The following is a 55,116-nucleotide window of genomic DNA, read 5'->3' on the forward strand; positions in this document are numbered from 1 at the left end:
GCCGTGAGGCAGTGGCGAAGCTGCTCGGGGGTGCGGCCCTGTGCCACCGAGATGTTCACGATGGGCATGTCAGCCTCCCACCACGACGCGGCCGAGGGTCGCGAAGTCGGCTGACACCGAGGTGCCCGGGCCGAGGGGGACCGCGTCCGTCATGCCTCCGGTCAGGACGATCCAGCCCCGGCGCAGGGAGTGGCCGCGGCGGCCGAGGGCGTTCGCCGCGAGGGCCAGCGCCTCGGCCGGGTGGCCCTGGACGGCGGCGCCGGTCGCCGTGTCGACGACGGTGCCGTCCACCTCCAGGGCACAGGACTCCAGGGACAGGTCGAACGCCTCTGCCGACCGCGCGACGGGCCCGGTGACGAAGCTCCCCGAGGACGCGTTGTCCGCGACGACGTCGGGGAGGGTGAAACGGAAGTCCCGGTAGCGGCTGTCGATGATCTCGACGCCGCTGAGGACGCGTTCGACGGCGGTGATGGCCGTCGCCGCGGTCACCCCGGGGCCGGTGAGGTCGCGGCCGAGCACAAAGACGATCTCCGGCTCCGCACGGGGGTGGATGAACGCGTCGAGGGGTGCGGGCTCACCGGCCGGCAGCACCATGGCGTCGGTCAGCCACGCGGTCAACGGGGCGTCGACGTTCATACGGCGCTGCTTGGCGCGGGAGGTGAGCCCGAGCTTGACGCCGATCAGGGTCTCGCCGCGTTCGAGCCGCAGGCGCAGGGTCTCGTCCTGGACCCGGTAGGCGGTGGCCAGATCGAGTTCGGGCCACTCGTCGCTCAGCGGACCGCCCTCGGCGCAGGTGTCCTCCCGCGCCAGCAACGCGCGTGCGGCACGTTCGACGTCCCAGCTCATACGATCACCTTCCGCTGTTCCACGTGGAGACCGAGATGGCCGAGTCCCTGGAAGTCGGCACTGAGTGTGCTGCCCGGTCGCAGGGGGACGGCCGCCGTCAGGGAGCCGGACAGGACGACCTGTCCGGTGGTGAGCCCCGTGCCGAGGGCGCCGAGGGTGTTGGCGAGCCAGACCAGTGCGTTGAGGGGATGGCCGAGCACCGCGGAGCCATTGCCGGTGACCACCACCTCCGGGCCGTCCCGGAGGACGCAGCCGAGCCGGGACAGATCGTGCTCCCGCGGGTCCGCCCCGACGGCACCGAGCAGGTAGGCCCCGGAGGAGGCGTTGTCCGCCACCGTGTCGGGAAGGGCGATGCGCCAGTCCCGGACGCGGCTGTCGATGATCTCCAGAGCCGGCAGGACATGGCCCACGGCGGCGAGCGCGTCGCGTGGGGTGAGTCCGGGTCCCGCCAGGTCGGCCTTGAGGACGAAGGCGATCTCGGGCTCGACGCGCGGGGCGATGAAACGCCCTGGGTCGATACGGCCGTCCACCACCTCCATGTCGTCGTAGAGGTGGCCGAAGTCCGGTTCCCGCACACCCAGTTGGCGCTGCATGGCGGCCGAGGTGAGGCCGATCTTGTGCCCGGTGACACGGGCACCGGCCGAGGTGCGCTCGCGCACCTGGGCGAGCTGTACGCCGTACGCCTCGCGCAGATCGAGACCGGGGAAACGCTCGGTGAGCGGGTCCACCTCGGTGCGTTCGCGCGTGGCGTCGAGCAGTTCGCGGGCGAGGGCGGTGGTGTCGAAGGTGGTCATCGTCCGTCGTGTCCCGGGGCGAGCTGGGGCTGGGTGGTGACTCTCCTCGTGGGGCCGCGCCACAGGTCGACGGCGTCCGGCTCCGAGGGGTCGAAGTACCGCGGGCGCCAGGCCTGTTCGTCGGTGATGCGCCGTACACCGTAGGAGTACTCGTAGGTCAGGCCCTCGGGACCCTTGAAGTACAGGAAGATCGCCGTGGACTGCGGGTGCCGACCGGGGCCCATCTCGATCTCTACGCCGTTCTCCACGAGGAAGTGCCAGCTGCGCATCACGTCGTCGATGGACTCGACCTGGAAGTTCATGTGGCACAGGCCGGGTTCGTCGCCCTGGAAGACGGCCAGCTTGTGGTGGACGGGGTCGAACCGCATCAGACAGGCCTTGTCGCCGATCCAGTCCGAGACCCGCATGTTGAACAACGACGACCAGAACCCGTACGCCTCACGGACATCGGGGGCGTCCAGGCACAGGTGGCCGAACTCCGTGATGCCGGCCGTCCTGCCGAAGCGGACCGGGCCGGGCAGGGTGACCTGGTCGACCACGAGATCGACCAGGTTGCCGAACGGGTCCTCGAACGTCAGGTAGTCGCGGACCCGTCGACTGCGTGCGCCGTCCGGTGTGCCCCGTACGACCTTGACTCCGGCCCGCTCCAGCTCCGACTCGGCGGCGGCGAGGGAGTCCTCGCCCGGCAGGCTGAGACCCGACGAGATGACGCCGCTCTCGCCCTCGACGAACGCCAGACAGTGGTGGCGCTGGTCGGCGCGCAGATAGGCCACGCCATCGGTCTCCTCGACGAGTTCGAGTCCGACGATGTCGACCGCGAAGCGGACGGCGGTGGCGAGGTCGGCGCTGCCCGACCGTACGTAGGCGATGTCGCGAATCTCGATCACGGCCGCACCCCGATGCGCAGGGGAAACCTCATGACTCTCCTTCAGGTTCGTCCGTCACTGAAAATGAGAATGCAATTACAGGAGACTACAGGTATATACATACCTGTCAATGATTCGGGATCTCCCGATCCGTTGACAGGTATATGTATACCTGTAATCGTTGGTGGTGTGAGCCTGGACAAGATCAGCACAGACCTCGCCCGAGCCGGCCGAGCCCTGGCCGCCGCGGGACTCGTCAACGCCTTCGGCCATGTCAGCGCCCGCGAGCCCGACGCCGCGGCCCTGTTCATCACGCCCCCGGAACCGCTGGGCCGACTCGGCGACGACTCCGTGTTCCAGCGGATTCCGCTGGAGGGCGGGACGTTGCCCCAGGGGGTCCCCAAGGAGGCGTGGATCCACCGCGCCGTGGCGGTCGCGCGACCGGACGTGGGAGGAATCTGCCGGGCCCAGCCGTTCTACGCCACCGCAGCCGCCGTCGCGGGCATCCCGATCCGGCCTCTGCACGGCCAGGGAGCCCTGCTGGGCGGCATCACCCCCGTGTTCGAGGAACCACGCCTGGTCCGCGACCCGGAGACCGCCTCTGCCCTGGCCGGCACCCTGGGCCCGGCGCACAGCCTGGTGATGCGCGGCAACGGCGCGATCACCGTCGGCCGCACCGTGGGTGAGGCCGTGGCCCGCATGTGGGTGCTGGAGGAGTCGGCACGCCTGGCTCTGGCCACGGCCTCCGCCACCGTCTCCACAGCCCCGCCGACACCGCTCACCTCGCCCGAGAGGCATGCGTGGGAGGCGGCGGGCACCGAACTGCTCGATCGGATCTGGAACCACCTGACGTCGGTCTCCGACAGCCCTCCCGCGCTCGCGGCGGGCCCGGCCACACCCAAGGAGTACGCACTGTGATGATCCGTCATGTCATCGACGGTCAGGAGACCGACTCGATCGACGGCGCCACCTTCGACGACGTCGACCCCTTCACCCGAGCCGGCTACGCCACGGTCGCCCAGGCGTCGGACAAGGACGTCGACCTCGCCGTGGCCGCCGCACGCCGTGCCTTCGACACCGGTCCGTGGAGCCGCATGGGCTTCACCGAACGCGGCCGGATCCTGCACCGGTTCGCCGACCTCGTCGAGGAGCACGCCGACGAGCTCGCCAGGGCGGAGGCCCGCGACATGGGCAAGCCGGTCAGGGCCGCGGCCGGACACGACGTACCACGTGCCGCGGACAACCTGCGGTTCTTCGCCGACCACGCCCGGCTCAGCAGCTCCGAGAGCCTTCCGTCCGACACCGGGCACCACGTCTACGTACGGTACGAGTCGGCCGGTGTCGTCGCGGCGATCGCACCGTGGAACTTCCCCCTGATGCTGGCGACATGGAAGATCGCACCCGCGCTGGCCTGGGGCAACACGGTCGTGCTCAAGCCCGCCGAGGACACGCCCCACTCGGCCGCGCTCCTGGGCCGGCTCGCCCTCGAAGCCGGCGTCCCGGCGGGCGTGCTCAACGTCGTGCTGGGCCACGGCCCCGTCGGCGCGACCCTCACCCGGCACCCGGACGTGGACCGCATCACCTTCACGGGTTCCTCGGCGACCGGACGGGCCATCAGCGCGGCGGCGGCCGCCCACCTCACGCCCGTCAGTCTGGAACTGGGCGGCAAGGGCGCCGCCGTGGTGTTCGACGACGCCGACCTGGACAACGCCGTCGAGTGGGCCGTCAAGGCGGCCTTCGGCAACAGCGGGCAGGTGTGTCTCGCGGGCTCCCGGCTGTACGTGCAACGCGGCGTCCACGACGAGTTCCTGCGCCGCTTCACCGCCGCCGCGAAGGCGATGAAGCTCGGTGACCCGTCCGCCCGGGACACGGACATCGGCCCCCTCGCGAGCGAGAAGCACTTCACCAAGGTCACCGGCTACCTACGGGAAGAGGCCCTGGGCGGCGGGCGGATCGTCACCGGCGGCGTGGACCGGGGCTGGTTCGTCCGGCCCACCGTCGTGGTCGACGTACCCGCCGACGCTCCGCTCCAGCGCGAGGAGGTCTTCGGCCCCGTCGTGACCGTCACCCCGTTCACCACCGAGGAGGAAGGCGTCGACCTCGCCAACGCCACCCCGTACGGGCTGTCGGCGATGGCCTTCACGGAGAACCTGCACCGCGCGCACCGTGTGGCGGCCGCACTGCGCAGCGGCAACGTGTGGATCAACTGCTTCTTCGTACGCGATCTGCGGGCGCCGTTCGGCGGGGTGGGGGATTCGGGTACGGGACGGGAGGGAGGTACGTTCAGCCGTGAGTTCTTCACCGAACCGAAGTCGGTGACCGTGCAAGTGACCAGGTGACGGCGGTGTCGTCGGCGGGCCGGAGAGTTGGGGATCGATCATGTCACTGCAGCATGCGCTTCTGGGAGTGCTGGAGGCTCGTCCCATGAGCGGGTACGACCTCGTGCGGTTCTTCGACGGGTCGTCGCGATGGATCTGGGCGGCACCGCAGAGCCAGATCTATCCGACGCTGCGGCGCATGGAGGAAGCGGGCCTGATCCAGGGCGACGACGAGGCCCGCGGGCCACGGCTGACCCGAACCGTGTACACGGTCACACCGGCAGGTCTCACGGAGCTGCGGCGCTGGCTCGAGCTACCGGGGAAGCCCACGCCGGTGCGGGACCACATGCTGCTCCAGGCCCTCAATTTCGACATGATCGATCCGCAGGCCGCCCACGAGGTACTGGACCGGTTCATCACCGAACAGGATAAGGAGGCCGAGGAGGCGGAGGCCCACCGCGACCGCCTGCTGCACCGCGACACACCGCTGCTCCGCGAGCGGCTCTCCCGCCGTGACCCGGCGGACCACGAACGCATCGTCCGGCTCAAGGCGCATGTGTTCGACGGCCTGGCGGCCGTCGCCCGCACCCGAGCGGAATGGGCACGGCAGGGCCAGCACCTCCTCAGGGAGGACTACGGGGAAAACCCGCAGGACGAACGTTCCGAAGGGACCGTCGGGAAGAGCGGTCCGGACGCGGAGCGGGCCTGAGGTCGTGTGGCCCATCGCTCACACGGTGACGGCGGCTTCGACGGGAGGCTCACAGCGCGGAGCTGGGGCACCGGGGATACAGGCGCCGGGTGAGGGCCGCGGCTGCTGCCCGCACCGCGGTCTCGGCGTGGGCGACGTCGAAGCGGGTGCTGCGCCCGCTGACGGAGAGTGCGGCCACCGCGGTGCCGTCATTGGCCAGGACGGGAGCGGCGGCACAGGCCAGACCCGGACGGCACTCCTCCAGATCGGTGGCGGAGCCGCGCGCGGCCACGGCGGCCAGTGCCGTGCGCAAGGCTCCGCCATGGCGGATGGTGTGGGACGTCAGCCGTTCCAGAGGGCCGGACAGCGCCCGCATCCGTACGTCGGCGGTCGCGTGTGCCAGGAGCGCCTTGCCCAGAGCCGTGGCATGGGCCGGCATGCGGCCGCCCACCCGCGAGGGCAGCGCCGGGCCGGCCGGACCATGCATGATGGCCAGGTAGAGCACGTCCCGGTCGGAGAGCTCCGCCAGGTGCACCGAGTGGCCGGTCGTATCGCGTAGGCGAGTCATGATGGGCACGGCGCATTCGCGGATGACGTTCTCGCGAGCGACCAGATGGCCCAGTTCGAAGAGCCGGACGCCGAGCCGGAACATCCCCTCATGGTGTTCGAGCAGGCCATGACGGGTGAGTTGGAGGGCCAGCCGGTAGGCGGTGGGCTTCGGCAGCCCGGCCCGTCGGCCCAGCTCCGACGGGCCGATCCAGGTGTCCTCCAGCGCGAACGCCGTGAGCAGGGCGGAGGCCCGGTCGAGCACCGACGCCCGACCGGTGTCGCCGACTGCGTCGGAGGGTGCAGCGGTCATGTCGTCCTCTCCTTCTCGACCTCGCCTGTGTCTCACCAGTGCGGGGTGCTGAGCGCCCGTGGATGACGGTAGCGACACCAGCGTGTTTCATCCAGTGATACAGGTTCGTAGGAACAGGTATCTACATGACTGTAGCTTGCGTGTGGCCAATTCGGCTCTTCCCCAGCAGGAGTGAGTGCCCATGCTGAATCGTCGTACCGTCCTGAAGTCCACCGGAGCCGCGCTCGGGTCGGCCGCCGTGCCCAGGTTCCGTCCGGAACACCGCGGGGAACTGCCCACGGACTACGTCGTCGTGGGAAGCGGACCCGCCGGAACCGTGCTGGCCTCCCGTCTGTCCGAGGATCCCCGTATCTCGGTCACCCTGCTGGAGGCGGGGGAGGAGAACACCAACGAGGTCGGACGCATCCAGGGCGCGTTCTTCAAGACGTGGGGCACACAGCAGGACTGGGCCTACACCACCGTCAACCAGCCCGGCCTGGGCGGGCGTTCGATCGCTCAGCCGCGCGGGAAGGCGATCGGGGGCTCGGCCACGATCAACGTGGGGGCATGGCTGCGTGGCGTTCCGGCCGACTACGACTCGTGGCAGCGTGCGGGAGCCGCCCGGCTGAGCGGTGCGGGGGCGGTCGCCGCTTTCAAGGCGCTGGAGGACACGTCCCGTGCGGCGGCGAGCCCACTGCGTGGCGGGCACGGACCGGTGCGGCTCGCCCCCCTGGAGCCGGCCACGCCCTTGAGCGGCACGCTCGCGGACGCCTTCACGGAAGCGGGGTTCGGCCCCCGCGGCGACGTGGACGCGGAGTCGCCCTACGTCATCGACCGCTTCGAGACCATCTTCCCCGAACACCGCCGACGCACCCCGGCCGACGCCCTGCTGGCCGCCGACATCCGGCGGCGGCCCAATCTGACGGTCGTCACCGGGGCGCACGTCACCAGAGTGCTGTTCTCCGGCCACCGTGCCGTGGGTGTGGAGTTCTCGCAGGGCGACTCCCGTCAGGAACTCCGGGCCGGACGGGGAGTCGTGCTGGCGGCCGGGGCCTACAACACCCCCCAGTTGCTGATGCTCTCCGGCATCGGGCCGCACAAGCACCTGCGGTCGCTGCGTATCGGCACTCTGGTGGACGCTCCCGGTGTGGGCGCGAACCTCCAGGACCACCTGGGCGTCCCGCTGCGCGGGCTGGGCCGCGTCGGTACCACCGGATCCATCCCGATGGACGCCCGACCCGAGTGGGTCGCCCAGTGGATGCGCGACCGCAGTGGCCCCGCGAACTACTTCCAGGAGAACAACGTCGGCTTCCTCAAGGCCTTCCGGAACACGCCCTGGCCCGACTTCGAGTTGCTGCCCAGCTACAACCCGGACTTCGGAGCGGACGGCCAGTACTTCGCGGACGTCTCCGACAAACAGCGGCGGGCCGGTTACGCCATCACCGTCGTCCAGTTGCACCCCCGAAGCCGCGGGCGTCTGCGCCTGGCCTCGGCGGACCCCATGGCGAAACCCGTGATCGACCTGGGCTACCTCGCCGACCCCCGGGACATCGAGGACTTCGTCGTCGGACTGCGTACGGCGCACCGCATGCTGCGCACCCGCGCCCTCGCCCCCTACTCCGAGTACGTCTTTCCGCAGCGGGACGCGGACGACGAGGTGTACCGGGCGCTGATCCGGCAGGACGGTCACACGATGTATCACCCCGTGGGAACCGCCCGAATGGGGCGTCCTTCCGATCCGACGGCCGTCGTCGACCCGGACTTCCGGGTCCGGGGCACGGCCAACCTGTTCGTGGCCGACGCCTCGGTCTTCCCGCACCTCATCAGCGGCCACACCATGGCACCGTCCATGTACGTCGGGGAGGTCGCCGCGCGGCTGATACGCCGACGTCACTGACGCCGGGCCGGTGCGCTCACCTCGCCCGCCGCACCCGGACGTGAGAAGGGTTCACAGCCGCGTCGCCTGTCCGTGGCTGTGTGTCCCCCGGCCCGTCATCCCGTGGCCTTCGGCTTGTCACTCGGCGCCTGCACGCACAGCGGAATCACAGGGCCTCCACCTGTACGGAGGTCGGGGGGCGGTGCTGAACGACCGGCGGAAGAAGAAAGGGTGCTTGATGTCATGCTCCTGAGGAAAATGAACCGCGTCTTCCTGGCCGTCGCCATGGCGGTGTGCCTACTCGCAGCCACGGTGGTGTGGACGCTGGTGTCCTCCACGCCGGCGAGCGCGGAGGACGACTGGAGAAACCTCAACAACCTCAACTCGGGCAGATGCCTGGCCGTGCCCAACTCCAGTACGACGGGCGGCACCGGCCTGGTTCAGTGGACCTGTAGTGACAACTCGGACCAGGACTGGACGCTCGTCAAGGTGGCGGGCGGAAACGGGGACCGCTACCAGATCCGCAACCGTTACAGCCTGTTGTGCCTCGCCATGCCCAATGCCAGTGTGGCCAACGGCACCCAGGCCATCCAGTGGCCCTGCGGCACCGGCGATGAACAGGTCTGGATCCACGACAGTTGGAACCGGCTGCGGAACCTGCACAGCGACAGATGCCTGGCGGTCCCCAACTCCAGCACCGCGAACGGCACCGAGGTCGTCCAGTGGACGTGCTCGGACACCTTCGACCAGCGCTGGACCTGGTTCGACCACGAGGCGGTCTCCGCCCGCCTCTACAACATGGCCACCGGCCTGTGCCTGGCCGACTCCAACTCCGACACGGCCGACGGTGCCGTGATGATCCAGTGGGCGTGCAGCAACAGCGACAGCAACTACTGGGCGCTCCAGGCCGTGACCGGCGGCTACCGGGTGATCAACAAGGCGAGCGGCAAGTGCCTCACCCCCCTGAACGGCAGCACGGCCCTGGGCGCGAAGGCCGCGCAGGCGTCCTGCGGCGACGGTGACGACCAGGTGTGGATCCACGACAGCTGGGACCGACTGCGCAACGTACGGAGCGACTACTGCCTCGCCATCCCCAGCAGCAGCCCGACCCCTGGAACGGAGGCCGTCCAGTGGACCTGCACGGACAACCCGAACGAGCAGTGGCTGTGGTGACGCGACGACGGGCATGGCCCGTTCTCCTGACCGTGGTGGTGCTGGCCGTACTGACCGGCCTGCTCCTGCCCCGCTCCGCCTCTGCCGAGGGCATCTCGGGCGAGGCGATCGTGTACACGAATCGCGTGAGCAAGGGCGACGGCACGCGTACCCCCGACATCATCAGCACGAGCGAGAACAACGCGGTCGTGGTCTGGCGGGAAGGTCTCAGGCCCGGCAACGTCGACATGGGTTACATGCGGTACTCGTACACGACCGACGGCGGAGCCACCTGGAGCCGCCCCAGGACACTGGCCCAGGAGACCGACCAGTACGCCTGGCACTACGTCATCCTCTACCAGGCCGGCAGCACGCTCTACGCCTACCTCGGGCGCACCCCGATCGCGGACTCGACCGAATCCGACGACGACGGGGTCAACAACAACGGTCTTCCGATCAACGGAACCTTCCTCAAACGCAGCACCGACCAGGGCCACACCTGGCAGGACGCCCCCCTGACCGTGCCGTCCAAGAGCAACCTCGTCCTCTCCGGCCGTCCGCTCCAACGGGACGACGGGCAGTACGTCATGCCGTACTGGTCGTCGGGGCGGGAGAACGGGGCGCTGATCTCCCGCGACCTCCAGACCTGGAGGCTCGGCGGTCACATCAGCGGGCTCGAACTCACGGCGGGAGAGAACCAGATCGCCTTCTCGCAGGAGCCACAGGATCCCGACCACCCGAAGAACTCGCTGGTCATGGTGGCCCGTGACGATGCGGCCGGCGCCGCGAAGTCCACGAGCGCCGACGGCGGCGAGTCCTGGACGCCCTTCCGGACGGACACCGACCTGCCGAGCTACAACATCGCCAGGAGCTACTTCACCAACGACACGAGTGGCCAGTACCTGTACATCTACAACGCCGGTACGGACAGGGCCAACCGTGACATCCTCAACTACAAGACCAAACGCCCCGGCGCGGCCTGGAGCGCCGCCAGACTCTTTGCCAATGGAACCGACGGCACCGAACAGCCCGAGGGCGAGGGCTGGGACAACTACCCCATGGCCGACGAGTACGCCCCGGGCAAGTTCTGGGTCGTCTGGGAGTTCGACACCACCCGTATCAAGATGAACAGGCTCGACATCTCCGACACACCCTGACACCCGCTTTCCGGAACCCTTCTCCCCGCCGGTGTGCACGCGGGGAGAAGGCACTTCCGGGCTGTCGCGCCGAGTGCCGTGTGGCAGTGGGGTTGCTGGCTGCGGTGGTGCTTCCGGCTTCAGAAGGTGCGGTAGTACAGGAGTTGGCCGGCTTCGCCGGGAGCGGCTCCCTCGCTCGGGAGGAAGAGGCTGACGAGGATGGCCTGCCGCCCGTCAGGGGCCTGGAGGGCGGTGATGCTCGGATTGGCGAAGGCCTTGCTGCCCCGGTCGGTGGTGATGGCCGTGGTGTCGGCGTTTCCCGTCTGGTAGTCGTAGACGAAGGTGCGCCAGGAGCCGAAGTCCCCCTTGGTGAACTGTCCTTCGAAGAGACCGAAGGGAAATCCACGGAAGGCCACCTGGTCGCGGTCGCCGATGTTGCCCCGGACACCCCAGTACAGCATGGCGTTGTCGACGTTCGGCTGAGCGGTGGCCGACCAGGACGTGAAGTTGGTCAGCGTCCCCCTCATCTGCCGGTCGACGTCGCAGTTCGCGAAGTAGTGGCCCCCGATGTCGATGACGGAGTGGTCGACGTCCGGGGAGAACCGGATCGAGTAGATGTTGGGGGTTCCCTCGGCGCACGTCGACAGGGTGCGGACGGTGTCCTTGCGGCGCGTGTCGGCTCCGTTCAGCAAGGCGGAGCGGCTGGGGTAGTAGCGCACCGCCACGTGGTTGGACGGGTCCTGCTCCCAGGCCATGACATAACCGCCGTCGGGCGCCCGGGCGATGGTCGGCTGTGAACTGCCCGCCCCGAAGTCATGCGCGAACGTCCACGTCATGAGGTCGGTGGAGGTGGAGAGCGCGGTGTGGAAGCGTCCGTCGCTCAGCATGGTGTGGTACACGGCCAGATAGTGGCCGGGGGACTCCTGGACGATTTTCGCCGCGTCCATCGAGCGGCCGCTGCTGTCGGTGGCGCGGTAGCGGCGTGCGTTGGCCTGCGTGACGTTTTCTATGAGTCCGCGCAGCTCGGCACGGGGAGCGTCGGAGGGCGGGCTCGCGGCCGATGCCGAGGAGGCGGGGAGCGCCATGCCCATGGTGACCACTCCGGCGAGCAGCGGGGCGAGCCATGAGCGGGGGGAGCCGAACAGTCGGCGCACTGGGTTTCGACGTCGCACGGAACAGGGTCCTGTCTCGTTGGGGGAGAGAGCTGACCCGACCGTACCGGGCACAGGATGTCGGGTCCGGCACAGTGGACTTCCCTAGCGTGGATATCAGTGAGGGAAGGACGGCAGGGAGTGCTGGAGCGGCTGAATCAGGCCATGGACCACATCGAGGACCACCTCGATCAGCCCATCGACGCGGCCGAGTTGGCCCGTATCGCCATGACGTCGGAGTACCACTTCCGGCGGATGTTCTCCGCGCTGGCGGGCATCCCGCTCTCCGAGTACGTCCGCCGTCGGCGGCTGACGCTCGCAGGAGCCGAAGTGCTCGCGGGGGAGCGGACGTTGCTCGATGTCGCGGTGCGGTACGGATACAGCTCGGGCGAGGCGTTCGCGCGTGCGTTCCGCGCCGTGCACGGAGTCGGTCCCGGCGAGGCGCGGCGGACGGGTGCCGCGCTGTACTCCCAGCCGCGGATGTCCTTCCGGCTGATCGTCGAAGGGAGCAGCAGCATGCGGTACCGGGTGGTGGAGAAGGACAGGTTCAGGCTCGTGGGCAGGGGGACACGGGTCCCGCTGGTCTACGAGGGGATGAACCCGGCCATCGTGGAGTTCGTGAAGAGCATCGGCAAGGAGACGCTGGGGCGGTGGCAGGAGTACGCGACCGGGGAGCCCGGCGGTGTCGTGGCCGCCGTCAGCAACCACTCCGCGGACGATGCGGAAGGCACCGAACTCGACTACTTCCACGGGGTGGTGAGCGAAGCGGAGGTGCCCGGGGCTTCGGACAGCCTCGACGTCGAGCCGGGGACGTGGGCGGTGTTCGAGTCCTCGGGCGAGTTCCCGCGGGCCGTCCAGTACCTTTGGCGAGACGTGTACACGCAGTGGTTCCCGTCGAACCCGTACCGGAGCCGGCCCGGTCCGTCGCTTTCGCTCACGCGGGTGTCCGAGGACGGTACGCACGCGGACGCGGAGCTGTGGATTCCGGTGGAACGGGCCGGCGGCTGAACCCGACGTCGATACGGGCCTCGTGATCGAGCCGGAATCGAGCCGGATACGGCAGCGCGCTCAGCATGCTGACGGCACGGTCGAAGAGTGTGCGGTGCTTCGACCGTGCCGTCGGGGCGGGGCGGCGGTCAGGGCACGATGTGACCCGCGGTGCGGAACAGCTCGTACCATTCCGCGCGGGTCAGCGGCACGTCCGATCCGAGGGCGGCGTCCGCGACCCGCTGCGGTGTGGTGGTACCGATGACCACCTGCATCCGCGCGGGATGCCGGGTGATCCAGGCCGTCGCGATCGCCAGGGGCGGCACGCCGTACTTCGCCGCCAGGCGGTCGATGACGGCGTTGAGCTCGGGGTGGTCCGCCGAGCCGAGGAACGGGCCGTCGAAGAAACCGGCCTGGAACGGGGACCACGCCTGCACGGTGATGTCGTGCAGTCGGCAGTAGTCCAGGAGCCCGTCGTCACGGCTGACCGACTGCTCCAGACCCTTCATGTTGGCCGCGACACCCTGCGCGATGAGCGGGGCGTGCGTGATCGACAGCTGGAGCTGGTTGGCCACCAGCGGCTGGCTCACGTGGCGGCGCAGCAGGTCGATCTGCCGGGGCGTGTGGTTCGAGACGCCGAAGGCCCGTACCTTCCCTGCCGCGGACAACTCGTCGAACGCACGCGCGACCTCTTCGGGTTCGACCAGGGCGTCGGGACGGTGCAGCAGCAGGATGTCGAGGTAGTCGGTGCCGAGGGCCTTCAGAGACCCCTCCACCGACTCGACGATGTGCTCGTAGGAGAAGTCGAAGTACGGGCCTTCGCGGACGATGCCCGCCTTCGACTGGATGATCAGCTTTTCGCGCTGCGAGGAGCTCAGCCGCATCGCCTCGGCGAAGCGGCGCTCGCAACCGTGCAGCTCGCTGCCGTACACGTCGGCGTGATCGAGGAACGTGATGCCGGCGTCCAACGCGGTGGCGACGAGTTCCCGCACCTCCTCGTCGCTCTTGTCCTGGATGCGCATCAGGCCGAGCACGATGTTCGGGACGACCATTTCGGTGCCGGGCAGCTTGAACGTCTTCACGATCGGGTCCTTTCGGTCGGTGGTGTCAGGTGCCGGTACGGGGCGCCTCATGCCGCCGAAAGGCGGGAGATCTGCTCCGGGGTGAGCACGACGTCGGTGGCGGCCACCGAGTCACGGATGCTCTCGGGGCGAGAGGCCCCGGGAATCGGGACGACCACGGGCGCGAGGGCGAGCTCCCAGGCCAGGGTCACCCGGTAGACGCTGACACCCACCTCGTCGGCGACCTCGCGGAAGGCGGCGTGGCGCGCCGAGAGTTCGGGAGCGTTCGTGATGCCGCCCAGCGGACTCCACGGCAGGAACGCGATGCCCAGCTCGGCGCAGCGCTCCAACTCGCCCAGACTGGAACGGAACCTGGGCGAGAACTGGTTCTGGACCGATACGAGCCGACCGCCCAGGATCTCGTTCGCCTCGTCGATCTGGTTCACGGTCGCGTTCGAAATGCCCGCCATGAGGATCACACCCTCGTCGAGCAGATCACGGATCGCACCGATCGAATCGGCGTACGGCACACTCGGGTCCGGGCGGTGGAACTGGTAGAGACCGATCGCCTCGACACCCAGGCGCTTGGCCGACTCCTTCGCGGCCCGCTTGAGGTAGGCCGGATCGCCGTTCACCGTCCAACTGCCGTCGCCGGGCCGCAGATGGCCACCCTTCGTCGCGACGAGCACGTCGTCCGGGCCCCGGCCGTCCGCGCGCAGAGCCCGAGCGATGAGTTCCTCGTTGTGCCCGACCTCGCCTGCGTCGCGGTGATAGGCGTCCGCCGTGTCGATGAGCGTGACACCGGCTTCGAGCGCGGCGTGGATCGTCGCGAGCGACCTGCGCTCGTCGGGACGGCCCTCGATGGACATCGGCATGCCGCCGAGCCCGATCGCCGAAACGGTCCGTCCGCCGATCGTGCGTTGCTTCATCGGACATCTCCTCCGGTACTGGAAGACAAGCGGTCGAGGTCTTCTCGCACGCAAACCCAGCCCTGCCCGAGCCTAGAAATCACCGATCCAGAAGTCCAACACCTGTCGCTCATGGCATTGAGAAACGGAATGGGTCAATGGACGTGCGGCAGGTGTCGGCCGATGAGCAGTGTCGAGCTGGACTTCGGGAGCCTGAGCCGTCACACACCAGCGGTACACAACGATGTGTCCCGCAGCATGACCAAGGTCTTTTATCGTGGGCACCTCAATGCCGTCCTGGCACAGGACTCCAGTGACTTCGACATCGGCTGGGAGAGATCGTGTTCAACCGACTGCCGCGTACGACGACGCTGCTCGCGGGCGTGGTGCTTGTCGGAGGTCTGGCCGCCTGTGACCCGGACGGTCTGCACTCCGCCGAGCACGCCGGACCGTTCCCGCACGAGTCTCCGTCGGACGCCGCCGATGTCAGCCTCGAACAGGCCCTGTCCGACTACGGTGTTCGCCTGCCGAGGGGCACCGAGGACATCGCCTACGGTGCCCTCAAGGCTCTGGACGGATACCCGTTCAACGTCCGGTTCTCCATGCCCTGTGACAGTGTTCCGACGTTCGTCCAGGACAACCGGCTCGCTCCCGCAGGGAAGGAGACCCCCGACGAAGTACTGACGGACGTCGTGGACGCGGGGTTCACACCGGATGCCGGCCCGGCCTACCTCCGGGCGAAGGGGTCGAAGCTGCCCAAGGTCGTCGGAGCGGTCTTCGAACGTTCGGGCACGTGCACGGTGTTCCTCGGTTCCTGAGCCGCCGGCGCGACCGGGGGCGCGCGTGCAGGACAGGCCCCACCGACCCTCGCCGGTGTTCTCCGCCGACTGGCCGCCGCAGCACAGGGCTTGGCCGACGGCCATCACGACCGCCTCGCCTCCCGCCCCGCCGGAGAACCCGCCCGTTACGGCGAGTCCGGATTCGAACCCGCCGTCCGTCTGTTCGCGGGCGCGATTCCCGGTTCGACCGGAACCGTCTCGAAGATGCTGGCGGACCGCACCGGGCCCTGGTGGGTACGGCTGTCGCTCACCACTCGGCAGGCCGTGCAGGTCGCGGTGGCCACCGGACTCGCGGTCGCCCTCGGCAACACGATCTCGGGGCAGCGGTACCCGTGGGCCGTACTCGCCTGCTACCTGGCCTTCACCGGCACCGCGACAGCCGCGCAGACCGCGCGGAAGGCCGCGCACCGGGTCCTGGGCACCCTCGTCGGGCTGTGCGCGGCGGTTCCGCTCGCCGCAGTCACCAGCGGGCGCACCGAGATCGCCCTCCCGCTCATGCTTGTGTCGATCTTCGCTGCCTTCTACGTCCTGCGTCTGTCGTACGCGCTGATGACCTTCTTCATCACGCTGATGCTGGGCGAGATGTTCGCCGTGCTCGGCACGTACACCCCGGACCTGATGCTGTTGCGCCTGGAGGAGACCGCGCTGGGCGGCGCGGTCGGCATCGCCGTCGCACTGCTCGTGCTGCCCGTCCGAACCCGGTCGGTGACTCTCGCCGCCCGCCGCGCCCTGCTCGGCAGTCTGCGCGAACTGATGGAGGGCATCACCCGGGTGCTCCGCGACCCCGCCGCCGATCGCGACCTCAGCGGCGCCTCCCGCGCACTGGACGCCCGACTGCACCAACTGCTGCTGCTCGGCACGGCGTTCCTGCGACCGGCTCCGCTCCCGCGGAACGGGGCCGGGGGGCGACGGCTGATGATCTACACGACACTGGCCCATCACTCCCGCGGCCTCGCCCGCCTCACCGCCGAAGACAACGGCCCGCGCCGCACTCACGCCCATGCGATCCTCGCGCACGTGACCGAGCGGATCGTCGACCTGATCGACGAGTTGTACGCGGAGGAGCCACGGATCGACCCGAGTCGCTCCGCCGCGACGACCGAGCTGCTCTCGGGGGTCGACGTCGGAGACGGAGTCGATCCGCGACTGCGCCACTTCGTCCATGAGTTGGGCCATCTACACGACGCACTGGTCTCGCTGGGCGGTGTCACCGAGACCGCCCCGAAGCATGAACTTCCCTCGGTTCCGGTGCTGCACGGCCGGGTCCGCCACGCCGGGCGGACACCCGCCTCCGCCCTGCTCACGCTGGCCGACACCCGCGGGGTGCAGCAGGACCACACGCGTACGGGCAAGGACGGCAGTTACCGGCTCACCGCCACCGAGCCGGGCGCCCACCTGCTGATCTGCAGCCCGGACATGCCGGGAGCGGAGCCGGTGGCCACGTGGGTGCTGGTGGGGGCGAGGGTCGGCGTCCACGACGTCGACCTCCCCACCTTCGCGAAGACCACGGCGACCGGGGACAGCGCGGGTCGGACCTAGGGGTGTCATCCCGCCCCGACGGAGCCCCGACCTTCGCCTCCCGGGCCAACCCGATCGAGGCGCACATCGGTCCGTCGCGGCAGTTCACCCCGGCCAACTCCGATGTCCAGTGCGGCCCGGCCAAGAACCGGACCGACACCCCTGGCACGTCACTAACCGACCCGCTGCATCGCCTTCCGGTGCCGTTCCGCCATCGCGGCCCCGGACTCGCGGCGGGCCATCCTGCGCAGGACGGACGGTGCGAGGAGCAGCCCCGCGACCACCCAGGCGCCCAGCACCCCGGCCGTCTCCAGGTGCCGCCAGGATTCGCCGATCTCGGCGGCGACCGCTTCGGCCGGCAGCAACGCGGCCCGGAGACCGAGGCCGAGCCAGTACACGGGGAAGACCTGCCCGACGGTCTGCAGCCACTCGGGCAGCTTCGAGAGGGGGAAGTAGATCCCCGAGATCATGACGAGCCCCATCACCGGAAGCGTCAGCAATCCGACGGTGCGCGGACTGCCGACGAATGAGCCGATGACAGCGCCCATGGGCAGGGTCGCCAGCAGGCCCAGCGGCACCACCCACACCAGCGCCAGCAACGCTCCGCCGCCCTGCCGGGCAACCCCGTCCACCAGGAACACGCCCACGGCAAAGGGGAGTGCCATGGAGACGAGAGCCGTCCCCGACACCATGATGATCTTTCCGACCAGGTGGCCGACCATGCCGTGGGGCACTGCCTTGGCCCTCAGCAGGGTGCCGTCCTCGCGCTCGGTCGCGAGGAGCTGCGCCGTGGTCATCACCCCGGTGAACGCAAGGGTCATCCCCGCCATGCTCGGCACCATGAAAGCGCCGGCCGAGATGCCGGCGCCCTTCAGCGAAGCGTCCCTGACCAAGAACAGCGGCACGATGAGCAGGACCGTCCAGAGCACGTACCCGAACACGTCCTGACCGGTGGTGAAAGTCTGCCGAAGTTCCGTCCAGCCGCGCCGCACCCCGATTCCCGCCGCGTACCACACCGGACTCATCGCGATCCCTCCCCGAAAGCCTGCGCCGCCCGCTCACCGGGGACGCTCCCCGCCTCCAGCTCCCGCACCATCGTCAAGTAGGTGTCCTCCAGGCTCGCCCGGCGCACCTCCAGCCCGCCGATCGCCTCGCCGTGCTCCTCGAACAGCCGACGGACGAACCGGGTGGGCTCGGCCGTCGCCCGCTCGAAGGGCTGCCCGTCCCGAGTCCAGCGCACGGTGGCCTCGGCCGATACCTGCCGGGACAGCTCCTGGGCCGAGCCATCGGCCACGATGCGGCCACCGGCCAGGATGAGGATCCGGTCGGCGAGCTTCTCCGCCTCGGCGAGGTCGTGCGTGGTCAGCAGAACGGTGGTGTTCTCGTCCGCGAGCCCGCGTACCAGGCCGTGGAACTCGTTCCTGGCCTCCGGGTCCAGACCTGCCGTCGGCTCGTCCAGGAACAGCAGCTCGGGTCTGCCCACGATGCCGACGGCCACGTCGAAACGCCTGCGCTGCCCGCCGGACAGAGTTCCAACCCGCTTGTCCTTCTGCCCGGTCAGCCCCACTGCGGTGAGGAGCTCGTCAACGTCCCACGGGCGCCGCACGAGAGGGGTCGAGTACGGCGCGTAGTACGAGCCGAGATGGGACAGCAGTTCCCGTACCCGCCACTTGCCGTGGTCGCGCCAGGACTGCAACACGATGCCGAGGCGCGCACGCCACCGCTCGTCCCCGCGAGCCGGATCGGTGCCGAGGACGGTCACGTCACCGGCCGAGCGCATCCGGAAGCCCTCCAAGACCTCGATCGTGGTCGTCTTGCCCGCGCCGTTCGGGCCGAGCAGCACGACGACTTCACCTCGCCGGGCCGTGAAGCCGACGCCCTTCAGTACGTCCTGGCCGGGGTAGCGCATCCACAGCTCGCGTACGGCGATGACCGTGTCACTCTCCGGCGGTGTGCTGCTCTCGCCACCGGACAAGGCGTGAGCGGTCGTCATCGGTGTTCCCCCGTCCGTCTCGTGGTCCGTCCTCTGGGATCAGGGGCCGGAGGTCGTCACGCACATTACCGAACGGTCCCCGTATTTCCCGCTGTTCCACCGTCCCGGCGAACGTTCCCGGTCACTGCACCGGGCCCCGGCCCTCCGGCGGCAGTCCCGTGTGGGACAGGCACGGGACCCGGTACCCAGGTGCCCGGGACAGGGAGTCGCCTAGCGTCGGGCCGCAACGGGGGAACGGAGGACGTCTCGTGGTGCGGACTGCAGTGCGGACGGCGATCGTCGGCGCGGGGATCGGAGGACTGGCGGCCGCCCTCGCGCTGTCGCGCAGGGACCTGGCCGTGGAGCTCTACGAGCAGGCCCCGGAGCCGGGCGAGGTGGGGGCGGGCATGCACCTGGGCTCCAACGGCAGCCGTCTGCTGCACCGCCTGGGCCTCGTCGGCGAACTGGAGCGTGTGGCCGTACGTCCGGTCGCGCTGGAGGTGCGGGACTGGCACGACGGCCGGGTACGGGTGCGGCAACCGATTGGCGCCTCCTGGGCGGACTCGTTCGGCGCCCCCTACTACACCGTCCACCGCGCCGACCTGCACCGGATGCTCCTCGACCGGTTGCCCCCGGGCACCGTGCGAGCAGGGCACCGGCTGACCGGCTTCACGGCCGGGAACGACGTGGTCCGGCTGGACTTCGCGGGCCACGCCGCCACCGAGGCGGACGTGTTGGTGGGCGCGGACGGGGTGCACTCGGTGGTCCGCGCCACCCTGCACGGCGGCCCCGGCACACCGGTCCTCACGGACACCGTCGCCATGCGCGGAGTGCTGCCCCACGAGGCGGTGCCCGGCCTGCCGAACGACACCCTGCTGGTCTGGTCCGGCCCAACCGCGCGCCTGCTGTGCGCGCCGGTCCGCGCCGGGCGGCAGATCGCGTACGTGGCGATCCTCCCCGCCACCCGGCGGGACCGGGAGTCCTGGAGCGCGGTGGGGGACCCCGCCGACCTGCGTGCCGCGTTCGCCGACTGGTGTCCCGACGTCAGGTCGCTGGCCGCGGCGGTGGACGGGACCCACCGCTGGACCCTCCACGACCGCGAGCCGCTGGCCTCCTGGGGCACGGGACGTGTCACCCTGCTCGGTGACGCCGCCCACCCGATGCTCCCGCACCACGGGCAGGGCGCGAACCAGGCCGTCGAGGACGGTGTGGCCCTGGCCCACTGTCTGGCCGGGGCCGGTGGTCCCGGCCGTGCCGTCCCCGCGCTGCGCCACTACGAGCGCCTGCGCCGACCGCACACCACGCGGGTGCAGCTCGGCGCCCGGGACGGCGGCAGCGGGCGGCTCGCGGGGCCGGGCGCCGGCGGGAGCGTCCGCGGCCTGGTCGAGGACGTCTCCTGGGTGCAGCGGTACGACATCGAGGCGGAACTGCAACGCAGTTAGCCCCCCGCCGCACAGCCACTGGCCCCCCGAATCTCCATGAGCGGTCCTGGCATCCGCCAGGGCCTGACGAAGCATGACCCGAGGAGTGAACATGACCCGGAGGACGACCCGCCCCGTCGGGCGGCGCGAGCTGTTGCGTGCGGGCGCCGGGGCGGCGCTGGCCGTCGGCCTGACCGCGACGGTGGCCCGTCCGGCGGCGGCCGACGGACAACGAGGGGGAGCCCCCTTGCCGCCGGTGCCCGGCATGATGGGCGACCGCAGGGCCAACGAGTTCTGGTACCAGATGGACGAGGTGTCGCTCTACCACCCGACCCAGGAGACGCTCGACGCGTACCGGGCGGTCATCGCGTACGCCGGGTCCCTGGAGTTGGGCATCAAGGACACCTGGCTGGCCATGTCGAAGCTGCCCGAGTACCCGGGGAACTACCGGACGTGGGCACAGCCCATCGAGCAGCCCCTGCGAGTGCTCTCCCGCATGCAACTCGACGTCGTGGACTCCCTCTACCACCGCAGGGACCCCCGACTCACCACGGCCTGGTCCGACTTCGGCCAGGGCATCCTGTACGACCCGCGCCGGGCCTCGGTGGGCGCCCCGGTGCACACCATGGACGGGCCGCAGGGCTACCACACGTGGCATGCCTACCTGAGGGCGATGATGCTGCTCGGCATCGACCGCGAGCGGTGGGCCGAGATCGCCCCGCTCCAGGGCTTCGCCTGGGCGTTGCAGTCCATCGCCAGGCCCGCCTCGCAGACACCGAACCCACCGCTGCCGCGCAAGGTCGTGATCGTGCAGGCGGCGTACTGGCTGCGGCGCTCCGCACGGCAACTCGACGGCGACTTCCAGTCCGTTCCGTTCCCCAAGGGCATCGGCTGAGACGGTGAGCGCCGAGCTCGGTGACACGTACGGGCAGAGCGGCGAGCGCACCGGCATCTGAGTACGTCCTGGAGTGCGCCCGGGTCCTGGCGGCCCCCCTCGTCCACGGGCCGGCACGCGCCGGCGAGCAGGCACCTGGACGAGGGGCCCGCCGGGCGAGGCAGTGGCCGGCCCGTGCCGACCCCGGCGACTGGGGGCGCTTCGACACCTCCCCGTGCCGGTCCGGACGTGGGCCGGGACTGTTCAGGTCGTGCGGGAGAACCGGTAGGTGGCCACCGCCAGCACCACGGTGGCCAGCAACGCGACCAGACCCAGTTCGAGGGCGACCGGTGGTTGCCAGCCGTTCCAGCGTGGCCCGCGTGCCACCCCTCCGAGGTCCAGCGGACCTGACAGGGTGCGGCGCAGCGCGTCGATGCCGTACGTCAGCGGGTTGGCCAGCACCGCCGCGTTCAGCCAGGCCGGCAGCCGGCCCACCGGGAACAGCGCGCCGGACAGGAACAGCAGCGGCATGAGGAACAGTCCCGCGACGACCTGGTAGGTGTCCGGCCGCCGTACGCACACCGCCATGAGGACGCCGAGGGCGGTGAACGCGAAGGAGAGCAGGCCCACTTCGACCAGGGCGAGCAGCAGCCGGGCGTCGTAGGGAACGTGCGCCGTCCCGGCGAGCACCAGGACCAGCGCGCCGTGGGCCGCGCCCGTGCTGGCGCCGCCCAGACAGATCCCGGCGATCAGCGCGGGACGGCGGACCGGGGCCACGAGCATCTGCCGCAGGAACCCGGACTGCCGGTCCCACAGGATCGACGCGCCGACGGCGAGCGCCGGTGCCTGCGCGGCCATCAGCAGCATGCCGGGGAAGAGGTAGGCGCGGTAGCTCCCCGCGTCGCGGCCGTCGCCGATCGCGGAGCCGAGCCCGGTGCCGAGCACCAGCAGGAACATCAGCGGGCTGACCAGCCCCATGACGATCCGCACCCGGCGCCGGGCGAACCGGATCAACTCCCGCTGCCACAGCACACGCACCGTCCGCAGGTCCCGCGCGATCCCGCTCCCGGTGGACGGCGGCACGGCCGTGAACGTCGTCATCCCCTCGCCCCCGCCCAGTCGGCCGCCCGGACCTCGTCCCGGATGGTCCGGCCGGTGTGGTGCAGGAAGACGTCGTCGAGGGTCGGACCGACCGCGGCCTTGAGCTCCTCGGGCGTGCCCTGCGCGACCAGCCGGCCATGGTCCATGATCGCGATCCCGTCGCAGTGCTCCGCCTCCGCCAAGTGGTGCGTGGTCAGGAACACGGTGATGTCCTGCTCGCGCCGCAGCCGGTGCAGGTGCTCCCACACCACGGCCCGGCTCTGCGGATCGAGCCCGGTGGTCGGCTCATCCAAAAAGAGCACGCGCGGCGCGTGCAGCAGCGCCCGGACGATCTCAAGCCGTCGCCGCATCCCGCCGGAGAGCGCCCGCACCGGCGTCCTGCGGCGCTCCGCGAGACCGACCATGCCGAGCAGACCGTCGATCGCCGCACGGGCCCTGGCCCGGGGCACCCCGTAGAGATCCGCCTGGAACCGCAGGTTCTCCTCGGCCGTCAGGTCCTGGTCCAGGGTTGTCTCCTGGAACACCAGCCCGATGGCGCGGCGCACCTCGTCCGGGTGACGCAGCACGTCGTGTCCGCCGACCTCGGCGCGCCCGGCGTCCGGGCGCAGCAGTGTGCACAGCATGGCGATGGTGGTGGACTTCCCGGCGCCGTTGGGACCCAGGAAGCCGAAGACCTGCCCCGCGGGCACCACCAGGTCGAGCCCGGCCACCGCGGTGGCGGCGCCGTACGTCTTGCGCAGTCCCTCGGCGAGCACGGCCGGTGCCCCGGCCGCGGTCACGGACGTCGCCCCGGACGCAGCCGCACGCTCATGGTGGTGTGGTACGGCGACATGTCACCCTGTTCGCCGACCGCGACCCCGTCCACCTCCACCCACGCGTGCGCGCGGAAGGGCTGCGTACGGATGCCGGTGCACCAGTCGGGCCACCTGCCGCGCAGCCGGCACAACAGGACGGCGGCGACCGACCGTTGCAGACAGCCCTGTCCGGAGCACCGGGCGCTGACCGTCACGGCCGCCTGCCGTGCGGCGAGCGCCTGGGCCGCGGTGGCCGGCCGGGCCCCCGTGCGCAGCAGCCGCAGGACCCCGGCCAGCCGGCGCGGCGGCAGCAGGATCAGCAGACGCGCCGTCACCACGGCCCAGCGCGCGGTGACATGCCGGTGCCAGGAAAGGCGTACCCCCGGCTCGTACGTCACGGGCATGCTCATCGGGCCACCACCAGACGCGCCCGGCGCAGCGCCTCCACCAGGGAGCGCACGTCGGAGAGCGCCCGCCCGGCGGCCTCCGGGCCCTGTTCGCCCAGCCGCCGGGCCGTGTCCTCGGGGGAACTGCCGTCGAGCAGCATGCGCAGCGCCGCGGCACCGGTGCCGTTGAGGTGCCAGTACCGGCCGTCGCGCTGGTCGAGCAGCACCAGGCCGTCCTCGACGTCGGTCAGGGTGACGTCGGAGGTCAGAGCGAAAGTCATCGCGGGTCTCCTGCCGGGACCCCGTCCAGATCGGCCGTGGCGCTCGGCGAGCGGAGCCAGACCTCCTGGGCCAGGGTGTTGTAGAAGGGGTTGACATGGCGGCTCTCGGGCCCGAGAGCCAGCAGGGCGGCACGCAACCGGTCCGCGTCCACCAGGCCAAGCCGGGCCAGGCGCAGGTCGTCGCAGAGCCCGACCAGCGAACGGCGGTTGCGGCGCAGCCCGTCGTACACCTCGGCGGTGTACTCGCCCTTGCTGCGCCGCTGAAGGATCTCCTCCGGCACCACACCGCGCAGGGCCGCGCCGAGCACGGGCTTGTAGCGTCCGTGGGTCACCCGGTCCTGGACCCGTACCGACAGGGCGGCTTCGACGACCCGGTCGTCGAGGTAGGGGGCGTCCCACTCCACGCCGAACGGCGCGAGCCCCAGCCGCATCTGCCGCAGGGTGCAGCCGGCCAGCACGGTCAGCTCCAGGATCTGGTGGGTCAGCCGGTCCGGGCCCAGGGGCGCCGGGTCGCCGTCGGCGGCCTCCCGGAGCAGACGGCGGACCGTGCCCACCGCGTCCGGAGTGGCCCAGGACGGCAGCCGCGGGGCGAAGCCCCACTCCAGCGCGGGCTCGAACGCGCCGCGCTGGGGCGCCTGGAGGAGATCCGCCGCCCGTGCCAGGGAATCGGCGAAGGTCGAACGGTCCGCGAGTCCGCGCAGGGTCGCCCCCGCCCGCCAGCGGTTCACGGCCCGGTGCCGCCGTACGACCCGCAGCCCGAGCATCGGACTGCGGCGCACCAGCGTCCACAGATAGGTGGGGATCACCCCGAACAACTCGTCGCCGCCGAGCCCGATCAGGTGCACGTCGCAGCCGTCCGCCGCGTCCAGCCGGGCCAGGTGCTCCATCTGCGTCCGGTTGCGGTTCCACGCGGACAGGCCCTCGACGTCGTCCCGCAGGCCGTGCGGATCCTCCTGGTGGGCGAACCAGCCGGGCGCCTCACGCGCCTCGAACACCTCGTGCCGGGCGTGCGGCAGCCGCTCCGCGGCCCGCCGCGCCCAGACGGTGTCGTCGTTGCCCCGGTCCCGCGGCCGCCAGTGGTGGGTCAGCAGCCGGGCCCCGGATTCCGCCGCCAGGAAGCACAGGCTGGTGGAGTCCAGCCCGCCGGACAGGTCGGCGCCGATGCCGTCGCCCGCGCCGGCGCGTACGGCGAGCGCGTCGCGCAGTGCCTCGCGCAACCCGTCGGCCGCCTCCTCCAACGGCAGTTCGGCGGCCGGGGGTTGCCACCAGGGCACCGTACGGTGCGCGCCGTCGGGGCCGGTCTCCAGCCAGTGCCCGGAGGGCAGTTGGGTCACGCCCGTCCACAGCGTGCGCAGGGCCAGTGGCCAGGGCACCACCGGGTTCACCAACTGGAGGGCCAGGGTCTCCTCGTCGAGGACGGCGCCGGTGAGGGCCGTGAGCGGACGCGGGGTCGTGGCGGCCACGGTGACCCCGTCGACCCGCGCCAGGAAGAGCTGGCGTGCCGTCGACACGGAACCCTGACTGCGGGTCCTGCCGTCGAACGACACGCTGAGGTGTACACCGCCCGGCAGCGCGCAGGCCACCGCGTCGAGGTCGTACGGGCTGCGCGCCCGGCCGAGCGCCCGGGTCACCGCGTCCGGATCCAGCCGGGTACGGCCGACGACGCCGAGCCGCCGGTCACCGGCGCTCACCAGGGTCAGGTCCCGCCGCCCCCAGGGGCCGGCCGGCACCAGCCAGGGCCGTCCGGAAGCGTGCGGGACGACCTGGCCGGCACCGGCCGTGACGGCACGCCGGGCCGCGCCCGCCGCCCCGTCGCAGTCGGGAAGGATGAGAAAGTCCGTGGTCATGGCGGTCGACTGCCCTTCCGTGGGGATCCGCAGGACGGCACCGATGGCCGGGGGGCAGCGGCCCCCGGCCATCGGGCGGATGGCGTCAGCCCAGCCAGGCGTACAGGCCGAACCAGTCGTCGTTCCCGTTGGGGAGGCCCATGGTGAGGTCGGCGAAGTCGCCGAGCTCGGTGAGGGTGGGCGGCTCGTAGATGCCTTCGTTCTCGGTCATGCGTGATCTCCGTCCCGTGAAGGAAGAGGTGAGGGCCGCCGTGTCCGGTCCTCGCTGACATGGCCGAAGCTAGGCAGCCCACTGTCCCGGGCACATGGGGTGCCGGCACCATCCGTGTCCCTGCGCCGACCGGGTCAGGCGTCGCGGCGGACCAGTACGAGGTAGCCCCCCAGCAACGCCGCGACGGTCCACGCCAGCAGGACCAGGAGCCCGGCGACCGGTCCCGGTCCCGGGCCCTGGGGAACGACCGCCATGACCCGCAGACCGGCCTGGTCGGGCAGGTACCGGGTGACGGTGAGCAGCCCGGGGATCTTGCCGATCAGACGGGAGAGGGCGAAGAAGAGCGGGATCAGGATGCCCAGGGACAGCGTCGAGCTGCGCAGCATCGCGGCCACGCCCATGGAGAACGCGGTGAGCAGCGTCAGGTAGGCGCACGTGCCGAGGACCGCGCGCAGCGCCCCGGGGTCCTGGATCGAGGCGTTGTACCGGCTGCCGATCGCCGCCTCGCCCGCGAAGAACGTGACGAACACCGTGACCACCGACACCGCGAGCGCGGCCAGGGTACCGGCGAGCACCTTGCAGCCGTAGAAGAGCCCGCGCGAGGGCACGGCGGTCAGGGAGGCCCGGATCATGCCGGTGGTGTACTCGGTGCTGACCACCAGCACCCCGAAGACGACCAGCACGACCTGGGTGTAGAGGAGTCCGCTGAGGCCGGTGGCGACCGGGTCGTAGTTGTCCACCGGGTCGCTGGCCATCAGGTCGCGGACGGCGAACCCGAAGGCCACGCTCAGGCCGACGGTGGTGACGAACGCCAGGGCCAGGGTCCAGGGCGTCGACCGTACGGAACGGATCTTGATCCATTCGGCTGCGAGGACCGCGGGGAGGGACGACCTGCTCATGCCCGTGTCTCCTTCCGCCCGGCCTCCGCGTCCGCCGCGCGGTACTGCACGGCCTGCGCCGTCAGCCGCATGAACGCCTCCTCCAGGGACGCCGAGCGCGGGCTCAGTTCGTCGAGCGTGATCCCGTGGGCCGCGGCCAGCGAGCCGATCGCGGCGGGCTGGGCGCCGCTCGCCTCCAGCGCACCGTCAGGCGTGGCCTCGGCGCTGATGCCCGCGCCGGACAGCACCTCGCGCAGCCGCTCCGGCTCGGAGGTGCGGATCCGCACCTGGGCACGGGAGTTGCGGGCGATGAAGTCCTCCATGCCGGTGTCGGCGAGCAGCCGGCCCCGGCCGATCACAACGAGGTGGTCGGCCGTGATCGCCATCTCGCTCATCAGGTGGCTGGAGACGAAGACGGTGCGTCCTTCGGCGGCCAGCCGCTTCATCAGCGTGCGGATCCACAGGATGCCCTCGGGATCGAGGCCGTTGACCGGCTCGTCGAGCAGCAGGACGGAGGGGTCGCCCAGCAGCGCCGCGGCGATGCCGAGCCGCTGGCCCATGCCCAGGGAGAAGCCGCCCGCGCGCCGCCGGGCCACGTCGTCGAGTCCCACCAGCCCGATCACCTCGTCCACCCGCCGCCTGGGGATGCGGTTCGCGCGGGCCAGGCACCACAGGTGGTCGTGCGCGGTACGGCCGTCGTGCAGCGCCCGTGCCTCGAGGAGCGCCCCCACGTGCCGCAGCGGCTCGCCGATACGACGGTAGGGCCGGCCGTCGAACAGCACGCTGCCCTCGTCGGGCCGGTCCAGGTTCAGCATCATGCGCATCGTGGTGGACTTGCCCGCGCCGTTGGGGCCCAGGAAGCCCGTGACCCGGCCCGGTTCGATGCGGAAGGACAGCCCGTCGACGGCGACGGTGGGCCCGTAGCGTTTGGTCAGTTCACGCACTTCGATCATGACGTCCACGCTCCCGCACCGCGGGCGGCTCCACATCGCACCGGCCTCCGATTCCCGCCGTAGGTCCCGGGGACGAGGACGGACCGCCGGGACACCCGGCGTCAGACCGGGGAGTGACATACCGTCGGCCGAGGCGCGACGGCGGCCCACCCCGTTACGGTCGGGACATGGACGACCTGCATCCCCGGTGGCCGCCCGTGCCACCGCTCGGCCGTCGCGGGCTGATCGCCGCCGACACCGCGGCCTGTCTGCTGTTCACCGCCGTGCTGGCCGGGCTCACGGTCTCCGCCCACGAGCGGCCGCCGGCCGCGGGGACGGCGCCGCTGTGGGTGCCGCTGGTGCTGGCGGCGGGCATCGGCCTGCCCGGAGCCGTCCGCCGGGTGTGGCCGCGCGGTGTGTTCGCGCTGGTCCTCACCGCGTCCGTGCTCTCCGCCTACTACGGCGACGTGCCCGAGCCGTTCGTCGCCGCGTCGTTCGCGCTGTACACGGTCGCCGTCGGCGAGCCGCGGCGGCGCTGGCTGCCCACCCCGGTGATCGGCGCGGTGAGCCTGCTGGCCCTGCTGGCGGCGACCCTGGGCAGCTCACCGGGGCGGTGGCAGGACGGCACCCCGCTGCTGATCGTGGGATGCGCCCTGATGGGCGGGGCGTGGACGGTGGGCCGTGCCGTGCGGGAGCGCCGCGCTTCCGCCGTGCGGCTGGCCGACCAGGTCACGCAGCGCGCGGTGGCCGAGGAACGGCTGCGGATCGCCCGGGAGCTGCACGACGTGGTGACGCACAGCATGGGGGTGATCGCGGTCAAGGCGGGCGTCGCCAACCACCTGGGACGCGAGCGCCCGGAGGTCGCGTACGAGGCACTGGCGGCGATCGAGACGGTGAGCCGGGGCGCGCTGGGCGAACTGCGGCAACTGCTCGGCGTGTTACGGACGCAGGAGCCGGAGAAGGAGGCCGAGCTGCGTCCCGTACCCGTGCTGGACGGCCTGCCCGGTCTCGTGGAGCAGGCCGAGATGGCGGGCCTGCACGTCGAGTTGACCGTCACCGGCACCGAACGGCTGCCCGGAGGAACCGAGTTGACGGTCTACCGCATCGTCCAGGAGGCGCTCACCAACGCGGTCAAGCACGCGGCCCCGGCACACTGCCGAGTGCTCGTCACGGCGGACGGGCACGAGGTCACGGCCGAGATCACCGACGACGGCCGGACCGGACCGGGCCGCGGCGCGCCCACGACAGGACTCGGACTGGTGGGCATGCGGGAGCGGGTGGCCGGCTGCGGCGGCGTGTTCGAGGCGGGTCCCCGGCGGGGCGGCGGCTACCGGGTGCTGGCCCGGATACCCTACGAGCCGACCGTCCGCAGCGAGGAGGACCTCACGTGAGCGAGACCGTCCGGGTGCTGGTCGTCGACGACCAGGCGCTGCTGCGCGGCAGCTTCCGGATGCTGCTGGACGCGGAGCCGGACCTGGAGGTGGTCGGCGAGGCGGCCACCGGCGCACAGGCCGTGGAACTGGCCGCCGCTGAACGCCCCGACGTGATCCTGATGGACGTCCGCATGCCAGGCACGGACGGCATCGAAGCGACCCGTCTGATCTGCGCCGCCGCTCCCGCCGAGGGGCCACGCGTGCTCATCCTGACCATGTTCGACCTCGACTCCTACGTGTACGCGGCGCTACGGGCCGGCGCCAGCGGATTCCTGCTCAAGGACACCCCGCCGGCGGACCTGCTGACCGCCGTACGCGTGGTCGCGGCGGGGGAGGGCCTCCTCGCGCCCTCGGTGACACGCCGTCTGATCGCCGAGTTCGCCAACCGGCCCGAGCCGTCCCGCAGGCCCTCCCGCGCGCTCGACGGCACCACCGAGCGCGAGCGGGAGGTGCTCACCCTGGTCGCCCGGGGGCTCTCCAACCGTGAGATCGCCGACCACCTTCGGGTCAGCCTGCACACCGTCAAGACCCATGTCGGGCACCTGCTGAGCAAGCTCGGCGCCCGGGACCGGGCCCAACTGGTCATCGTCGGCTACGAGTCCGGGCTGGTCGCCCCGGCGCGGAACACCGGCCCGGTCACTCACTGACCGAGACCCGCGTCACGCGCCAGCACCACCGCCGCGGCACGGTCGCCGACCCCCAGCTTGGTGAAGACGTGCGAGACGTGGTTGCGCACCGTCTTCTCCGACAGCGTCAGCGCGCGAGCGATCCGCCGGTTGTTGTGCCCACGGGCCACCAGATCGAGGACCTGCCGCTCCCGGTCGGTGAGTTCGGGCAGGGCGGCCCGGCTGGGCAGCTCGTGCACCGCGGAGAACAGCGGGGCCAGCCGCGCGGCCACCACCGGACTGAAGGCGGCACCGCCCCCGGCCACCACCCACACCGCCCGGATCAGTTCCTCGCGCGGTGTCTCCTTGACCAGATAGCCGTGCGCTCCCGCCCGCAGCGCCATGACCACCGCAGTGTCGCTCTCGGAGGCCGACAGCACCAGGAAGTACGGCGTCGGCGCCCCCGCCTCCGCGTCGGAGACCAGCGAACGGATGACGTCGAGGCCCGACCGGTCGGGCAGCTGGAGATCCACCAGGACGACGTCGGCCGCGAACTCCGGCGCCCGAAGGCTGTCCAGCGCCTCCTTCCCGGTGTGCGCCTCACCGACCACGGTGATTCCGGCGTCCTCCAGCGCGACGCGCAGACCGGTCAGGAACAGCGGGTGGTCGTCCACCAGGAACACCCGCGGCGTCACCGAGGGCTCAGCGGCAACTCGGCGTGGACGTCCGTCCCGCGAGCGGCGCCCGCCCCGGCACGCACCGCGCACCAGCCGCCGGCGTCCGCCGCGCGCCGCGCCATCGAGACCAGCCCGGTGCCCTTCCGCGGGCTCACGCCCGGCGCGGGTCCCACGCCGTCGTCGACGACGTCAAGGACCAGGACGTCCGGGGCGGCGCGCAGCCGGATCTCCACTCGGCGGGCCCGCGCGTGCCGGACGGCGTTGGTCACCGCCTCGGCGGCGATGCGGTAGGCGGCGACCTCGGTCGCCGGGCGCAGCGGCACCGGCAGACCGGGGTCCTCGACCACCAGCACCGTGGTCGTCGGTCCCGTCATGCGCGCCGCCAGTCGTCCGAGCGCGCCCGGGAGCCGGGCCTTGTCCAGGTCGGCCGGGCGCAGCCCGTCGATGACCCTGCGGGCCTCGGCCATCGCCTGGCTGGCTCCCTCGGCGGCGTCCTCGACGAGGGTGCGGGCGCGCGGGTCGTGGTCGAGCCGGCGTGCCGCGGTGTCCAGCAACAGCCTGACCCCGGTCAGGACGGGGGTCAGACCGTCGTGCAGATCCCGGTGCAGTCGGCAGCGCTCCTCCGCGCGGGCCACTGCCCCCGGCCCGTCCGAGTCCTCCAAGTCGGCTGAGTCTTCGGGGCCGTCCGAGTCCTCGGAGCAGGCCGTGTCTTCAAGGTCGGCCGAGTCCTCCGGCGCGTCGGGGGACCGGCGGTCGGTCGGGTCCAGCCTGAACAGCAGGCGTCCGCCGACGAAGCAGAGCGCCGCGGCGCCCAGGGGGGCCGAAAAGAGGAACAGCGCGAGCATCAGGGCGCCCACCAGGAGCACCCGCGCCCGCGCCCAGGAGATCGCGTGCGTGCCGCGCAACCGGCCGGCCAGGGTGACGTAGACCGGCAGCAGCAGGACGGGAGGTATCAGCCGCAGGCTCCAGACGAGCACCTGCGCCGGCAGCTGCCCGGCGTTCGACGCGGCGCTTCCCGTCGGTGGCAGGTCACGGAGCGGGAGCATAGCGTAGGCCATGCACAACAGCAGGAGTGCGACGGCAGCGTCCCGCCAGCGCTCCGTCGGCACGTTTCTGACATAACGAAGGGGCGTGTGCCGCGACCTACGGCCGCCCCGGCCGCTGCTTCCGCCCTGCTCCTCTTCCTCCCCGGATGTCCTGAACGTTCCCAGCGTAGACGGACCGTCTGACAGTGTGGGACCTCGATGCATTTGTTTTCCCCCGTTGCACAGCAAACTGATTGCACCCTAACGCCGTCACGGAATGTCCTTGTAGGGAACGATTCGGTCAACCTGTTCCCTCGGGTAACCAGCCCCTCGCCCTCCTGCCGAGCGGCACGCACGGTCCACCTGGCTGGTCCTGGACGATTCTCGGCCGTTACCGCCCGGTAGTCACCAGCGGCGGCACGAGCCCTTTTCGTCCTGATGCAAGGGCAACTACTTGGGGTCCCAGGCCGTCGAAGTACCTTCCGCCGGTTCAAGGACCCGGGCCGCGAGACATTTCCGGCGGGTCTCCGTGATGTGGAAAGTCGCGCATCGACCAAGGCGGAGCCGGACGTAGGGTCGGCTCATGACCTCTACCGACAGTGCTGCGCAGGCCCCCGCGAAGGGCCCCTGGGACCTCCCCGACGTCTCCGGACTGGTCGTGGGCGTCCTGGGCGGGACCGGACCGCAGGGCAAGGGCCTGGCTTACCGCCTCGCCAAGGCCGGCCAGAAGGTGATCGTCGGCTCGCGGGCCGCGGAGCGCGCGCAGGCCGCCGCCGGGGAGCTCGGGCACGGCATCGAGGGCGCGGACAACGCCGAGTGCGCGCGCCGCAGTGACGTCGTGATCGTCGCCGTGCCGTGGGACGGCCACGGCAAGACCCTGGAGGCGCTGCGCGAGGAGCTGGCCGGCAAGCTGGTCGTCGACTGCGTCAACCCGCTCGGCTTCGACAAGAAGGGCGCGTACGCCATCAAGCCGGTGGAGGGCAGCGCGGCCGAGCAGGCCGCCGCGCTGCTGCCGGACGCGCGGGTCACCGCCGCCTTCCACCACCTGTCGGCCGTCCTGTTGCAGGACCCGGAGATCAACGAGATCGACACCGACGTGATGGTGCTCGGCGAGGAGCGCGCGGACGTCGAGATCGTGCAGGCGCTCGCCGGGCGCATCCCCGGCATGCGCGGCGTCTTCGCCGGGCGGCTGCGCAACGCCCACCAGGTGGAGTCGCTGGTCGCCAATCTGATCTCGGTGAACCGCCGTTACAAGGCACACGCCGGGCTCCGCGTCACGGATCTGTGAGCCGGCGGGGCGTGTCACGCGCACGCTCCCTGCCGACCGCCGGAACATGAGGGCTCGAGCCGTCTCGTGGGGGATCGAAACAGACCTGCCCCACCGAGTCCGCGAGGGCCGCCGCACCGGCGGACACCTCTTCTGCCCTGTCCCACCGCGATACGACACATGAAAGAGCGCCGAGATGGCCGAACGCCTGGTACCCAGCACCCTCGACCCCGCCGTCCTCAAGGAACGCCTGGGCAGTACGGGGGTATGGCTTGCCTCGCTGTCGTCGGTCTCCGCCGCCGAAGAGCGCCGCGCGGCCGCGGAGATCGAGCAACTCGGTTACCGGGCCCTGTGGTTCGGCGAGACCACGGACGGCCGGGAGGCGCTGACCCATGCGGCCCTCCTGCTGTCCGCGACCACCAGCCTGGTCGTCGCCACCGGCATCGCCAACATCTACGGACGGGACGCGACCAGTGCGGCCAACGGCGCGGCCACCTTGGCCGAGGCCTGGCCCGGCCGCTTCGTACTGGGCCTCGGCGTCAGCCACATGCCGCTGGTCACCAAGCGGGGCCACGACTACGGCAAGCCCGTCACCGCCATGCGCGCCTACCTGGACGGGATGGACGCGACCACCACCACGGTGCCGATGCTGGAGGCGCCACCGCGGGTGCTGGCAGCCCTGGGACCCAAGATGCTGGAGCTCGCCGCCGCTCGCACCCAGGGCGCGCACCCCTACTTCACCACACCCGAGCACACCGCAGAGGCCCGCCGCGTCCTCGGCCCCAAGCCACTGCTCGCCCCGGAACAGGCCGTGGTCCTGGAGACCGACCCCGAGCGGGCCAGGAGGGTCGGCCGCGACTACGCCAGGTTCTACCTGACTCTGCCCAACTACCTGGGCACACTGAGGACTCTCGGTTTCACCGACGCCGACTTCGCCGACGGCGGCAGCGACGCCCTGATCGACGCCATCGTGCCCTGGGGCGACGCCGAGACCCTGGCCACACGCATCCGGGCCCACCATCAGGCAGGCGCCGACCACGTGGCGGTCCAGCCGATCGCCGACACAGTGGACGAGCAGCTGGACCACTTGCGACAACTGGCCCCCGTCCTCAACAACCGACCCTGACCCACCGGACCGGTCGAGACGCTCCCCGGCACGGCCGAGGCAGACCGCTGGTGAGGTTGTCGACCGCGTCGCGCACCTTGGACGGCGGTCGGTCACCGGGAGGTGAGGGGGGTTTCGGACTCGACGCGGGTGAGTTTTTCGGGGTTGCGGACGTAGTAGAGCCCCGTGATGTGGTCGTCCTCCACGCGGAAGGTGAGCACACCGTCGAGCACACCGCCCAGGCGCAGGGTGAGGGCGGGGTTGCCGTTGACGGTCGCCGGCCCGGCGGTGAACGCGGCGTTGGCTTTCTTGGCGGTGCCGGTGATGTAGCGGAGCACCTTGTCGGCGCCGGTGACGGGCCGCAGGGCTGCATCGATGAGGCGATGCACGGCTTCGGCACGGAGGCCATCACCCTGGCGCTGGTCCTGGGCGACGCACTCGGCGGCGGGTTCGAGTGCGCTCTGACGCACAACTTCCTCATCGCAGAAGAAGGCGCCCGCCTGGGATTTCCCGAGGCGAAGTTCAACCTGTTTCCCGGGATGGGTGCTTATCCGTTGGTGGCGCTGCCTCGCCGAAGGCATGGTGAGGCAGTTTGGATGGCATCTGCGGGCCGACGTGCTGTCCGCTGGGACTGTGGGGCGCACGGACTCCGGGCCGGGTCAGTATCCGATGGCTTCTCGGAGCAGCAGCACGGTGCCGCGCCCAGGGTGGGGTTCCGCGTTGAGGATGAGCAGACGGTTGACGGCGCTGGGCATCCCGTAGACCGCCTGGGCACGGGCGTTCTCCAGGGGGAGGGCGTACTCCTCGACGCGGCGCAGCGCCGTGTTCAGATCGGGCACCACCTTCTGCGCACCGACGATCCAGACCGCGTGGGCGGCGCCGCCCGCGTTGGCGGGGAGCTGACTGCCACTGCCCGAGGCAAGGACGAGCGAGCCGGTCTCGGTGACTGCCGCGACGCTGTTGACGACGAATTCGGGGCTGGCGATCAGCCTTCGGATCTCGTCGGCGCCGGTGGCTCGGTCGATGGTCAGGACGTGCGGCCTGATGGCGTCGTACTGGCCGCCGGCGTTGATGTCGTCGTCGATGCCGGACAGCCGGAGGGTCTCGCTGGCTCCGGTGAACACGCCGGCGCCCTCGGGGATCAGGTCCTTGACGCGGGCGCGCGCGGCCGCGGCGTCGTCGAGGACCTCGACGGCGAAGCCGTTGGCACGCAGCGCGGTCGCTGCCCGCTCCAGTCGTTCGGCCGGTGCCGGATCGGCGAAGGAGGCGGCCGGGGCCGGAGTGGCCGTGGCGTCCGCCGCGTTGGTTCCGGAGCCCTCCGCAGTGTGGGGGGCCGTACCCGCCAGGGGGGAGGTGTCGAGGTACCTGACCTCGTACACTCGCTCGGCGAACTTCCAGCCTTCCACGGTGCGTTGGTAGCGGTCGTGGTACACGGCGTAGTTCAGTCCTTGGCGTCCGTCGAGGGCGCGCGCGAGTTCCTGGACATAGGCGCGGCCGGTCGCGGTGTCGCCGTCGAGCAGGATCGTGCCGGGGTGTGTGGTCTGCACGAAGAAGTCCCACTGGCTCTGCAGCCGCTCGCCCCCGGCAAGGATCTCCTCGCGGCCGACCTGTACTGCGGGGATGTTGGGCATGCGCAGGGCACCGTTCGGTGTGAACAACGATGCCAGGCGGGGGCGGTCGCGCATCATCGCCGCATCGGTGAACTCGCCGCGCAGTGCCTCGATCTCGACGCGGTCCGCGATGGTCTGGAAGTCGTTCATCGAAGGCCCCTCTCCCTCTTGTCGTCGTCCTCACCGGTTACGACAACGCAGCCCGCCGGAATGTGAGGCCGACGCGCCGCCTCACATTCCGGCGGGCTGTCTTGTCGTAACGGGTAGAGGCACAGAAGCGAGTGAGGGGGGCGGTCGGACCATGACCACCAGAGCCGAGCCCGGCGAAGATCAGAGCGATCCGGGCCTCAGCGTGATCATGAGCGAGCGGCGCCGGCTGATCAACCTCGCCTATCGACTCCTCGGGTCCCTTGCCGATGCCGAGGACGTCGTGCAGGAGACCTACGCCCGCTGGTACGCCATGTCGGCACGGGAGCAGCAGGCCATCGAGGCACCCGGCGCCTGGCTGATGACGGTCGCCGGCCGCATCTGCCTGAACCTGCTCGGCTCGGCGAGGGCCAGGCGGGAGACGTACGTGGGCGACTGGATCCCGGAACCGCTGCCCGACCCCACGGAGTGGATCACCGGGCGTTTCGGCGGCCGGACCGACCCTGCAGATCGGGTCACCCTCGACGAGTCGGTGACGATGGCCTTCCTGGTCGTCCTCGATTCGATGACACCGGCCGAGCGCGTCGCGTTCGTCCTGCACGACGTCTTCCGCTACCCGTTCGGCGAGGTCGCCGAGATCGTCGGCCGTACGCCCGCGGCGTGCCGTCAACTGGCCTCGTCCGCCCGCCGTCGCATCCGCACCGCGCGGACACCGGTCGGCCCGGGTGCGGGGCGGGCCGACATAGTCAGGCGGTTCAGAACGGCGTGGGAGGCCAGGGACATCAACGCCCTGATCAGTCTGCTCGACCCCGACGCCACCGCGACCGCGGACGGGGGTGGGCTGGCCGTCACCCATCTGCACCCGATCGTGGGCGGTGAACGGATTGCGCATGCCTACGCCGAGATCGCCCGTGTGTCGGGCGACCGCACGACGTTCCTGGAGCGCACCGTCAACGGCCTGCCCGGCCTGGTGGCGCAGCAAGACGGCGACATCGTGACCGTGTTCGCGTTCGAGATCGTCGACGACCGGATCAGGCATGTCTGGGCAGTCCGAAACCCGAAGAAGCTCCGTTCCTGGCGGATCGGTTGAGGAACGACGGAGCGATCCCGAACACCGCGGCGAGAGGGGAGGCATCCCGGCGCAACGGTCAGGCGGCGGCTGGGGTCAGCACGGTCTTCGACCTGGAATGTGATGGTGAGATCCGGACTTTGCTCAGGCGGACCGATTCCGGCCGTCAGGTAACCGTTGGTGATCTCCGCATGAACGACGATGTCATGGGCGTGCAGCTCCCAGGACGCGGTCACTCCGGTCGCGGCGGCCGGGTCGAACGCGGCACGCAGGGCCATGGCGACCGCGGAGGGAGTCACGATCTCCTCCGGTCGGGGATCTCCGAGCTGCGCGGTGCCCCAGCGGCCGAGAGCGCTGACGACCGGTTCGAGGTCGTGCCCAGTAGCGGTCAGCGCGCAGAGCGAACATCGGATCGCCCGGGAGCGCGTCGAGCGGACCTTGCCCCGGTTGCGCGCTCCCCAAGAGCCGTCCCCCACGCGATGCGCCTGTCCACCTCCGGCATTTTCATCCACGGCAACTACTGGGCGCCGGACTCCGTCTTCGGACATGCCAACGTGAGCCACGGCTGTGTGGGCCTCAACGACGTCCGTGGCGGCGGTGACTCCGGGCAGGACGCGTCGTGGTTCTACAACAACTCCCTGCTCGGTGACGTGGTCGTGGTCGAGCGCTCCCACGACCACACGATCGCCCCCGCCAACGGCCTCAACGGCTGGAACATGGCCTGGGACCAGTGAAAGGCCGGTTCAGCCCTCGCACTCTCGTAGATCGCCCTCCCCTGGGCGTTCTCGGAGCCGTTCTCACCACCACAAGCGCATCAACCGGGCGCCGCCAGTTGCCGGCCTCCGGCAGATCCACCGTTCTGACCGCCCCCGACACCGAACAGAACTGCCGGGGAGTCGTTCAACCGAGGCCGACCTCAGCACCGACGTCATCTCGGGTTGCCGCGCTCAAGACGGCGTTCAGCAGGCCGGGGAAACGGGCGTCGATGTCGTCACGACGGAGCGTGACAAAGCAGCGCGTGCCTTCCTGCCGGGTGCGGGTGACGCCCGCGGCGCGCAACACGCGCAGGTGGTGGCTGAGGGTGGACTTGGCCACCGGCGCACGGAGTTCGCCCCATCCGCGTTCACAGCCGTCGGCAAGCGCACGCACCAGCCCCAGTCGGATGGGATCGCCGAGCGCACCCATCACCTCGATGAGAGTGATGTCGTCCGGGGCCGGGTGCCGCACCTGTTTCATGGTCCCATGGTACGTTATTCGATGTTCAACGAACTTCGAACAAAGGCGGCGTCATGGCTGATCAGTCCTCCGAGTTCACTGACCGGGTAGTTGTCGTCACAGGTGCCAGTTCCGGCATCGGAAGGGCGGCGGCCCACGCCTTCGCGCACGCCGGCGCACACGTCCTGGCTGTCGGACGCCGCACGTACGCACTCGAGGAGACCGCCACCGCAAGCCCTCGGATCGCCGTCCACTCTGCCGACATACGTGCCTCGGGAGCGGCTGCGGCAGTCATCGACGCCGCGATCGATCGTTGGGGCCACCTCGATGTGCTGGTCAACAATGCCGGTGCGACCAAGATGATGCCGTTGGCCGAAACCAGTGCGGAGGCCATCACCACTCTGTTCGATCTCAATGTCACGGCCCCGAGCCTGCTGGCCTGTGCCGCGCTGCCACACCTGCGCCGAACCCGCGGCTCCATACTCAATGTCTCCAGCACCTTTGGCCACCGGCCATTGCCCGGCGCTGCCCACTACGCGGCCTCCAAGGCTGCGTTGGAGCAGCTCACGCGCAGTTGGGCTGTGGAGCTCGCCGCTACGGGGGTCCGAGTCAACGCGCTCGCCCCGGGACCGACGGAGTCCGAAGCACTCGCTGCGGCCGGACTGCCCAAGGCGACCGTCGAGCAGGTCAAACGAGAGGAAGCGGCGCGCATCCCGCTCGGTCGCCGTGGCGAGCCGGAGGAAGTCGCTGCCTGGATCGTACGCCTGGCCGACCCTTCCGCAGGCTGGCTCACCGGCCAGGTCCTCACCATCGACGGCGGTCTGGAACTGGTCTGATCATGACGGGTCCCGGTCGACCTGGCCCACGTTCCGAATCAGCTCGTCGCTGCCCCGTTCACTCAAGAGACGAACACCAGGACCGATGTTCGTCACCCACCGGGTCGGACCGCCCGCCGCAGTGCGCAGGCGGCCCGGCCTGTTTTCACGCATCAGCCCACTTGCTCCAGCGCGAGGTGGCCTGCCCGTTCCTCCCTCCTTGTTCTCACCGTCAGCCCGTATGCCTTCGCTGTGCCTATTCCGCGGGGATCGCTTGGAGATGCCTGTCGATGACGACGGCGGCGATGTCACGCGTGGTTGACGCTGCTTCCGGCGAGTTCATCACGACTGCCCGCGCCGCTGCTCCGTCATGCAGCAGTACGAGTTGCCGGCCGAGAGCATCGGGCTCCAGGGCACCGGCCTCGCGGGCAGTGTCTGCGACGCGTCGCACGAACGCGAGCTTTTGACGGCGGCTGATCTCGTGCGCTGCGGCATCGGGATCGGCCGTCTCGACGGCAGCGTTCACAAAGGGGCAGCCGCGGATGATCGGTGAGGAGTTCACCCGGAGTTCCGACGCGTTGAGCGCGTCGAACACGCCCAGCAGGCGCTCCCGCGGAGAGAGATCTGAGCGCTGCAACCCATCGAGCAGGTGGTTGGCGGGGACGGCCGCGTCGGCCTCGGATGCGCGGAACTGCGTCCAGGAGCGGTATGAGCTGGGTGACGTTTCCGGTCGCCGCCGGTGGGTGAGAGGGCGAGCGGGGTGCCGCAGCGGTCGACGGTCACGTAGTGCTTGCAGCTGGGACGGAGTCCGTGGACAACGTCGACGTCTTCGTGGATCTCAGGATGGCTTCCGGCGGAGCACGACCATTGCTCAGACGGGCTCGTCATTCGTCGCGGGTTCTTGGCGCATGCGGGTGGGGCCTCCTGAACGGATCGTCGGTGTTGAATCACAGCAACGTCAGGAGGCCCCGATCTCGCACCATCTCGTGCGCCGCTCAGCGCCATTTCGCGGTCATCGGAACCTACCCGTCACAGCCATGCCGTGATCGAGTCCTACCGCGGCGCCGCCGTTCCGCCCTGTCCCTTGGCCAGGGCAGCCCGCTCCGCGCTCTTGGCGTAGTTCGGCGTCTCCAGGCCATTGTGCTCGGCCATGGCGGCGTTGCGCTCCGCAGCGACATCCGCGAACGAGACCCCAGCTTGTTCCCAAGCGTTGAGCAGCGTTCGCGTCGGGTGGGCGATCACGGTGTTGGGGCTCAAGGACCTCGGCCACGTAGTGCTGGACGACCAGTTGCCCTCCGATCTCCTCGACGTTGATGCTGACCGGTCTGCCGTCGGTGGTACGGGTCCAGCCGGCGGCCCTATGGTCGGGCACCGCGCACTGCTGGTACTACTCGTCGGTCAATCCGGTCAACCACGTGCCCAGGTCGATCTTCGCCGGCGGCGCGTTGATCACGGCGGTGGCCACGGAGTCCACCAGCACCAAGTCCGTGACGATCTCCTCGGTCTTCGTCATCTCCTTGCTCGTCAGCGGTTCTTCTGCCACCAGTCGGTGAGGAAGCGGGCGTAGGCGGCCGCGTCCTCTTCCCAGATGAAGTGGCCCTTGTCCACGAGGTCGAGCCGGCTGTGGGGCAGCCGCTCGTGCAGGTACTCGGCGTTGGCCATCGGAACCACCGGGTCGAACCGACCACTGAGAATCTGCACGGGAGTGGTGATACCGGCCAACTGCTCGCCCAACACCGGCAGCTCGGTCTTGTACGCCTGCACGTACGGGATCTGGTCGGCGAACCGCTCGCCGGTGTAGGCGGCGAGATAGTCCTCCCTCACCTCGTCGGGCAGCTCATAGCCCTCGATGGTGCTGATGGCAAAGTTCACTACGTCCTTGGGGCCCATCTGCCGGTACGGCGTGAGGTCCTCGTCGTGCACCCACGCGTGCAGCGGCTCACCGCGCTGGAGCGGCACCGCCGTGCCACCGGTGCCGACGGTCGCGGTGCGGAACCGGTCAGGATGCGCGGCGACGGCGAACAACACGGCGCTGGTGCCGATGTCGGGGCCGACGATGTGCGGCTGGGACAGGCCGAACTCGTCCGCGATGCGGACGATGAACTCGCTCATCGCCTTGGGGGACAACAGGTCCGCGCGCATCTCGGAGTGGCCGAAGCCAGGCAGGTCGACAGCGATGAGGTGGGCGTGCTCGGCCAGTGTCGACCAGGTGGCGTCGTACGCGTACAGGCTCTCCGGCCAGGGCGCCAGCAGCAGCGCCTCGACGTCGCGAGGCTGCGCGCTCTCGGCGTAGCGGATGGACAGCCCGTCGATGGTGCGGAACCGCGTCTTGATCTTGCTCATAAGCTTGCCTTCCATGAATATGACCGCTCATCTCATGATGACCGGTCGTCTTGAGCCGCGTCAAGGTATGGAGGCCGGCCGTCGACACTCCCTTGTTGGGAAGTTGAAGTTAACTTGCAAAGATGAAGTACGATCTCTAGGGTTGTTGTCGTGCAAGTTCGCCCGTGTCACGCGGGCCAGGTGAACGGAGCCAGTTGTGACAGATCTGCTCGACCACGTGGTTCTGGACCGTTTCGGTGCTCCGGACCGACGCGCCCGGTACACCCCTGGCCGTGTCGACATCCTCGATGGATCGGGTGCTGTCATCGTCGGACGCGATGAGCCTCGGCGTGCGTTCGACGACTATTCCGGCGGCGAGCTGTGGAACGAGACGCAGGCGGCCTACTTCGCCGGCTACGCGTTCTGGACCTACCTGACCGTCCCGTTCACGCTTTCCTGGGACGGCATCCTGAGCACCGAGATCGAGCCGTGGCAGGAGAACGGCGAGCAGTGGCGGCGGCTGCGGGGCGAGTTTCCGGAGCACATCGTCATCCATAACTCCGTGCAGACCCTGTACTTCGGCGACGACTTCCTGTTGCGCCGCCACGACTGCAGCCCCGACCTGCTCGGGAGTCCGTTGACGGCGCACTATCCCGCCGAATACCGCACGTTCGACGGATTTGCCTTCCCCACCCGACGGCGCATGGTGCGCCGCACGTCCGACGACAGCACCTCCGGCGGAACCCTCATCACCTTCGATGTCCACTCCGTGACGTGCCTGGGCGCGGGTGGGTGAGGAACCACCGACCGGGAAGAAAAAGGGAATTGTGACCAGATCCTGATCGATGGCGACGCGGTGTTCTCGCACATGGATCTGCTCGAATTGCCGCTGACGGCGTGCAGGCGCTCGGGGTCTGTCCGGGGCCGAGGGACACGTCCCCGCACGCACCGCCCTCTTCCCGGCTTTCTGTGCACGTAGCAACCCCATTCACTGTCCGGTGCGGTCGCCACAATCCCTGTGCGCCACACCGGTTGTCCGAAAGGACCGAACGCCATGGACGAACTCGTCGACCGTAACCGGCACTTCGCCCAGACCGATTTCCGCGCCGGTCTCACCATGCGACCCAGCCTGGCCACGATCGTCATCAGCTGTTTCGATCCCCGCGTGGACCCAGCGGTCGTGCTCGGCGCCGAGCAGGGCGAGATCGGTGTGCTGCGCAATGTCGGCGGCCGCGTGACCCCGCACACGATCGAGGAACTGGTCATGCTGAGCGCGGTCGGGCGGGCCGTCGGCTCCGGCATCGGGGCCGGCTGGGAAGTCGTCGTACTGCAGCACACCCAGTGCGGCATCACCCTGATCCAGGACCGATCGGACCTGCTCGCCCCCTACTTCCAGGCCGCCTCAGCCAGTGTCTCCGTCGGTGATCCACGGGCCGCTGTCGCCCACGACGTCGCCGTGCTGCGCACCGAGCCCCGCCTGGCCGGCGCTGCCGTGTCAGGTCTGGTCTACGACGTCACGACGGGGCTGGTCGAGACCGTCGCCAAGAGCAGCGAGGATTGAGATGAACTGGCAGCAGCGCAAGTCCCACGCCCAGGTGCTCGGTCACCGGATGGCCTACGTCGAGGCCGGGCAAGGCGCGCCGATCGTTCTCCTGCACGGGAATCCGTGGTCGTCCTACATCTGGCGCAGTGTCATCCCGGCCCTCGAAGGGCTGGGGCGAGTGATCGTGCCCGATCTGATCGGCATGGGGGACTCGGACAAGCTCGGCCCGGAGGATTCGACCCGGCACACCTTCCTGCGGCACCGCGACTTCGTGGACGCTCTGCTCGACGAGCTCGGCGTCACGGAGAACGTCACGCTGGTGCTGCACGACTGGGGGAGCGCACCGGGCTTCGACTGGGCTCGTCGGCATCCCCGCACTTCGTGCAGGAGGACTCCGGGACAGAGATCGGCACAGTCATCGCCGACTGGCTGACTGGGGGGCACGTCCGGCGTCAACGCCATGATCCACATCCGTGGGCACCGGTCCAGTTACGACGCATGGCCCGGGCTCGGCGCCGAGGGCTGGGGCTACGACGATCTGGTACCGCACTTCCGGCGCAGCGAGTCCGTGTCACACGGCAACCGGGACGTCCGTGGCGACGCCGGTCCGATGACCGTGACGCCCGCGTCCCCGGGGCACCCCCATCGCACAGGCCGGTTTGGCCGCGGCGGCGGAGGTCGGTCGTCCGTCGGCCCACGACATCAGCAGCGGCCTCGAAGTCGGTTTCGGCACGCCCGACCTGGCCATCGTGGACGGTCGCCGACAGAGCACGGCGGACGGGCCGTCGACGTCGAGTTCTCCATCGCCGGCGAGGTGCTGTCGGTCTCCTGCGCGCGCGAGATCGTGCTGACCGCCGGGTCGGTCGGGTCGGCGGAGATCCTGCTCCGGTCGGGCATCGGTCCGACGCGATACCTCCGGGACCTGGGCATGGACACCGTCGTCGACGTGCCCGGCGTCGGTGAGAACCTGCACGACCACCCGATGGCCGGCATCACGTATCGATGCCGCGAACCACTGCCCGACAGCACGAACAACCACATCGACACATCGAGGCTGTCGGGCTGTTGTCGAGCACCGGCGATCCCGCTCCGGATCTGCAGTTCCTGTTGTCGTCGGTGGCCTACCATCCGCCGACCCGACAGGGGCCGGAACACGGCTACACCATCCTGGTCGGGCTCATGGCTCCGCGCAGTCGCGGGCCGCGAATACGAACGCGACGGTGCCGGCGATCGCGGAACGCGGCGCCGCGTTGATCGCCGACCAGTAGTCGGCCACGGTCCCGCCCGCCCGCCCGTCGGCCGGGCGGGTGGGCGTCGTCCGCCGGTCGTCATGTTCCGGAAGTTCTCCCCACGCGCCCGCTCAACCGGTGTCCGTCCCCGTCGCGGTCGCGAGTTTCACCGTTCCGCCGAAGTACATCTGGGCGAGATCGGGGTCGTCCAGGATGGCCTTGGCGGGGCGCTGTGCGACGACCCGGCCGCTCTCCATCACCACGCCGTCCGTGGCCATGCGCATGCCGAATCGGACGTTCTGCTCGACGATGAGGATCGTCTTGCCGAGGTCGCGCAGGAGCATCACCGAGGTGTAGAGCGCCTGGAGGGCCTTGGGGTCGAGACCGACGGAGGGCTCGTCCAGCAGCAGGAGTGCGGGGTCGAGCATCAGGGACCGGGCGAACTCCACCGTACGACGCTGTCCGCCGGACAGATTGCCCGCACTGTCGTCAGCCCGCTCCTCGACCAGGGGGAAGAGCTCGGTGACCTCTTCGTAGCGCTTGCGGACGAGTTTGCGGTCGCGTCGGATGATGTACGCGCCGAGCAGGACGTTCTCCCGCACGGTGAGGTTGGGGAACAGGGCGTTGGCCTGTGGTACCTGGGAGATGCCGCAGTGCAGGATCTGTGCCGGTGAGCACCGGTCGATGCGTTCCCCTGCCAGCCGGATCTCGCCCAGGCGTGGCGTCAGCAGGCCGCTGACCGTCTTGAGGACGGTGGATTTGCCGGCGCCGTTCGGTCCCACGATGCAGGCGAGGGCGCCCTTGCCGACAGTGATGTCGACGCCCTGGAGGACATCGCCTCCTCCGTAGCCGGCGACCACGCCGCTGATTTCCAGCATCACTTCACCGCCTCCTGCTCCAACTGGAAGTCGTCGCCCAGGTAGGCGTCGATGACATGGGGATCGGTCCTGATCGCTTCGGGAGCGCCCGAGGCCATGACCGTTCCGCGGGCGAGCACGTGGATCGGGGCGCACAGGTCCAGGAGGAAGGGCATGTTGTGTTCGACGATGAGGAACGTCTTGCCGTAGCCGTTCAGTTCGCGGATCATCTCGGCCATCCGCTCGATGAGGACGGGGTTGATACCCCCGGCGGGCTCGTCGAGAAGGATGATCTTGGGGTCGAGCATCAGGACCTGCGCGAGTTCGACCAGTTTGCGCTGGCCGTAGGAGAGGGCCCGTGCCTTCTGGTCGCGGAACGCGCGCATCCCCACGAACTCCAGCAGTTCCTCCGCTGCCGCCGCCTCGGGACCGCTGACGGCGATCCGTCCGAGCTGCCTCCAGGAGAAGCTCCGCTGTGCGGCGACGACGTTCTCCAGGACCGTCATCTCACCGAACAGCCGCGTGATCTGGAACGTGCGGCCGAGTCCGAGGTGTGCCCGCTCCCAAGAGGGCAGGTTCTCGATCCGCCGGCCGCCCAGCGTGATCGTGCCCGCGTCCGGCGCGATGGTGTTGTCGATCAGGTTGAACACCGTGGTCTTCCCTGAGCCGTTGGGGCCGATCAACCCCGTGATGGAGCCCTCGGGCACACTGAACGAGCAGCCGTCGACGGCTTTCAGACCGCCGAAGCTCCTGCGCAGTCCGGAGACTTCGAGCAGCGCCCGCGCCGGCGTCGGCACGGTGTCGTGTGCCGGGGGCCGGGCGCGTTCCGCGTACGAGGTCAGGGAGGCGGGTGAGCTCCCGGTGCCGATCCGGGCTCCGACGAGGCCGGCCCTGCCCGTGGTGCGGTGCCGTCGCAGGAACGACTCGACCGCGGGCAGTACCCCGTTGGGGAGGAAGACCACGACTGCCATCAGCAGCCCGCCGAAGAGGAACAGCCGGGTGTTGCCGCCGCCGAGGCTGTTGTTCGCGTACTCGTTGAGCGGCTCGATGAGGAACGCCCCTACCACCGGCCCCCACAGGGTGGCCTTGCCACCGATGAGGAGTGACAGGACGATCTGCACGCTGATCAGGATGCTGAACATGCCGCGGGGGTCGATGAAGGTCAGGTAGTAGCCGTACACCGCGCCGGCCATGCCGACGAAGATGTTGCTGGCCGCGAAAGCGAGGATCTTCTGGGTGGGGAGGGTGATCCCGATGGTCGCGGCCTTGGTCTCGTCCTCGCGGATCGCGACGAGTCCCATACCGAACTTGGTCCGTCTGATCCACCACGTCATGAGGAGTTGCAGGGCGAGGATGACCACCAGGGCGTAGTAGAAGGGCCAGTTGATGATGTCCCTGTCCCACGTCGGCAGCGGGAGCGTCAGTCCGGCCGTGCCGTTGGTGAGGCCGGTCCAGTTGATGGCGACGACCTGCGTGAGGAAGAGGAACGCGACGGTGATGATGACGAAGGAGGGGCCGCGCGAGCGCAGGGAGACCAGACCGAGGAGGACGGCTGCCAGCGCGGTGACGACACCGCCCACCGGGACCCAGAACCAGGGTGGGACTCCGTCGAGGCGGGTCGCGAGTACACCGATGGTGTAGCCGCCGAGTCCCACGAACGCGCCCTGGCTCAGGGAGACGTACCCGGCCAGGCCGGTGATGATGTTGAGCCCGCCGGCGCCGATGGCGAAGACCATCGACAGGATGATCATGTTCTGGTAGTAGGCGCTGTCAAAGGCCGGAGGAAGGCCCAGGAGGACGACGGCGCCGACCGCGGCCAGGATCCGGCCCGTCCACAGCGGATTCACGAGGGTACGGAGATCGATGTTCACGCTGCCACCGCGTCCTCACGAAGTCGCGAGCCGAGAAGGCCCTGGGGCCGGAAGAGGAGGACGGCGAAGACGATGACGTAGGGGACGGCCGTTGCCCAGGACGGCGAGACATACGTGGAGGCCAGGGTCTCGGCCACGCCGAACATCAGCGCGCCGATGACGGCACCGCCCATGCTTCCCATGCCCCCGAGCACGACGATCGCCAGCAGGCGGGCGATCCACTGGTAGTGCGCCCCGGGTACGAAGGGGTACATGACGCCGACGATGGCTCCTCCCGCGCCGGCGGCCGCGATGCCGAGGGCGAAGACGAGCGCGCCGACGGAGGCGACTTTGATCCCTACGAGCTGGGCGCCGGAGGGGTTGACGGCCGCGGCGCGGATCGAGCGGCCGAGCCAGGTCTTGGCGAGGACGAGCCACAGGGAGACCAGTACCAGGACGGCGACCACGCCGCCGTAGACCTGGGCTTTGGGGAGGAAGAGGTTGCCCAGGAGGAAGGACTGGTCGGCGTAGGCGGGGCGGATGGCGGTGGCGTCGTTGCCCCAGAGGGTTCCCATGGCCGCTTCGAGCACCAGGGCCAGTCCGAAGGTGAGGAGGATCGTGGACGCCATGGGCGCGTCGCGCAGCGGGGAGACCACGGTGCGGTACGTGAGCCAGCCCAGGGCGAAGACGAGGGGCGTGCTGATGAGGATCGACAGCAGGGGGTCGATGCCGAGGCCGTTCCACAGGGCGTAGGTGAGGTACGCGGAGAGGATCAGGAAGGCGCCGTGCGCGATGTTGATCACGCGCATGACCCCGAAGATCAGGGTCAGTCCTGCGGCGGCCAGCGCGTACACCCCGCTGAGCAGCAGGCCCAGGACCAGGTTCTGGAGGAACTCGGTCATCCCGTGCTCCCCGGCTTCCAGCCCTGGACGATCCGCGGGGTGGTGGCGACGTCCTTGGGCAGCACGATCTGCACCTGGCCGTTCTGCCACTGTCCGGTCAGGAACGATCCCGTGGGGCTCCCGTCGTCGTTCCAGCCGAGCTTGCCGAGGATCGTCTGGACGTCATTGTCGCGCAGCCATGCCGCCATCTTGTCCTGGTCGGAGACGTTGCCGACGGCTTCCACGGCCGCCTGGAGGGTCTGGGCCGCCGCGAAGGCGTCGGCCGCGTCCTCGGGCGGGGCGTCCTTGAACTTCGCGCGGTATCGGTCCACGAACTCCTGGTTGCCCGGGGTCTTGGCCTGGACGGCGTGGCTGACCGCGAACAGCACGCCCTCGGTGTTCTCCTCTCCGACCGCTTTGGCGTACTGGGAGCCCAGGGAGGGGGCGTTCGTCTGGTAGAGCCACTTCGGGGTGAAGTCGGCCTTGGCCATCGAGCGGACCAGGCCGACGCCGTCCTCGAACTGCGCGCCGTTGACGACCAGGTCCGGCGCGGCGGCTTTCATCGCGCCGGCGATCGTGTCGAAGTTCTTGGTGTCGATCGCGTAGGTCTGCCGGTAGACCGTCCGGATGCCGGCCTTCTCCAGGATCTTCCTGATGCCGTCGGCGGTCGGTCCCGCGAACGGGTCGTCGATCGCCGGGTAGGCCGCGGTCTTCGGTCGCTGGTCCGCGGGGAGGCCCGCGATCCAGTTGGCGAAGTTCGCTCCCTGCTTGTCCGCCGTGGCCTGCTGGCTGAAGAAGAGGTACTTGAAGCCCCGGCTGAACATCTCCGGTGACCCGCCGGCCGGCTCGACGTAGAGCATGCGGTTGCGCTCCGCGACGGCGGAGGCGGGCAGGTTGAGCAGGGAGGAGAACGTGCCGAGCAGCAGCTCCACCCGGTCCTGGCTGATGAGGGCGTTGTAGTCGGCGACGATCGAGTTCTGGTTGGACGCGTCGTCCTTGATCACCAACTGGACCTTGCGCCCCAGCAGGCCGCCCTGCTCGTTGATCGTGTCCTGCCAGATCTGGTAGCCGCGCTTCGCGGCCTGTCCTGGCTGCGAGAACTCGCCGGTCAGCGGGAGGGAGGCGCCAATCTTGATCGGGCCGTCCTTGCCGCCTCCGGTGCCGCTGCCGCAGGCGGCAGTCACCAGAAGCAGGCAACCGACGGCAGCCACGGCCATGAGCCGACGGCGTTGTGGGCTTGTTGGCATCGTTCCTCCTCGCCGACCGCAATCGATTGCGGTTGCGCGCAGTCTCATGAAGAAGTGCTGATCACGTCAAGGACTCGGGCGAAATGCCCCTGGGTTGTCTTCACGGTCACACGAAGTGATCTTGATCGGATGGATCTTCCAGCCGATCCGGAACCGCATCCATCAGGTGGTGGTCAGGCGAGGATCCGCACGGGTTCCTCCATCACGGCGACGAACACCCGCATCCACTCGGCCGCCAGCGCACCGTCCACCGCCCGGTGATCCACCGAAAGGACCACCCGCATCACGCTCCGGACCGCGGGCCGGCCCTTCACCGCCACGGTTTCCTCGTGCGCCGCACCGACGGCGAGGATCGCCGACTGGGGCGGATTGATGATCGCGGCGAACTCCTCGGTGCCGTACATCCCGAGGTTGGTCACCGTCAGCGCCCCTCCCTCCAGTTCCTCTTGGCGCAGCCGACCCTCCCGGGCCCGCTCTGCGAAGTCGCGCACCCCCGCGGCGACGGCGGAGACGGTCATCCCCTCGACCCCGCGCAACACCGGTGTCACCAGACCTCGTTCGGTGGCGATGGCGACCGAGACGTCGACGGAGGTGAACCGCCGCAGTGCGTCGGGCAGCCACACGACGTTCATCGCCGGCACCAGGCTGTGCGTGCGGGCGACCGCCTTGACCACCAGGTCGTTGACGGAGATCCGCACGTCGTCCGAGGCATTCAGCCGGGCACGCAGCGCGAGCAGCCGGTGGACCCGGACCGTGGCTCGGAGGTAGAAGTGCGGCACGTCCCGCTTGCTCTCGGTGAGACGTGTGGCGATGGCGAGCCGCATCCGCGAGTGGGGGACGTCCGTGTACGCGGCAGGTTCGGTGACGCTCCCGCGGTGCCGGGCAGGAGCCGGGGCGGCGCCGCCGGCACGGGGCGCGTCGTCGTCCCGCGGCGCCCGAGCGGCGTTCCTCGCGGCCAGCGCCGCGTCCACGTCGCGCCGGGTGATCCGCCCGTGCGGCCCCGTTCCGGTGATCTCCTCGAGTGCCAGACCCGCTTCACGGGCGACTCGCCGTGCGAGCGGGCTGGCGAAGATCCGCTCGCCGCCGGCCGGAGCGGGGACGCCATCGCCCCCCTCGGGCGGGTCCGCGGGCGGCAGGGCGGCCCGCGGCTCAAGCGCTGGAGTACGAGCTTCCGGGACCGTACGGCGCTCCGGTACGGTCGGCGCCGTTTCGGCCGCCACTCCCAGCTCCGACAGGACCGCGTCGATGTCCCCGGGTCGCTCTCCGGGGGCGCCCAGCAGGGCGATCGGCGCACCGACGTCGACCTGGGCCCCAGCCGGGACCAGAAGGCGCAGGACGACACCCGCGGCCTCGGCCTCGACCTCGACGACGGCCTTGTCCGTCTCCACCGAGGCGATCGGATCGGCTGCTTCGAAGTGTCCTTCGTCCGCGACGAACCACTCGTGCAGGACCGCTTCGGTCACGTTCGCCGCCACCTCGGGCATCCGCAGCACGTGCGCCATCTCAGAACCCCGTCATCTCGCGCAGCTTGGCCGCGACCTCGTCGCTCCGGGCGATCACGGTCCGCTCCAGCACCTTGCTGATGCTGGGGGAGGCCTCCCCACCCGTGACCCGCTCCACGGGGTGATCGAGCCAGTCGAAGAGCCGGCGCTGGATCTCGTCGGCGAGCCATCCGCCGTACGACGTGCCGGGCGGGCCCTGCTCGGCGATGAGCACCCGCCCGGTCTTGCGCACACTCGCCCCGATGGTGTCCCAGTCGACGCTGGCCCGGTCCAGCCAGCGGAGATCGATCACCTCGGCGTCCACGGAACCGAGTTGGTCCACCGCTTCCAGCACGTGTGCCACCATCGCCAGGTACGAGATCACCGTGACCTCCGAGCCGGTCCGCCGGACCGCGGCCTTCCCCACCGGCAGGCAGTAGTCCAGGTCGTCCACCGGCCCGGGACCCACGGCCCCGTACAGGTCGACGTGTTCCAGGACGACCACCGGATCCTTGCAGCGCAGCGCGCTGTTCATCAGCCCGACGTAGTCGAACGGCGTGGTCGGCGCGACGATGCGCCACCCCGGCGCGGTGGCGAACACTCCCGCCGGATCCATGGAGTGCTGCGAACCGTACCCGGTGCCCATGGCGACCTTGCTGCGCAGGACGAACGGGACGTCGCCCTCGCCGCCGAACATGTGACGCGCCTTGCCGATCTGATTGAACAACTGGTCGGCGGCCACCCACATGAAGTCGGCGTACATGAACTCCACGACCGGCCGGAACCTTCCGTCCAGGGCGACCCCACCGCCCAGGCCGGTGAACGCGTTCTCGCTGATCGGGGTGCCGAGCACCCGGTCGGGGAAGCGTTCCTTCAGACCGCGAGTGGCGCCGTTGGTGCCGCCGTTGAGGCGGTGCACGTCCTCACCCATGACGACCACCGACGCGTCGGTCTCCATCCGGCGGGCCAGGACGGCCGCCACGGCGTCGACGAGCCGCTGCTCCGCCAGCTCACCCCGGTAGGAGTCCACATCGGCGAAGCGGGCTTCGCGGAACTCACTGAGATCCCCGCGGATCCCGACGTCGGCGAACGCCGGATCCGGCCACTCCGCCGGCCTGATCCTGCGCTGCCCGGGTTTGCCGCCGGGCAGCGGCTCCAGCAGGACATCGCCCGTCTCGGCCATGCACCGGGCCGCACGGGCGGACATCCCGGCGATCTCCTCCGGTGTCATGAGGCCGCGCCTGACCAGATGCGCCGCGACCTGGTCGAGGGGGTCGCGGGCACGCCACTGCCGCTCCTCCTCCTTCGAGCGGTAGCCGAAAGCGGAACCGGGGAAGCCGCCGTTCTGGTGGAAGTAGCGGTAGGTGTCCGCCTCGATCATCGTGGGACCGTGTCCCGCCCGCATATGGGCGACGGCCTCCCGCATGGCCAGGTGGACCGCGAGGGGGTCCATCCCGTCGACCTTCCAGCTGGGGATGGCGAACCCCGGGCCGCGGGCGGAGAGCCGCGGTTCACCCGTCGCCTCGGCCACGTTGGTGGAGACCGCGTAGAGGTTGTTCTCGATGAAGAAGCAGACGGGCAGCCGCCAGGCCGACGCCAGGTTGAACGTCTCCAGCGTGGAGCCGATGTTGACCGCGCCGTCGCCGAAGTAGGTGACGGCGACGTCGTCGGTACCCGCCTGCCGGGCGGCCCAGGCGTATCCGGCGGCGAGCGGAACCCCGCCGCCGACGATGGCGTTGGTTCCGACCGCGCCCGCCTCGTGCCACTGGAGGTGCATCGAGCCGCCGCGCCCGTGGCTCCAGCCCCGGTCCAGGCCGCAGATCTCCGCAAGCGTGCGGAGCAGGACCTCGCGAACTTCGGGCGAGAGGTCGGCCGCGGGATCCAGGCCCTTCGGCGCGACGTGGTGGAGCGCCTTGGCGAGGAACTGGTGGTGGCCGCGGTGGGAGCCGTTGACGGCGTCCGCCGAGGTGAGCGCGAGGACCGAGCCGACCGCGCCGCCCTCCTGCCCGATGCTTGAGTGCGCCGGCCCGTGGACCAGCCCGGCGCCGGCCAGTTCGAGCACGTACTCCTCGAAGGACCGGACCAGGGCGAGCTGGCAGAGCATGGTCCGCAGCAGCTCGGGGGACGCGGCGTCCCAGTCCTTCTCCGTGGCGGTGACCTCGACCCACGGGGACGCGGCCTTGAGCGTTCGATGCTCCGTCACAGCCGACCTCCTCAATCGTTTGCAGTGGCAGGCTGCCACAGCATTGGATCCATAATCTAGAGAGGCGCACGTATCAGATGATGATTTTTCTGGCATCATTCAGTGCCATCGTCGAAGTCGACAGCAAGAAAGGATCCAATATGGCAATCCCTGGGTTGAAGCGGCTCGACCACATCGGATTCACGGTGCCTGACCTGGAGGAGGCCACCCGCTTCCTCGTCGACGTCCTCGGGTGCGAGTACCTGTACTCCCTCGGGCCGTTCCGCGGAGACGACGACTGGATGAGCGATCACCTCAACGTCCATCCCCGGGCGGAGATACGGGAGAACCGCTTCTTCCGCTGTGGCGACCAGGCGGTCTTCGAGGTGTTCGACTACACCGCCCCCGACCGGCTGGACACCCCGCCCAGGAACAGCGACGTGGGTGGACACCATGTCGCCCTCTACGTGGATGACCTCGACGAGGCCGTCGCCTATCTGCGCGAGCGCGGTGTCCGGGTCATGGCCGGTCCCACGGCGAGCCGGGGCCCGGGGGAGGGGAACCGCTGGATCTACTTCCTCGCCCCGTGGGGCATGCAGTTCGAGCTCGTCTCCTACCCCCGGGGCAAGGCCTTCGACCGCCTCCGGCAGCAGGGACCCGCCGCCGTATGACCGCCGCACCGGACCCCGGACCCGGCCCCTCACGCGCCGCCGCCACCAGTGGGCGGATCGCGGCCCACCTGCGGGAGGCCATCCTCAGCGGCGCCCTCGCCCCCGGAACACGGATCCGCCAGGAGGAGGTCGCCGAACGTCTCGGGGCGAGCCGACTCCCCGTACGGGAGGCACTGCGGATCCTGGAGGCCGAGGGGCTGACCGAGCACGAGGCCAACCGGGGGGCGCGGGTCCCCCGGCTGACCGCGCGGGAGGTCGACGTCGTCTACCGGATGCGCGAGCGGCTCGAACCGCTCGCGCTCGCGCAGAGCATCCCGGCCCTGGACCGGACCGCCGTCGAGCGCCTCGCCGAGATCCAGCGCCGGATCGAGGCGACGACCGGCCTCGGCGACTTCCTCGACCTGGACCGAGAGTTCCACCTGGGGTCCTACGCGGGGTGCGCCGTTCCCCAGCTCACCGCGACGGTCGTACGGCTCTGGAACTCCACCCAGCACTACCGCCGGGAGTACGTGGCGCTCAGCGGTCCGGAACGGATGTGGGTGATCAACGCGGAGCACCGGCTCATCCTCGACGCCGTGGAGCGCGGCGACACGGTCGCCGCCGAGCAATGCCTGGGCGGCCACATCCGCCGCACCCGGATCGAACTCGGCCGGCACCCCGAGATCTTCGAGGACGCCCCGCCCTGAGCGGTGCCTCAGCCGTCAGGGCGTTCACCACTCGACCGCGATGTACTTCGACTCCATGTAGTCCAGGACCCCTTCGTGCCCGCCCTCGCGACCGATCCCGCTCTGTTTGGTCCCGCCGAAGGGCGCGGCGGGATCACTGACCAGTCCGCGGTTCAGCCCGACCATGCCGGAGTCGAGCGCCTCACTGATCCGCAGGCCCCGCGCGAGATCACCGGTGTACACGTACGACACGAGCCCGAACTCGGTGTCGTTGGCCAGCCGGATCGCCTCCTCCTCGTCCTCGAACGTGACGAGGGGGGCCACCGGACCGAAGATCTCCTCACCGAGGATCGCCGCACCGGGCGGTACGTCCAGCAGCACGGTCGGCTCGTAGAAGAAGCCCTCGCGCTCGGGGCGCCGGCCACCGACGACCGCCCGCGCCCCGGCCGCCACCGCCGAGTGGACCAGGGAATCCACCTTCGCGACGGTCTCCTCGTTGACCAGCGGTCCGACCTGGGTCTCCGTGTCGAGGCCGGGCCCGATCCGCATCGCGCTCATGCGCCGGGCGAGCCGGTCGCCGAACTCGCCCGCGACGGAGGCCTCGACGTAGAAGCGGTTGGCCGCGGTGCACGCTTCTCCGCCGTTGCGCATCTTCGCCAGCATGGCGCCGTCGACGGCCGCGTCCAGGTCGGCGTCGGCGAAGACCAGGAACGGCGCGTTGCCGCCGAGTTCCATCGAGCAGTTGACCACCTGGTCGGCGGCCTCCCTGAGCAGCAGCCGGCCGACCTCGGTGCTGCCGGTGAAGGACAGTTTGCGCACCCTCGGATCGTGGAGCAGGGCGGAGACCACCGCGGAGGAGCGGCGGGAGGGCAGCACGTTGACCACCCCCGACGGCACCCCGGCCTCCTCCAGGATCGCGGCCATTGCCAGTGCCGTCAGCGGCGTGTCGCTCGCCGGTTTGAGGATCACCGTGCACCCGGCCGCGAGCGCCGGTCCGATCTTGCGTGTGGCCATCGCGGCGGGGAAGTTCCACGGAGTGACCAGCACCGCGATGCCGACGGGTTGCTGGAGGACCATGATCCTGTTCGCCCCCGACGGAGCAGTCAGCACCGTTCCGTAGGCGCGGACCGCTTCCTCCGCGTACCAGCGGAAGAACTCCGCCGCGTACATCACCTCGCCCCGCGCATCCGGGAGCGCCTTGCCGTTCTCCCGCGTCACCAGCCGGGCCAGGTCCTCGGCGCGTGCCGTCATCAGCTCCCAGCCGCGCCGCAGGATCTCCGCCCGCTCCCGGGGAGAGGTCGCGGCCCAGTCGGCCGCGGCCCGCTCGGCGGCGTCGACGGCCGCGAGCGCGTCGGCGACCGTGGCGTCCGCCACCGTGGCGATGGGCCGGTCCGTCGCGGGATCGCGCACCTCGAAGCGGGCGCCTTCCGAAGCCGCGGTCCACTTCCCGCCGATGTACAGATCGGTCGGGACCGCGGGGTCGGGGATGTTGTCGTTCATGGTTGGGCACCTTTCGTGCGGGTCCTGCTCGGGTCCTGCTCAATA

The 55,116-nt window shown here is 70.2% G+C and carries 57 protein-coding genes and 2 pseudogenes (2 of these 59 running past the window's edge); 24 read left to right on the top strand and 35 right to left on the bottom strand.

Translation table 11 applies throughout. The annotated features are described in order from the left end of the window. The 4 genes in view from AB0F77_RS10950 to AB0F77_RS10965 are tightly spaced (at most 1 nt apart) and all read right to left on the bottom strand, a layout consistent with a single transcriptional unit that may run on beyond the window. A protein-coding gene (locus tag AB0F77_RS10950; RefSeq protein WP_361944865.1) for a tautomerase family protein crosses the window boundary here: on the bottom strand, positions 1–68 show its 5' portion. Its footprint begins 172 nt before the window's first position; 68 of the gene's 240 nt are visible here — the first part of the coding sequence; it begins with the start codon at positions 66–68; its stop codon lies beyond the left edge, outside the window. 1 nt (position 69) lies between these two features. Continuing rightward, positions 70–846 (bottom strand): fumarylacetoacetate hydrolase family protein, encoded by a 777-nt coding sequence (locus tag AB0F77_RS10955; protein ID WP_361944868.1) that lies wholly within the window; start codon positions 844–846, stop codon positions 70–72. Then, positions 843–1,640: a fumarylacetoacetate hydrolase family protein gene (locus AB0F77_RS10960; RefSeq protein WP_361944871.1), complete on the bottom strand. Its 798-nt coding sequence runs from the start codon at positions 1,638–1,640 to the stop codon at positions 843–845. The genes AB0F77_RS10955 and AB0F77_RS10960 overlap by 4 nt, the downstream gene beginning before the upstream one ends. Then, positions 1,637–2,527 carry a VOC family protein gene (locus AB0F77_RS10965; protein ID WP_361944874.1) on the bottom strand — a complete coding sequence of 297 codons (891 nt, stop codon included), beginning with the start codon at positions 2,525–2,527 and terminating at the stop codon, positions 1,637–1,639. Before AB0F77_RS10965 ends, AB0F77_RS10960 begins: the two co-directional genes overlap by 4 nt. 168 nt (positions 2,528–2,695) lie before the next feature. On the opposite strand from AB0F77_RS10965, the gene AB0F77_RS10970 reads away from it, so the two are divergent. Genes AB0F77_RS10970 through AB0F77_RS10980 form a run of 3 tightly spaced genes read left to right on the top strand, consistent with a single transcriptional unit; the run spans position 2,696 to position 5,533 of the window. Continuing rightward, the gene (locus AB0F77_RS10970; RefSeq protein ID WP_361944877.1) at positions 2,696–3,424 is read left to right on the top strand and encodes a class II aldolase/adducin family protein; all 729 of its coding nucleotides are present in this window, start codon (positions 2,696–2,698) and stop codon (positions 3,422–3,424) included. Then, complete coding sequence (locus AB0F77_RS10975) at positions 3,424–4,845, top strand: aldehyde dehydrogenase (protein ID WP_361944880.1); 1,422 nt, start codon at positions 3,424–3,426, stop codon at positions 4,843–4,845. The genes AB0F77_RS10970 and AB0F77_RS10975 overlap by 1 nt, the downstream gene beginning before the upstream one ends. 40 nt (positions 4,846–4,885) lie before the next feature. Beyond that, the gene (locus AB0F77_RS10980; RefSeq protein ID WP_361944883.1) at positions 4,886–5,533 is read left to right on the top strand and encodes a PadR family transcriptional regulator; all 648 of its coding nucleotides are present in this window, start codon (positions 4,886–4,888) and stop codon (positions 5,531–5,533) included. Between the two features lie 49 nt (positions 5,534–5,582). Here AB0F77_RS10980 and AB0F77_RS10985 read toward each other — a convergent pair whose 3' ends face one another. Continuing rightward, the gene (locus AB0F77_RS10985; RefSeq protein WP_361944886.1) at positions 5,583–6,371 is read right to left on the bottom strand and encodes an IclR family transcriptional regulator; all 789 of its coding nucleotides are present in this window, start codon (positions 6,369–6,371) and stop codon (positions 5,583–5,585) included. Positions 6,372–6,552: 181 nt separating this feature from the next. Here AB0F77_RS10985 and AB0F77_RS10990 point away from each other — a divergent pair, with 181 nt between their 5' ends. The 3 genes from AB0F77_RS10990 to AB0F77_RS11000 all read left to right on the top strand — a co-directional run bounded on the left by AB0F77_RS10990 (position 6,553) and on the right by AB0F77_RS11000 (position 10,535). After that, the gene (locus AB0F77_RS10990; protein WP_361944889.1) at positions 6,553–8,247 is read left to right on the top strand and encodes a GMC oxidoreductase; all 1,695 of its coding nucleotides are present in this window, start codon (positions 6,553–6,555) and stop codon (positions 8,245–8,247) included. 222 nt (positions 8,248–8,469) lie between these two features. After that, on the top strand, positions 8,470–9,399 hold the full coding sequence (locus AB0F77_RS10995; RefSeq protein WP_361944892.1) for an RICIN domain-containing protein: 930 nt from the start codon (positions 8,470–8,472) through the stop codon (positions 9,397–9,399). Next, on the top strand, positions 9,396–10,535 hold the full coding sequence (locus AB0F77_RS11000) for a sialidase family protein (RefSeq protein WP_361944895.1): 1,140 nt from the start codon (positions 9,396–9,398) through the stop codon (positions 10,533–10,535). Before AB0F77_RS10995 ends, AB0F77_RS11000 begins: the two co-directional genes overlap by 4 nt. Positions 10,536–10,654: 119 nt before the next feature. On the opposite strand, the gene AB0F77_RS11005 is transcribed toward AB0F77_RS11000, so the two are convergent. Continuing rightward, on the bottom strand, positions 10,655–11,686 hold the full coding sequence (locus tag AB0F77_RS11005; protein ID WP_361944898.1) for a hypothetical protein: 1,032 nt from the start codon (positions 11,684–11,686) through the stop codon (positions 10,655–10,657). A gap of 120 nt (positions 11,687–11,806) precedes the next feature. On the opposite strand from AB0F77_RS11005, the gene AB0F77_RS11010 reads away from it, so the two are divergent. After that, positions 11,807–12,673 carry an AraC family transcriptional regulator gene (locus AB0F77_RS11010; protein WP_361944901.1) on the top strand — a complete coding sequence of 289 codons (867 nt, stop codon included), beginning with the start codon at positions 11,807–11,809 and terminating at the stop codon, positions 12,671–12,673. A gap of 128 nt (positions 12,674–12,801) precedes the next feature. Here the strand turns inward: AB0F77_RS11010 and AB0F77_RS11015 are convergent, their stop codons facing one another. Further along, positions 12,802–13,734 (bottom strand): aldo/keto reductase, encoded by a 933-nt coding sequence (locus tag AB0F77_RS11015; protein ID WP_361944904.1) that lies wholly within the window; start codon positions 13,732–13,734, stop codon positions 12,802–12,804. A gap of 47 nt (positions 13,735–13,781) precedes the next feature. Further along, the gene (locus tag AB0F77_RS11020) at positions 13,782–14,642 is read right to left on the bottom strand and encodes an aldo/keto reductase (RefSeq protein WP_361944907.1); all 861 of its coding nucleotides are present in this window, start codon (positions 14,640–14,642) and stop codon (positions 13,782–13,784) included. A gap of 320 nt (positions 14,643–14,962) precedes the next feature. Here AB0F77_RS11020 and AB0F77_RS11025 point away from each other — a divergent pair, with 320 nt between their 5' ends. After that, positions 14,963–15,439, top strand: a complete 477-nt coding sequence (locus AB0F77_RS11025) for a hypothetical protein (RefSeq protein ID WP_361944910.1) — start codon at positions 14,963–14,965, stop codon at positions 15,437–15,439. 90 nt (positions 15,440–15,529) lie between these two features. Then, positions 15,530–16,999, top strand: coding sequence for an FUSC family protein (locus tag AB0F77_RS11030; RefSeq protein WP_361944913.1), 1,470 nt, complete (start codon positions 15,530–15,532; stop codon positions 16,997–16,999). Between the two features lie 152 nt (positions 17,000–17,151). Here AB0F77_RS11030 and AB0F77_RS11035 read toward each other — a convergent pair whose 3' ends face one another. Then, on the bottom strand, positions 17,152–18,003 hold the full coding sequence (locus tag AB0F77_RS11035) for an ABC transporter permease (RefSeq protein WP_361944916.1): 852 nt from the start codon (positions 18,001–18,003) through the stop codon (positions 17,152–17,154). After that, the gene (locus AB0F77_RS11040; RefSeq protein ID WP_361944919.1) at positions 18,000–18,971 is read right to left on the bottom strand and encodes an ABC transporter ATP-binding protein; all 972 of its coding nucleotides are present in this window, start codon (positions 18,969–18,971) and stop codon (positions 18,000–18,002) included. The genes AB0F77_RS11035 and AB0F77_RS11040 overlap by 4 nt, the downstream gene beginning before the upstream one ends. A 248-nt stretch (positions 18,972–19,219) precedes the next feature. On the opposite strand from AB0F77_RS11040, the gene AB0F77_RS11045 reads away from it, so the two are divergent. Together AB0F77_RS11045 and AB0F77_RS11050 are read left to right on the top strand one after the other, a co-directional pair. Then, positions 19,220–20,392, top strand: a complete 1,173-nt coding sequence (locus AB0F77_RS11045) for an FAD-dependent monooxygenase (protein WP_361944922.1) — start codon at positions 19,220–19,222, stop codon at positions 20,390–20,392. Positions 20,393–20,483: 91 nt separating this feature from the next. Further along, complete coding sequence (locus AB0F77_RS11050; protein WP_361944925.1) at positions 20,484–21,266, top strand: hypothetical protein; 783 nt, start codon at positions 20,484–20,486, stop codon at positions 21,264–21,266. 243 nt (positions 21,267–21,509) lie between these two features. Here the strand turns inward: AB0F77_RS11050 and AB0F77_RS11055 are convergent, their stop codons facing one another. The 8 genes from AB0F77_RS11055 to AB0F77_RS11090 all read right to left on the bottom strand — a co-directional run bounded on the left by AB0F77_RS11055 (position 21,510) and on the right by AB0F77_RS11090 (position 27,696). Next, positions 21,510–22,346 carry an ABC transporter permease gene (locus tag AB0F77_RS11055; RefSeq protein WP_361944928.1) on the bottom strand — a complete coding sequence of 279 codons (837 nt, stop codon included), beginning with the start codon at positions 22,344–22,346 and terminating at the stop codon, positions 21,510–21,512. Continuing rightward, on the bottom strand, positions 22,343–23,125 hold the full coding sequence (locus AB0F77_RS11060) for an ATP-binding cassette domain-containing protein (RefSeq protein WP_361944931.1): 783 nt from the start codon (positions 23,123–23,125) through the stop codon (positions 22,343–22,345). Before AB0F77_RS11060 ends, AB0F77_RS11055 begins: the two co-directional genes overlap by 4 nt. Then, positions 23,122–23,550, bottom strand: a complete 429-nt coding sequence (locus tag AB0F77_RS11065) for a lasso peptide biosynthesis B2 protein (RefSeq protein WP_361944934.1) — start codon at positions 23,548–23,550, stop codon at positions 23,122–23,124. The genes AB0F77_RS11060 and AB0F77_RS11065 overlap by 4 nt, the downstream gene beginning before the upstream one ends. Beyond that, complete coding sequence (locus AB0F77_RS11070; RefSeq protein ID WP_361944937.1) at positions 23,547–23,807, bottom strand: lasso peptide biosynthesis PqqD family chaperone; 261 nt, start codon at positions 23,805–23,807, stop codon at positions 23,547–23,549. Before AB0F77_RS11070 ends, AB0F77_RS11065 begins: the two co-directional genes overlap by 4 nt. Next, complete coding sequence (locus tag AB0F77_RS11075; protein WP_361944940.1) at positions 23,804–25,654, bottom strand: asparagine synthase-related protein; 1,851 nt, start codon at positions 25,652–25,654, stop codon at positions 23,804–23,806. Before AB0F77_RS11075 ends, AB0F77_RS11070 begins: the two co-directional genes overlap by 4 nt. An 85-nt stretch (positions 25,655–25,739) precedes the next feature. Next, positions 25,740–25,865, bottom strand: a complete 126-nt coding sequence (locus AB0F77_RS11080; RefSeq protein WP_361944943.1) for a lasso RiPP family leader peptide-containing protein — start codon at positions 25,863–25,865, stop codon at positions 25,740–25,742. A gap of 134 nt (positions 25,866–25,999) precedes the next feature. Beyond that, entirely contained in the window at positions 26,000–26,764 is a 765-nt protein-coding gene (locus AB0F77_RS11085) for an ABC transporter permease (RefSeq protein WP_361944946.1), read from the bottom strand. Then, positions 26,761–27,696 carry an ABC transporter ATP-binding protein gene (locus tag AB0F77_RS11090; RefSeq protein WP_361944949.1) on the bottom strand — a complete coding sequence of 312 codons (936 nt, stop codon included), beginning with the start codon at positions 27,694–27,696 and terminating at the stop codon, positions 26,761–26,763. Before AB0F77_RS11090 ends, AB0F77_RS11085 begins: the two co-directional genes overlap by 4 nt. A gap of 167 nt (positions 27,697–27,863) precedes the next feature. Here AB0F77_RS11090 and AB0F77_RS11095 point away from each other — a divergent pair, with 167 nt between their 5' ends. Both AB0F77_RS11095 and AB0F77_RS11100 read left to right on the top strand, forming a co-directional pair. Further along, entirely contained in the window at positions 27,864–29,066 is a 1,203-nt protein-coding gene (locus AB0F77_RS11095) for a sensor histidine kinase (RefSeq protein ID WP_361944952.1), read from the top strand. After that, positions 29,063–29,755: a response regulator transcription factor gene (locus AB0F77_RS11100; RefSeq protein WP_361944955.1), complete on the top strand. Its 693-nt coding sequence runs from the start codon at positions 29,063–29,065 to the stop codon at positions 29,753–29,755. The genes AB0F77_RS11095 and AB0F77_RS11100 overlap by 4 nt, the downstream gene beginning before the upstream one ends. Here AB0F77_RS11100 and AB0F77_RS11105 read toward each other — a convergent pair. Together AB0F77_RS11105 and AB0F77_RS11110 are read right to left on the bottom strand one after the other, a co-directional pair. Further along, positions 29,749–30,408, bottom strand: coding sequence for a response regulator transcription factor (locus AB0F77_RS11105; RefSeq protein ID WP_361944958.1), 660 nt, complete (start codon positions 30,406–30,408; stop codon positions 29,749–29,751). The genes AB0F77_RS11100 and AB0F77_RS11105 overlap by 7 nt on opposite strands. Beyond that, on the bottom strand, positions 30,405–31,448 hold the full coding sequence (locus AB0F77_RS11110) for a histidine kinase (RefSeq protein WP_361944961.1): 1,044 nt from the start codon (positions 31,446–31,448) through the stop codon (positions 30,405–30,407). Before AB0F77_RS11110 ends, AB0F77_RS11105 begins: the two co-directional genes overlap by 4 nt. A 550-nt stretch (positions 31,449–31,998) precedes the next feature. Here AB0F77_RS11110 and npdG point away from each other — a divergent pair. Both npdG and AB0F77_RS11120 read left to right on the top strand, forming a co-directional pair. Further along, positions 31,999–32,703, top strand: coding sequence for an NADPH-dependent F420 reductase (npdG, locus tag AB0F77_RS11115; protein WP_361944964.1), 705 nt, complete (start codon positions 31,999–32,001; stop codon positions 32,701–32,703). Between the two features lie 175 nt (positions 32,704–32,878). Continuing rightward, positions 32,879–33,808 carry a TIGR03620 family F420-dependent LLM class oxidoreductase gene (locus AB0F77_RS11120; RefSeq protein ID WP_361944967.1) on the top strand — a complete coding sequence of 310 codons (930 nt, stop codon included), beginning with the start codon at positions 32,879–32,881 and terminating at the stop codon, positions 33,806–33,808. Positions 33,809–33,900: 92 nt separating this feature from the next. Here the strand turns inward: AB0F77_RS11120 and AB0F77_RS11125 are convergent, their stop codons facing one another. Beyond that, positions 33,901–34,257 carry a hypothetical protein gene (locus AB0F77_RS11125; protein WP_361944970.1) on the bottom strand — a complete coding sequence of 119 codons (357 nt, stop codon included), beginning with the start codon at positions 34,255–34,257 and terminating at the stop codon, positions 33,901–33,903. Between the two features lie 189 nt (positions 34,258–34,446). Further along, positions 34,447–35,547 carry an LUD domain-containing protein gene (locus tag AB0F77_RS11130; protein WP_361944973.1) on the bottom strand — a complete coding sequence of 367 codons (1,101 nt, stop codon included), beginning with the start codon at positions 35,545–35,547 and terminating at the stop codon, positions 34,447–34,449. Positions 35,548–35,698: 151 nt separating this feature from the next. Here AB0F77_RS11130 and sigJ point away from each other — a divergent pair, with 151 nt between their 5' ends. Next, the gene (gene sigJ, locus AB0F77_RS11135) at positions 35,699–36,634 is read left to right on the top strand and encodes an RNA polymerase sigma factor SigJ (protein WP_361944976.1); all 936 of its coding nucleotides are present in this window, start codon (positions 35,699–35,701) and stop codon (positions 36,632–36,634) included. A 185-nt stretch (positions 36,635–36,819) separates the two neighbouring features. Beyond that, on the top strand, positions 36,820–37,347 hold the full coding sequence (locus tag AB0F77_RS11140; RefSeq protein WP_361945144.1) for a L,D-transpeptidase: 528 nt from the start codon (positions 36,820–36,822) through the stop codon (positions 37,345–37,347). A gap of 166 nt (positions 37,348–37,513) precedes the next feature. On the opposite strand, the gene AB0F77_RS11145 is transcribed toward AB0F77_RS11140, so the two are convergent. Beyond that, positions 37,514–37,849 carry an ArsR family transcriptional regulator gene (locus tag AB0F77_RS11145; protein WP_361944979.1) on the bottom strand — a complete coding sequence of 112 codons (336 nt, stop codon included), beginning with the start codon at positions 37,847–37,849 and terminating at the stop codon, positions 37,514–37,516. A gap of 53 nt (positions 37,850–37,902) precedes the next feature. Between AB0F77_RS11145 and AB0F77_RS11150 the strand changes: the two genes are divergently transcribed. Next, positions 37,903–38,664 carry an SDR family oxidoreductase gene (locus tag AB0F77_RS11150; RefSeq protein WP_361944982.1) on the top strand — a complete coding sequence of 254 codons (762 nt, stop codon included), beginning with the start codon at positions 37,903–37,905 and terminating at the stop codon, positions 38,662–38,664. A 235-nt stretch (positions 38,665–38,899) separates the two neighbouring features. Here the strand turns inward: AB0F77_RS11150 and AB0F77_RS11155 are convergent, their stop codons facing one another. The 4 genes and pseudogenes from AB0F77_RS11155 to AB0F77_RS11170 all read right to left on the bottom strand — a co-directional run bounded on the left by AB0F77_RS11155 (position 38,900) and on the right by AB0F77_RS11170 (position 40,986). Further along, positions 38,900–39,238 (bottom strand): hypothetical protein, encoded by a 339-nt coding sequence (locus tag AB0F77_RS11155; RefSeq protein WP_361945147.1) that lies wholly within the window; start codon positions 39,236–39,238, stop codon positions 38,900–38,902. 52 nt (positions 39,239–39,290) lie between these two features. Beyond that, positions 39,291–39,447: pseudogene (locus AB0F77_RS11160) on the bottom strand (IS5/IS1182 family transposase); the annotation flags it as partial. Between the two features lie 583 nt (positions 39,448–40,030). Beyond that, on the bottom strand, positions 40,031–40,156 hold the full coding sequence (locus tag AB0F77_RS11165; protein WP_361944985.1) for a hypothetical protein: 126 nt from the start codon (positions 40,154–40,156) through the stop codon (positions 40,031–40,033). Positions 40,157–40,167: 11 nt separating this feature from the next. Next, positions 40,168–40,986: an alpha/beta hydrolase gene (locus AB0F77_RS11170; RefSeq protein ID WP_361944988.1), complete on the bottom strand. Its 819-nt coding sequence runs from the start codon at positions 40,984–40,986 to the stop codon at positions 40,168–40,170. A 196-nt stretch (positions 40,987–41,182) separates the two neighbouring features. Here AB0F77_RS11170 and AB0F77_RS11175 point away from each other — a divergent pair, with 196 nt between their 5' ends. The 4 genes and pseudogenes from AB0F77_RS11175 to AB0F77_RS11190 all read left to right on the top strand — a co-directional run. Then, positions 41,183–41,761 carry a hypothetical protein gene (locus AB0F77_RS11175; protein ID WP_361944991.1) on the top strand — a complete coding sequence of 193 codons (579 nt, stop codon included), beginning with the start codon at positions 41,183–41,185 and terminating at the stop codon, positions 41,759–41,761. 258 nt (positions 41,762–42,019) lie between these two features. Then, positions 42,020–42,526 carry a carbonic anhydrase gene (locus tag AB0F77_RS11180; RefSeq protein WP_361944994.1) on the top strand — a complete coding sequence of 169 codons (507 nt, stop codon included), beginning with the start codon at positions 42,020–42,022 and terminating at the stop codon, positions 42,524–42,526. Position 42,527: 1 nt separating this feature from the next. Further along, on the top strand, positions 42,528–42,941 hold the full coding sequence (locus AB0F77_RS11185; RefSeq protein WP_361944997.1) for an alpha/beta fold hydrolase: 414 nt from the start codon (positions 42,528–42,530) through the stop codon (positions 42,939–42,941). Then, positions 42,942–43,478 (top strand): annotated as a pseudogene (locus AB0F77_RS11190) (GMC family oxidoreductase N-terminal domain-containing protein); the annotation flags it as partial. It lies immediately after the preceding gene. A 390-nt stretch (positions 43,479–43,868) separates the two neighbouring features. Here the strand turns inward: AB0F77_RS11190 and AB0F77_RS11195 are convergent. From AB0F77_RS11195 to AB0F77_RS11220, 6 genes are all read right to left on the bottom strand, one after another. Beyond that, complete coding sequence (locus tag AB0F77_RS11195; RefSeq protein ID WP_361945000.1) at positions 43,869–44,615, bottom strand: ATP-binding cassette domain-containing protein; 747 nt, start codon at positions 44,613–44,615, stop codon at positions 43,869–43,871. Beyond that, the gene (locus tag AB0F77_RS11200) at positions 44,615–46,465 is read right to left on the bottom strand and encodes a branched-chain amino acid ABC transporter ATP-binding protein/permease (RefSeq protein WP_361945003.1); all 1,851 of its coding nucleotides are present in this window, start codon (positions 46,463–46,465) and stop codon (positions 44,615–44,617) included. Before AB0F77_RS11200 ends, AB0F77_RS11195 begins: the two co-directional genes overlap by 1 nt. Continuing rightward, positions 46,462–47,346, bottom strand: a complete 885-nt coding sequence (locus AB0F77_RS11205; protein ID WP_361945006.1) for a branched-chain amino acid ABC transporter permease — start codon at positions 47,344–47,346, stop codon at positions 46,462–46,464. Before AB0F77_RS11205 ends, AB0F77_RS11200 begins: the two co-directional genes overlap by 4 nt. Further along, on the bottom strand, positions 47,343–48,509 hold the full coding sequence (locus AB0F77_RS11210) for an amino acid ABC transporter substrate-binding protein (protein WP_361945009.1): 1,167 nt from the start codon (positions 48,507–48,509) through the stop codon (positions 47,343–47,345). Before AB0F77_RS11210 ends, AB0F77_RS11205 begins: the two co-directional genes overlap by 4 nt. A 236-nt stretch (positions 48,510–48,745) precedes the next feature. Next, a complete protein-coding gene (locus AB0F77_RS11215) occupies positions 48,746–50,074 on the bottom strand; it encodes a 2-oxo acid dehydrogenase subunit E2 (protein ID WP_361945012.1) in 1,329 nt (442 codons plus the stop codon). A gap of 1 nt (position 50,075) precedes the next feature. Beyond that, positions 50,076–52,256: a thiamine pyrophosphate-dependent enzyme gene (locus AB0F77_RS11220; protein WP_361945015.1), complete on the bottom strand. Its 2,181-nt coding sequence runs from the start codon at positions 52,254–52,256 to the stop codon at positions 50,076–50,078. A gap of 140 nt (positions 52,257–52,396) precedes the next feature. On the opposite strand from AB0F77_RS11220, the gene AB0F77_RS11225 reads away from it, so the two are divergent. Together AB0F77_RS11225 and AB0F77_RS11230 are read left to right on the top strand one after the other, a co-directional pair. Then, the gene (locus AB0F77_RS11225; RefSeq protein WP_361945018.1) at positions 52,397–52,906 is read left to right on the top strand and encodes a VOC family protein; all 510 of its coding nucleotides are present in this window, start codon (positions 52,397–52,399) and stop codon (positions 52,904–52,906) included. After that, positions 52,903–53,592: a GntR family transcriptional regulator gene (locus tag AB0F77_RS11230; RefSeq protein ID WP_361945021.1), complete on the top strand. Its 690-nt coding sequence runs from the start codon at positions 52,903–52,905 to the stop codon at positions 53,590–53,592. The genes AB0F77_RS11225 and AB0F77_RS11230 overlap by 4 nt, the downstream gene beginning before the upstream one ends. Before the next feature lie 24 nt (positions 53,593–53,616). On the opposite strand, the gene AB0F77_RS11235 is transcribed toward AB0F77_RS11230, so the two are convergent. Together AB0F77_RS11235 and AB0F77_RS11240 are read right to left on the bottom strand one after the other, a co-directional pair. After that, on the bottom strand, positions 53,617–55,071 hold the full coding sequence (locus AB0F77_RS11235; RefSeq protein WP_361945024.1) for an NAD-dependent succinate-semialdehyde dehydrogenase: 1,455 nt from the start codon (positions 55,069–55,071) through the stop codon (positions 53,617–53,619). Between the two features lie 39 nt (positions 55,072–55,110). Beyond that, positions 55,111–55,116 carry the final stretch of a M24 family metallopeptidase gene (locus tag AB0F77_RS11240; RefSeq protein WP_361945027.1) on the bottom strand. It continues 1,260 nt past the right edge of the window, so the window shows 6 of its 1,266 coding nt (coding positions 1,261–1,266); the start codon falls outside the window, past its right edge — the gene reads right to left on this strand; the stop codon is at positions 55,111–55,113.

This window comes from Streptomyces sp. NPDC026672, from assembly GCF_040638185.1.
Classification (GTDB): Bacteria; Actinomycetota; Actinomycetes; order Streptomycetales; family Streptomycetaceae; genus Streptomyces.

Bases quoted from the DNA above. Each gene is read 5' to 3' on its own strand.
- AB0F77_RS11095 (WP_361944952.1), top strand. From the start codon at position 27,864: ATGGACGACCTGCATCCCCGGTGGCCGCCCGTGCCACCGCTCGGCCGT.
- AB0F77_RS11120 (WP_361944967.1), top strand. From the start codon at position 32,879: ATGGCCGAACGCCTGGTACCCAGCACCCTCGACCCCGCCGTCCTCAAG.
- AB0F77_RS11170 (WP_361944988.1), bottom strand. From the start codon at position 40,986: ATGAGCAAGATCAAGACGCGGTTCCGCACCATCGACGGGCTGTCCATC.
- AB0F77_RS11080 (WP_361944943.1), bottom strand. From the start codon at position 25,865: ATGACCGAGAACGAAGGCATCTACGAGCCGCCCACCCTCACCGAGCTC.
- AB0F77_RS10955 (WP_361944868.1), bottom strand. From the start codon at position 846: ATGAGCTGGGACGTCGAACGTGCCGCACGCGCGTTGCTGGCGCGGGAG.
- AB0F77_RS11130 (WP_361944973.1), bottom strand. From the start codon at position 35,547: ATGAACGACTTCCAGACCATCGCGGACCGCGTCGAGATCGAGGCACTG.
- AB0F77_RS11225 (WP_361945018.1), top strand. From the start codon at position 52,397: ATGGCAATCCCTGGGTTGAAGCGGCTCGACCACATCGGATTCACGGTG.
- AB0F77_RS11035 (WP_361944916.1), bottom strand. From the start codon at position 18,003: ATGAGTCCGGTGTGGTACGCGGCGGGAATCGGGGTGCGGCGCGGCTGG.
- AB0F77_RS11075 (WP_361944940.1), bottom strand. From the start codon at position 25,654: ATGACCACGGACTTTCTCATCCTTCCCGACTGCGACGGGGCGGCGGGC.
- AB0F77_RS10985 (WP_361944886.1), bottom strand. From the start codon at position 6,371: ATGACCGCTGCACCCTCCGACGCAGTCGGCGACACCGGTCGGGCGTCG.
- AB0F77_RS11090 (WP_361944949.1), bottom strand. From the start codon at position 27,696: ATGATCGAAGTGCGTGAACTGACCAAACGCTACGGGCCCACCGTCGCC.
- AB0F77_RS11050 (WP_361944925.1), top strand. From the start codon at position 20,484: ATGACCCGGAGGACGACCCGCCCCGTCGGGCGGCGCGAGCTGTTGCGT.
- AB0F77_RS11205 (WP_361945006.1), bottom strand. From the start codon at position 47,346: ATGACCGAGTTCCTCCAGAACCTGGTCCTGGGCCTGCTGCTCAGCGGG.
- AB0F77_RS10960 (WP_361944871.1), bottom strand. From the start codon at position 1,640: ATGACCACCTTCGACACCACCGCCCTCGCCCGCGAACTGCTCGACGCC.
- AB0F77_RS10980 (WP_361944883.1), top strand. From the start codon at position 4,886: ATGTCACTGCAGCATGCGCTTCTGGGAGTGCTGGAGGCTCGTCCCATG.
- AB0F77_RS11185 (WP_361944997.1), top strand. From the start codon at position 42,528: ATGAACTGGCAGCAGCGCAAGTCCCACGCCCAGGTGCTCGGTCACCGG.
- AB0F77_RS11020 (WP_361944907.1), bottom strand. From the start codon at position 14,642: ATGAAGCAACGCACGATCGGCGGACGGACCGTTTCGGCGATCGGGCTC.
- AB0F77_RS11195 (WP_361945000.1), bottom strand. From the start codon at position 44,615: ATGCTGGAAATCAGCGGCGTGGTCGCCGGCTACGGAGGAGGCGATGTC.
- AB0F77_RS10975 (WP_361944880.1), top strand. From the start codon at position 3,424: ATGATCCGTCATGTCATCGACGGTCAGGAGACCGACTCGATCGACGGC.
- AB0F77_RS11145 (WP_361944979.1), bottom strand. From the start codon at position 37,849: ATGAAACAGGTGCGGCACCCGGCCCCGGACGACATCACTCTCATCGAG.
- AB0F77_RS10990 (WP_361944889.1), top strand. From the start codon at position 6,553: ATGCTGAATCGTCGTACCGTCCTGAAGTCCACCGGAGCCGCGCTCGGG.
- AB0F77_RS11070 (WP_361944937.1), bottom strand. From the start codon at position 23,807: ATGACTTTCGCTCTGACCTCCGACGTCACCCTGACCGACGTCGAGGAC.
- sigJ (WP_361944976.1), top strand. From the start codon at position 35,699: ATGACCACCAGAGCCGAGCCCGGCGAAGATCAGAGCGATCCGGGCCTC.
- AB0F77_RS11065 (WP_361944934.1), bottom strand. From the start codon at position 23,550: ATGAGCATGCCCGTGACGTACGAGCCGGGGGTACGCCTTTCCTGGCAC.
- AB0F77_RS11140 (WP_361945144.1), top strand. From the start codon at position 36,820: ATGGGCGTGCAGCTCCCAGGACGCGGTCACTCCGGTCGCGGCGGCCGG.
- AB0F77_RS11055 (WP_361944928.1), bottom strand. From the start codon at position 22,346: ATGACGACGTTCACGGCCGTGCCGCCGTCCACCGGGAGCGGGATCGCG.
- AB0F77_RS11165 (WP_361944985.1), bottom strand. From the start codon at position 40,156: ATGACGAAGACCGAGGAGATCGTCACGGACTTGGTGCTGGTGGACTCC.
- AB0F77_RS11215 (WP_361945012.1), bottom strand. From the start codon at position 50,074: ATGGCGCACGTGCTGCGGATGCCCGAGGTGGCGGCGAACGTGACCGAA.
- npdG (WP_361944964.1), top strand. From the start codon at position 31,999: ATGACCTCTACCGACAGTGCTGCGCAGGCCCCCGCGAAGGGCCCCTGG.
- AB0F77_RS10995 (WP_361944892.1), top strand. From the start codon at position 8,470: ATGCTCCTGAGGAAAATGAACCGCGTCTTCCTGGCCGTCGCCATGGCG.
- AB0F77_RS11180 (WP_361944994.1), top strand. From the start codon at position 42,020: ATGGACGAACTCGTCGACCGTAACCGGCACTTCGCCCAGACCGATTTC.
- AB0F77_RS11110 (WP_361944961.1), bottom strand. From the start codon at position 31,448: ATGGCCTACGCTATGCTCCCGCTCCGTGACCTGCCACCGACGGGAAGC.
- AB0F77_RS11085 (WP_361944946.1), bottom strand. From the start codon at position 26,764: ATGAGCAGGTCGTCCCTCCCCGCGGTCCTCGCAGCCGAATGGATCAAG.
- AB0F77_RS11150 (WP_361944982.1), top strand. From the start codon at position 37,903: ATGGCTGATCAGTCCTCCGAGTTCACTGACCGGGTAGTTGTCGTCACA.
- AB0F77_RS11230 (WP_361945021.1), top strand. From the start codon at position 52,903: ATGACCGCCGCACCGGACCCCGGACCCGGCCCCTCACGCGCCGCCGCC.
- AB0F77_RS11235 (WP_361945024.1), bottom strand. From the start codon at position 55,071: ATGAACGACAACATCCCCGACCCCGCGGTCCCGACCGATCTGTACATC.
- AB0F77_RS11040 (WP_361944919.1), bottom strand. From the start codon at position 18,971: ATGACGACCGCTCACGCCTTGTCCGGTGGCGAGAGCAGCACACCGCCG.